The organism is Kitasatospora sp. NPDC086801, assembly GCF_044745805.1.
Lineage (GTDB): Bacteria > Actinomycetota > Actinomycetes > Streptomycetales > Streptomycetaceae > Kitasatospora.
This window is the reverse complement of record NZ_JBIVAX010000018.1, coordinates 1-57,671: the sequence shown is the minus strand read 5'-3', so window position 1 is coordinate 57,671 and position 57,671 is coordinate 1. Positions and strand designations below refer to the sequence as shown.

At 74.3% G+C, this 57,671-nt stretch carries 22 protein-coding genes and 1 pseudogene (1 of these 23 running past the window's edge); 19 read left to right on the top strand and 4 right to left on the bottom strand.

Going from position 1 to position 57,671, the window contains the following annotated elements:
* Positions 1-1,148, top strand: partial view of an amino acid adenylation domain-containing protein gene (locus ACIPLC_RS20170; protein WP_400474361.1) — the end only. 6,076 nt of this gene lie to the left of the window's left edge; 1,148 of the gene's 7,224 nt are visible here — the last part of the coding sequence; the start codon falls outside the window, past its left edge; it ends in the stop codon at positions 1,146-1,148.
* Between the two features lie 77 nt (positions 1,149-1,225).
* Here the strand turns inward: ACIPLC_RS20170 and ACIPLC_RS20165 are convergent, their stop codons facing one another.
* Positions 1,226-2,059 carry a thioesterase II family protein gene (locus ACIPLC_RS20165; RefSeq protein ID WP_400474360.1) on the bottom strand — a complete coding sequence of 278 codons (834 nt, stop codon included), beginning with the start codon at positions 2,057-2,059 and terminating at the stop codon, positions 1,226-1,228.
* Between the two features lie 298 nt (positions 2,060-2,357).
* Here ACIPLC_RS20165 and asnB point away from each other — a divergent pair, with 298 nt between their 5' ends.
* The 14 genes from asnB (at position 2,358) to ACIPLC_RS20095 (ending at position 43,536) form a co-directional block, all read left to right on the top strand.
* Positions 2,358-4,241, top strand: a complete 1,884-nt coding sequence (gene asnB / locus ACIPLC_RS20160; RefSeq protein ID WP_400474359.1) for an asparagine synthase (glutamine-hydrolyzing) — start codon at positions 2,358-2,360, stop codon at positions 4,239-4,241.
* Positions 4,238-4,981, top strand: coding sequence for an aspartate/glutamate racemase family protein (locus ACIPLC_RS20155; protein ID WP_363624219.1), 744 nt, complete (start codon positions 4,238-4,240; stop codon positions 4,979-4,981). Before asnB ends, ACIPLC_RS20155 begins: the two co-directional genes overlap by 4 nt.
* Entirely contained in the window at positions 4,978-6,765 is a 1,788-nt protein-coding gene (locus tag ACIPLC_RS20150) for a non-ribosomal peptide synthetase (protein WP_400474358.1), read from the top strand. The genes ACIPLC_RS20155 and ACIPLC_RS20150 overlap by 4 nt, the downstream gene beginning before the upstream one ends.
* Positions 6,762-13,253, top strand: a complete 6,492-nt coding sequence (locus tag ACIPLC_RS20145; protein WP_400474357.1) for an amino acid adenylation domain-containing protein — start codon at positions 6,762-6,764, stop codon at positions 13,251-13,253. The genes ACIPLC_RS20150 and ACIPLC_RS20145 overlap by 4 nt, the downstream gene beginning before the upstream one ends.
* A 1-nt stretch (position 13,254) precedes the next feature.
* A complete protein-coding gene (locus tag ACIPLC_RS20140; RefSeq protein ID WP_400474356.1) occupies positions 13,255-13,992 on the top strand; it encodes an aspartyl/asparaginyl beta-hydroxylase domain-containing protein in 738 nt (245 codons plus the stop codon).
* A 104-nt stretch (positions 13,993-14,096) separates the two neighbouring features.
* Entirely contained in the window at positions 14,097-18,569 is a 4,473-nt protein-coding gene (locus ACIPLC_RS20135) for an SDR family NAD(P)-dependent oxidoreductase (protein WP_400474355.1), read from the top strand.
* Positions 18,566-27,307, top strand: a complete 8,742-nt coding sequence (locus ACIPLC_RS20130; protein ID WP_400474354.1) for an amino acid adenylation domain-containing protein — start codon at positions 18,566-18,568, stop codon at positions 27,305-27,307. The genes ACIPLC_RS20135 and ACIPLC_RS20130 overlap by 4 nt, the downstream gene beginning before the upstream one ends.
* A gap of 106 nt (positions 27,308-27,413) precedes the next feature.
* The gene (locus ACIPLC_RS20125; protein WP_400474353.1) at positions 27,414-32,909 is read left to right on the top strand and encodes an SDR family NAD(P)-dependent oxidoreductase; all 5,496 of its coding nucleotides are present in this window, start codon (positions 27,414-27,416) and stop codon (positions 32,907-32,909) included.
* Positions 32,906-36,085, top strand: coding sequence for an amino acid adenylation domain-containing protein (locus ACIPLC_RS20120; RefSeq protein WP_400474352.1), 3,180 nt, complete (start codon positions 32,906-32,908; stop codon positions 36,083-36,085). The genes ACIPLC_RS20125 and ACIPLC_RS20120 overlap by 4 nt, the downstream gene beginning before the upstream one ends.
* A gap of 72 nt (positions 36,086-36,157) precedes the next feature.
* Positions 36,158-37,978 (top strand): amino acid adenylation domain-containing protein, encoded by a 1,821-nt coding sequence (locus ACIPLC_RS20115; RefSeq protein WP_400474351.1) that lies wholly within the window; start codon positions 36,158-36,160, stop codon positions 37,976-37,978.
* Positions 37,975-39,177: an argininosuccinate synthase-related protein gene (locus ACIPLC_RS20110; RefSeq protein ID WP_400474350.1), complete on the top strand. Its 1,203-nt coding sequence runs from the start codon at positions 37,975-37,977 to the stop codon at positions 39,175-39,177. The genes ACIPLC_RS20115 and ACIPLC_RS20110 overlap by 4 nt, the downstream gene beginning before the upstream one ends.
* A gap of 1 nt (position 39,178) precedes the next feature.
* A complete protein-coding gene (locus ACIPLC_RS20105; protein WP_400474349.1) occupies positions 39,179-40,474 on the top strand; it encodes an acetyl-CoA carboxylase biotin carboxylase subunit family protein in 1,296 nt (431 codons plus the stop codon).
* A gap of 111 nt (positions 40,475-40,585) precedes the next feature.
* Positions 40,586-43,123 (top strand): penicillin acylase family protein, encoded by a 2,538-nt coding sequence (locus tag ACIPLC_RS20100; RefSeq protein WP_400474348.1) that lies wholly within the window; start codon positions 40,586-40,588, stop codon positions 43,121-43,123.
* A 5-nt stretch (positions 43,124-43,128) separates the two neighbouring features.
* Entirely contained in the window at positions 43,129-43,536 is a 408-nt protein-coding gene (locus ACIPLC_RS20095; RefSeq protein WP_400474347.1) for a hypothetical protein, read from the top strand.
* A gap of 222 nt (positions 43,537-43,758) precedes the next feature.
* On the opposite strand, the gene ACIPLC_RS20090 is transcribed toward ACIPLC_RS20095, so the two are convergent.
* The gene (locus tag ACIPLC_RS20090) at positions 43,759-46,101 is read right to left on the bottom strand and encodes a ricin-type beta-trefoil lectin domain protein (RefSeq protein WP_400474346.1); all 2,343 of its coding nucleotides are present in this window, start codon (positions 46,099-46,101) and stop codon (positions 43,759-43,761) included.
* Between ACIPLC_RS20090 and ACIPLC_RS20085 the strand changes: the two genes are divergently transcribed.
* On the top strand, positions 46,100-46,285 hold the full coding sequence (locus tag ACIPLC_RS20085) for a hypothetical protein (RefSeq protein ID WP_400474345.1): 186 nt from the start codon (positions 46,100-46,102) through the stop codon (positions 46,283-46,285). The genes ACIPLC_RS20090 and ACIPLC_RS20085 overlap by 2 nt on opposite strands.
* Before the next feature lie 48 nt (positions 46,286-46,333).
* On the opposite strand, the gene ACIPLC_RS20080 is transcribed toward ACIPLC_RS20085, so the two are convergent.
* Positions 46,334-47,305, bottom strand: coding sequence for a hypothetical protein (locus ACIPLC_RS20080; protein ID WP_400474344.1), 972 nt, complete (start codon positions 47,303-47,305; stop codon positions 46,334-46,336).
* Between the two features lie 970 nt (positions 47,306-48,275).
* On the opposite strand from ACIPLC_RS20080, the gene ACIPLC_RS20075 reads away from it, so the two are divergent.
* Together ACIPLC_RS20075 and ACIPLC_RS20070 are read left to right on the top strand one after the other, a co-directional pair.
* Positions 48,276-55,007, top strand: coding sequence for a polymorphic toxin-type HINT domain-containing protein (locus ACIPLC_RS20075; RefSeq protein ID WP_400474343.1), 6,732 nt, complete (start codon positions 48,276-48,278; stop codon positions 55,005-55,007).
* 2 nt (positions 55,008-55,009) lie between these two features.
* Complete coding sequence (locus ACIPLC_RS20070) at positions 55,010-55,525, top strand: DUF4265 domain-containing protein (protein ID WP_400474342.1); 516 nt, start codon at positions 55,010-55,012, stop codon at positions 55,523-55,525.
* Between the two features lie 127 nt (positions 55,526-55,652).
* Here the strand turns inward: ACIPLC_RS20070 and ACIPLC_RS20065 are convergent.
* Positions 55,653-55,901, bottom strand: a pseudogene (locus tag ACIPLC_RS20065) (tyrosine-type recombinase/integrase); the annotation flags it as partial.
* Positions 55,902-57,228: 1,327 nt separating this feature from the next.
* Between ACIPLC_RS20065 and ACIPLC_RS20060 the strand changes: the two are divergent.
* The gene (locus ACIPLC_RS20060; protein ID WP_400474341.1) at positions 57,229-57,594 is read left to right on the top strand and encodes a hypothetical protein; all 366 of its coding nucleotides are present in this window, start codon (positions 57,229-57,231) and stop codon (positions 57,592-57,594) included.
* The last annotated feature ends 77 nt before the right edge of the window (positions 57,595-57,671 follow it).

The following is a 57,671-nucleotide window of genomic DNA, read 5'->3' as shown; positions in this document are numbered from 1 at the left end:
ACGTGCCGCTCGGCGCGCTCCCGGTGACCGCCAACGGCAAGCTGGACCGCCGGGCGCTGCCCGAGCCGCAGACCCACGTCGAGAGCCGGTCCCGGGAGCCGCGCACGCCGGCCGAACGCACGCTGGTCGCGGTCTTCGCCGAGTTGCTGGGCGTGCCCGCGGTCGGACCGGAGGACGACTTCTTCCTGCTCGGCGGCCACTCGCTGCTGCTGATCCGGCTGGTCGAGCGCATCCACGCGGAGTTCGGCGTCGAGCTGCCCGTCAAGGCGCTGTTCGAGGCGCCGACCCCGGCCGCGCTGGCGCAGCGGCTGACCGGGCAGCGGCCCGGGCGCGCCGACGCCCCCTTCGAACCGCTGCTGGCGCTGCGGGCCACGGGCGGCCGGGCGCCGCTGTTCTGCGTCCACCCGGTGACGGGCGACGGCCTCGGCTTCGTCGGCCTGCTGCGCGGGCTCGACCCGGACCAGCCGGTCTACGCCTTCCAGGGCGTCGGCCCGGTCGGCGGCGGGGAGCGGCCGGCCGACGTGGACGGGCTGGCCCGGGAGTACCTGGCGCGGATGCGCGCCGTCCAGCCGCACGGCCCCTACCGGGTGCTCGGCTGGTCCTTCGGCGGGCTGGTCGCGCACCAGATCGGCGTGCTGCTGCGCGAGCAGCGCGAGCAGGTCGACCTGGTCGCGCTGCTGGACAGCCACCCGGCGCCGCCGGACGCCGGGGAGGTCACCGACACCGACGTGCTGGCCGAGCTGCTGACGGCGATCGGCGCGCCCGCTGCCGAGGCGGCGGCCGTCCTGGCGGGGCAGTGGCGGCCGAAGCCGTCGGAGCTGCTCGACCGGCTGGCCCCGGCGCTGCGCGAGGCCGCGCCGCGCGACGAGGACGAGCTGGCGGTGTTCCTCGACTCCTGCCGCTACCACGCCGGGCTGATGGCGGCGTGGACCCCGGGGGTGCTCGACGCGCCGCTGACCACCTTCACCGCGACCGGCGACCACCGGCCGCAGCAGACGGTGGCCGTGTGGTCGGCCCATGCCACCGGGCCGGTGGCGAACCACCCGCTCGCCGCCCGGCACCTGGAGCTCGCCGCCGCCGGACCGATCGACGAGATCGCCCGGGTCGTCGCGGCCGTCCTGCGGCGGGCCGACGAGGGCCGGCGATGACGGTCCGTCCGGAACGTTCCGGACGGACCGCCACCTGCTGCCGCCCGGCCCCGTCGCGCGGAACCGGGCGGCCGGGGTCAGGCGCCCGGCGCCCGGCCCTCCCGCGGGCCGCCGGCGGTGTCCAGGCCCGCCCGGGCCTCCGCCGCGAGTTCCGCGAGCACCTCGGCCCGCTGCTGGTGCAGGAAGAAGTGGTCGCCCGGCAGGATGCGGTGGCGGAAGCGGGCCGCCGTGGTGGCCCGCCAGCCGGTGATCCACTCCGGTCCGGCCATCAGGTCGTCGGCGCCGCCGAGCGCCAGCACCGGGCAGGGCAGCACGGTCGGCCGGATCCGGTCGTTGTACTCGCCCAGCAGCGTGACGTCGGCCCGCAGCACCGGCAGGATCATCTGCATCAGGTCGGCGAACTCCAGCACCTCGGCCGGGGTCCCGCCGAGGCCGACGATGCGCTCCAGGAGTTCGTCGTCGGTGAGTCCGTGCAGCCGGGCCACGTCCGGCGTGCCGGGCGCCCGGCCGCCGGAGACCACGAGGGACAGCGGCAGCGGTCGGGCGTCGGCGGCGAGCCGGCGGGCCGTCTCGTAGGCGATCCGGGCGCCCATGCTGTGGCCCAGGAGCAGGAACGGTTCGTCCGCCGGGCGGCTCGCCAGCAGGGCGAGCAGGCCGTCGACCACCTCGTCCATGACGGCCGACGGCGGCTCGGCGAGGCGGGTGCCCCGGCCCGCCAGTTCCACCGGAACGATCGTCAGGCCCGGCTGCTCGCCGGACCGGGCCCACGGCAGGTAGGCGCTCGCGGAGCCGCCGGCGTGCGGCAGGCAGTAGACGCGCACGGGCCCGGACCGCCCGTTCGGCGCGGCGTCCCGGTGCCACGGCGTCCATCGGGCCACCTCGTCGTGCTGTACGGCGGACGAACCGGTCATCACTGCTCCTCTTTCTTCCCCAGTCAATTACGCGAAGCCTGAACAGGCCTCCCGGAAGACTTTATGCACTCATTCACGGGTTGGTCCAGCCCGCATTTCGGCATGCCCTGAGAAGATCCAACTAGGCGATGCCGCAGCTCAGTTGTGCCCTGAAATAGTCGGTTGGCGCATAAGGATCTTGAGTCTTTCCCGGAACACCGAGCTCTGTTACGGTGCTCCTCGTCCGGGTTTCTTCGGACTATTTCCAGAGTATTTCTATCGGCGAGTTCCGAACGCACGACGGGAGAGGGCGGACAGAATGTGCGGAATAACCGGCGTATTCGTCCTGGGCGGCGGTCGCCCGGCCGATGCCGGCGTGGTCCGGGAGATGACGGCGTGCCTGGTGCACCGCGGCCCCGACGACGACGGCCACTACGCCGCGGACGGCCTGGGTCTGGGCTTTCGCCGGCTGGCCCTGAACGACCTCGCCGGCGGCAACCAGCCGCACCGCACCGAGGACGGCTCCCTGGTCTCGGTCTGCAACGGTGAGATCTACAACCACCGCGAGCTGCGCACCGCGCTGGGCCGCCGCGGCCACCGGTTCCGCACCGAGAACGACACCGAGGTGCTGCTCCACCTGTACCGCGAGTACGGCGAGGACCTGACGGCCCACCTGGACGGCCAGTTCGGCTTCGCGCTGTACGACGGGGCCGCGCAGCGGCTGCTGCTCGCCCGCGACCGCGCCGGCATCGTCCCGCTCTTCTACACCGTCGCCGACGGCCAGCTGATCTTCGCCTCCGAGATCAAGGCGATCCTGCGCCACCCGGCCGTCAGCGCCCGGGTCGACCTGCGCGGCCTCGACCAGGTGCTGACGCTGCCCGGACTGGTCAGCCCGCGCACCATGTTCGAGGGGATCAGCGCCCTGCGCCCCGGCGAGCGGCTGATCGCCGACCGCTCCGGCGTGCGCACCGAACGGTACTGGGACCTCGACTTCCCGCTCGCCGCCGACCTCGACCCGGTGGCCCCCGAGGCCCTGGACCGGGAGCTGGAGCGGTACGCCCACCGCACCGCCGAACTGCTCGACGGGGCCGTGCGCAGCCGGCTGCTCGCGGACGTGCCGATCGGCATGTACCTCAGCGGCGGCCTGGACTCCAGCCTGATCGGCGCCCTGATGGCCCGGGCCCGGCCCGGCCACGCCTGGCCCAGCTTCTCCGTCACCTTCCCCGGCCGCGACTTCGACGAGGGCCCGCACCAGCGGCTGGTCGCCGCCAAGCTGGGCACCGAGCACCACGAAGTCCCGGTCGGCGAGCACGAGGTGGCCGAGCGGATCACCGCGATGGTGCGCCACGCCGAGGCACCCGTGCGCGAGTCGTACAACGTCTGCTCGCTGGCGCTGTCCGAGGCCGTCCGCGCCGCCGGGACGGTCGGCGCGCTCAGCGGCGAGGGCGCCGACGAGCTGTTCGGCGGCTACCCCGGCTACCGCTTCGACGCCACCGGGCTCGGCGGCAGCCGGCTCACCGGCCTGGACGCCCGGCTGGAGCGCGAGATCCGCGAACGGATGTGGGGCGTCGACCTCGGCTACGAGCAGGACCAGCTGCCCGCCCAGGAGTTCCGCCGCGAGCTGTACGCCGAGGACCTGGCTTACGGGCTGGACGAGTTCTCCGTCACCAACCAGCGCCTGGTCGACCCCGAGCGGCTGGCCGGGCGCCACCCGCTGCACCAGCGCTCCTACCTCGACTACCACCTGCGGCTCGCCGACCACCTGCTCGGCGACCACGGCGACCGGATGGCCCTGGCCAACGGCGTCGAGCTGCGCTTCCCCTTCCTGGCGAACGCGGTGGTCGACCACGCCACCACGCTGCCACCGGAGTTGATGCTCGCCCACGGCCGGGAGAAGGCCGTGCTGCGCCGGGCGGCCGAGGGGCTGGTGCCCGGCGAGGTACTCAGCCGGCAGAAGTACGGATTCCGCGGCCAGACCAGCAGCCACCTGCTGAGCACCGGCGCCGACTGGTTCGAGGAGCTGGTCTCCCCCGCGACCGTCCGCCGCCAGGGTTACTTCGACCCGGACACCGTCGCCGCCCTGACGCGGCGTCAGCGCGGCGACGGCCAGCAGGTGCACGCCCACCTGGACACCGACTACCTGATGCTCGTCGCGACCTTCGCCCTCTTCGTCGAGGAGTTCGATCTGCCGTGCCTGGGATGACCGCCACAGCCGCCGGGCCGATCGCCGGCCCCGGCACCCGCCCGCGCCACCCGCTGGTCGGGGTGGTCGGCGGCATGGGCCCGCTGGCCTCCGTCGAACTGCTGCGCACCGTCTACCGGGCCTGCCGGCTCCACCCCGAGCAGGACACCCCCCGGGTGCTGCTCTGGTCCGACCCGGCCGTGGTGGACCGCACCGAGGCCATCGGCAGCGGCGAACTCGACGAGCTGCGCCGCGCCGTGGAGTCCTCGCTGCGCGGCCTGCTGGCCGCCGGCGCGGAACGCGTGGTGATCGCCTGCATCACCGCCCACCACGTGCTCGGCGACCTGCCGGCCGACCTCGCGGCGCGCTGCGTCTCGCTGGTCGACGTGGTGCACGGGGAACTGGCCGCGGCCGGCGAACCGCACCTGCTGCTCTGCTCCTCCGGCACCGCCCGGGCCGGCATCCTCACCTCGGGCGCCGCCGGGGCCCGGGCCGCCCGGCAGCTGGTGGCGCTGCGCCCGCCGGACCAGGAGGCGCTGCACCGGGAGATCCACCGCCTCAAGCGCGGCGAGGACCCGGCCCGCACCATCGACTTCCTGCGCGAGACCCTGCCCCGCTACGGCGTGCGGGCCTTCGTCGCCGCCTGCACCGAGCTGCACCTGGTCACCAGGGCGATCGAGGACGCCGGTCTGAGCGAGGCCCTGCCCTCCCTCGACCCGCTGACGGTCGTGGCCCACCGGATCATGAACGGAGAGTTGTGAGCCACACGAGCATCCTCGACCGCTGGGCCGACCAGGTCGAGCGCCGAGCCACCGCCCCCGCCCTCGCCACCGCCGAGCGGGTCTGGAGCCACCAGGAGCTGGCCGGGCTGGCCGCCGGCCTGCGCGACCGCCTCGCCACCGGCACCGGCCCGGTCCTGGTCGCCTGCGCGGACCCCGTCCCGGTGGTCGCGGCGATCCTCGCCTGCGCCGCCACCGGCCGCCCGTTCGCCCCGGTGGACACCCGCCAGCCCGCCGCCCGCTGGACGGCCCTGCTGGAGGACCTCCGGCCGGGCACCGTGCTCGCCGACGCCGCCGGCCGCTCCGCGCTGGCCGCCGCCGGGCCGGGCCCGACCGTCTCCGGGCAGCACCTGACCGTCGCCGGACAGGGCGAACTGCCGCTGCTCGCCACGGAGTCGATCACCCCGCTGCCCTGGGCGGCCGACGACTGGATCGGCATCAGCGGCCCCGACGCCGGCTACGTCTACTTCACCTCGGGCACCACCGGCCGCCCCAAGGGCATCCGGGGCAGCTTCGAGGCGGTCGCACACTTCCTGGACTGGGAGATCGCCGAGTTCGGCATCGCCCCGGGCACCCGGATCTCCATGCTCACCTCCCCCGGCTTCGACGCCTTCCTGCGCGACGCCCTCGTCCCGCTGTGCGCCGGCGGCACCGCCGTGCTCCCGGCGCCCGGCGCCATCCCCGTCGGCGCGGCCCTGGCCCGCTGGCTGACCGAGCAGCAGGTCGACCTGCTGCACTGCGTGCCCACCGTGTTCCGCACCCTGCGCGCCGCCGGGCTGGCCGCCGACTCCCTACCGCGACTGCGCAGCGTGCTGATGGCCGGGGAGCCGGTCCGCCCCGCCGACATCGCCTGGTGGCGGGGCCTGTTCGGAGACGGCAAGGAGCTGGTCAACCTCTACGGGCCGTCCGAGACCACCATGACCAAGGTCTTCCGCCGGCTCACCGCCGAGGACGCCGAGGCCGAGACCGTCCCGGCCGGCCACCCGATGCCCGGGGTCGAGATCGGGGTGCTGGTCGGCGGACGCCCGGTGGTGGACGCGATCGGCGAGATCGAGATCCGCACCCCGTTCCCGCTGCGCGGCTACCTGGGCGACGCGGCCGGCGGCTTCGTCGCACCGGACCGGTACCGCACCGGCGACCTCGGCCGCCTCGGCGCCGACGGCACCCTGGAGGTCCTGGGCCGCCGCGACCAGCAGGTCAAGGTGAACGGCGCCCGGGTCGAACTCGGCGAGATCGAGGACCTGCTGCGCCGCCACCCCGCGGTGGCGGACGTCTGCGCCGCCCTGGTCGAGGAGGCCGACGGCGAACCGGTGCTCTGCGCCTACCTGGTCGCCGACGGCGCCACCGACGAGGAGCTGCGCGCGCACGCCGCCGAGGGCCTGCCCGCCGCCGCCCGCCCCGCCCTGTACCTGCGGCTCGCCGCGATCCCGCGCACCCTCAGCGGAAAGGCCGACCGGCGGGCACTGCCCAGCCCGGCCGCCGCCCTGGCCGGGCGCACCGGCGAACAGCCGCTGGACGGCCTGGAGGCCGGCATCGCCGAGCTGTGGCGCGAGCTGCTGCACGTGCCCGCCGTCGGCCGGCACGACGACTTCGCCCTGCTCGGCGGGGACTCGCTGGGCATCGCCCGCCTGCTGGACGGGCTGCGCACCCGCTTCGGCGTCGAGGTGCCGCTGCGGGTGTACGTCGGCGACCCGACCGTCGCCGGGCTGGCCGCGGCCGTCGCCGCCGGCCGCGCGGACGCCTCGCCGGAGGGCGGCCGCCGATGAGCCGCGACACCTCCCTGCCGCTGCGCGGCGACCGCGCCCGCGCGCCGCTGTCCTACGCCCAGCGCTCCATCTGGCGGGCCGAGCAGGTGCTGCCCGGCACCGCCCTGCACAACGAGAGCGCCGCCTTCCACGTCAGCGGCCCGCTGGACGTGGCCGCCCTGGAACGGGCGCTGGCCGCCGTCGCCCGGCGGCACGAGGTGGTGCGCTGCGCCGTCACCGCCGACGGGGCGGGCGAGCCGTGGCAGCTGTTCGCCGACCTGGTCCGCCCCGCCGTCGAGACCGTCGACCTGACCGGCGTCCCCGAGGGCGAGCGCGCGGACCGGCTCGCCGAGCTCACCGCCCGCGCCGTGGCCGTACCCTTCGACCTGGGCCGGCCCCCGCTGATGCGCACCCAGCTGTTCCTGCTGGGCGGCGGCCGCTCGCTGCTGCTGTTCACCGCCCACCACATCGTGGTCGACGCCTGGGGCTTCGGCGTCTTCCTGGAGTCGCTGGCCGCCTGCTACGCCGCCGAACTCGGCGGCGAGGCCCCGGACCCGGACCCGGCCCAGGAACCGGCCGCCGGACCCGACTTCGGCGACTTCGCCGCCTGGCAGCGCGGCGACGACAGCGACACCAGCCACGCCGGCGGAATCGACCACTGGCAGACCCGGCTGGGCGGCGAACTGCCCACCGCCGACCTGCCGTCCGACGTCGGCCCCGGCGGCGACCCGGCGGCCGGCGCGCTGCACCACTTCACCGTCCCCGCCGACCTGGCCGCCCGGCTCAGCGCCTTCGGCCGGGGCGAACTGGCCAGCCTGTCCACCGTGCTGCTCACCGCCTTCTGCGCCACCGCCGCCCGCTGGACGGGCCAGGACGACCTGGTGGTCGGCATGCCGGTGGCGACCCGCGGCCGCACCGCGCTGGCCGGCGTGGTCGGACCGCTGCTCAACCTCGTCGCCCACCGCAGCGACCTCGGCGGCGAGCCGAGCTTCCGGCAGGCCCTGGCCCGCACCCGCCGGCACCTGAAGGCCGACCTGCGCCACCGCGACACCCCCTTCGACCTGGTCCTGGAGCGGCTGGGCCGGGCCGCGGGCGGGCGCACGCCGCTGTTCCAGCTGATGTACTCCTTCCACAGCGGCCCCACCACCACCCTGGAGCTGCCCGGCGTCACCACCGCCCCGGCGCCCTCGCACAGCGGCACGGCCAAGTACGACCTGACCTTCTTCCTGCGCCCGCGCCCCTCGGGCGCGCTGGACGCGACGCTGGAGTACCGCACGGCGCTGCTCGCCCCCGAGACGGCGGCCGACTTCGCGGACTCGCTGCTGTGCCTGCTGGAGGCCGCCGCGGCCGACCCGGACCGGCCGCTGGCCGAGCTTCCGGTGCTCTCCGAAGGCCGGCGCCGGCGCGTCCTGGTGGACTTCAACCGGGCACCCGACGCCGAGCGCGCCTGGGCCACCGTGCCCGAGGCGCTGCGCGAACTCGCCCGGCAGGACGGCGCCGCACCGGCCGTCGAGTCACCCGGCCGCGCGTTCAACCGGGCCGCGGCCGACGCGGCCGCCGACCTGGTCGCCCGCCGGCTGGTGGCCCGGCACGGCGTGGCGCCCGGCGACCGGGTGGCCCTGCGCGTCGAGCGCGGCGCGCAGCTGGTGCCGCTGATCGTCGGCATCTGGCGGGCCGGAGCCGTCCTGGTCCCGCTGGACGAGGCCATGCCCGCCGCGCGGGCCGAGCACGTGCTCGCCGACAGCGGCGCCCGCCTGCTGATCGGCGACCCCGCCGAGGGGCTGCCCGCCGCCGACCCGGCCGCGCTGCTCGACGAGGGCCCGGACGCCGGGACCGGGCAGCCGCTGCCCGGCGCCGGCCCCGAGGACCTCGCGTACCTGATGTACACCTCGGGCTCCACCGGGCTGCCCAAGGGCGTGGCGGTGCCGCACGGCTGCGTCGCCAACCTGCTGCACAGCGTGGTCCGCGCCGAGCCGGGACTGCGGGCCGACGACACCCTGCTCGCCGTCACCTCGATCACCTTCGACATCTCCGTCCTGGAGCTGTTCGCCCCGCTGCTGGCCGGCGGCCGGGTCGTGGTCGCCCCGCGCGAGAGCGTCCGCGACGCCGAGGCGCTGGGCGCGCTGCTGGAGCGCAGCGGCGCCACCGTCATGCAGGCCACGCCCTCGCTCTGGCGCGGGCTGCTGGACGGCGGCTGGGCGGGCCGGCCCGGACTGCGGGCGCTGTGCGGCGGCGAGGCCCTGGACGCCGACCTCGCGGATCGGCTGCTGGCTCGCTGCGCCGGGCTGTGGAACCTGTACGGGCCGACCGAGACGACCATCTGGTCCACCGTCGGGCGGGTGCTGCCCGGCGAGGGCGTCACGGTGGGGCGCCCGGTGGCCGGCACCGTCTGCTACGTCCTGGACCGGCGGCTGCGGCCGGTGCCGCGCGGGGCCGTCGGCGAGCTGGTGATCGGCGGGGCCGGCGTGAGCGCCGGGTACCGCAACCGCCCGGAGCTGACCGCCGCCGCATTCGTGGCCGACCCGGTCGACCCGGACGGCGGCACCGTCTACCGCACCGGCGACCTGGCCCGCCACCTGCCGGACGGCCGGATCGTCGTGCTCGGCCGGGCCGACCAGCAGGTGAAGATCCTCGGCCACCGCATCGAGGTCGGCGAGGTGGAGTCCCTGCTCGCCGCCCACCCCGAGGTCCGCCAGGCGGCGGTGGTCGTGGACCGGGGGCAGCCGGCCGGGCCCCGGCTGGTCGCCTTCGTGACCGCCCGGACCGGGGACGACGGGCTGCCCGACCGCCTGCGCCGCCACCTGCGCGAGCGGCTGCCCGCCGCCGCCGTCCCCGGGGTGATCGCCCCGCTGCCCGCGCTGCCGCTCAACACCAGCGGCAAGGTGGACCGGCCAGCCCTGCTGCTGCGGGCCGGGGAGCTCACCGCCGCCCGGCGCAGCGCACCGGTCACCGAGGCCGAGCGGGCCGCCGTCGCGCTCTGGGCGGAGGTCCTGGGCCTGCCGCCCGAGCGGGTCGGCACCACCGACGACTTCTTCGCCGCCGGCGGCAACTCCATCGCCGCGACCCGGCTGCTCGGCCGGGCCCGGGCCCGCTTCGGCGCCGCGCCGTCGCTCGCCGAGTTCTACACCGACCCCACCCCCGCCGCCCTGGCGCGGGTGCGGCCCGCCGCCCCGGCGCCCGCCGTCCGTACGGCGGGGCCGGCCCCGGACGCCGTCCCGATGACCGACCAGCAGCGCCAGTTGTGGCTGCTGCACCGCCTCGACCCCGACTCGCCCGCCTACCACCTGCCGGCCGCGCTCGACCTGACCGGCCCGGTGGACCAGGCGGCCCTCAGCGGGGCGCTGGCCGACCTGACCGCCCGGCACCCGGTGCTCGCCGCCCGCTGCGAGCTGCGCGAGGACGGCCCGGTCCTGGTGCTCGCGCCGCCCGCCGCACCGGCCCTGACCGTCCTGGACGCGGCGCCCGGGGAGGTGCCCGGGCTCGCCCGGGCGGAGGCGGTGCGCCCCTTCGACCTGGCCGGTGAGCCGCCGCTGCGGCTCACCCTGGTGCGCACCGGCCCCGAGCGCTCGGTGCTGCTGTGCACCGCGCACCACCTCGCGGTCGACGGCTGGTCGATCGGCGTGGCCGTGCGCGAGCTGGCCGCGCTGTACGCCGCCCGCCTCGGGCTGGCCGAGCCGCCGCCCGCGCTCGACCTGGACTTCGCCGGCTACGCGGCCGACTGCGCCGCCGAAGCGGGCCTGACGCTGCGTCAGGAGCAGCTGGAGTACTGGCTGAAGCGGCTCGACGGGCACCCCGGCGTGCTCGACCTGCCCGCCGACGTACCGACCCGGGCGCGGCCGACGGGAGCCGGCGAGACCCTGCCGGTGGCGCTCGCCCCGGAGCTGACGGCCGCGCTGCGCGAGGGCGCCGCCCGGCTGCGCACCACGCCCTTCACCCTGCTGCTCGCCGTGTACGCGGCGCTGCTGGGCCGCTACGCGGGCAGCGACGACGTGCTGGTGGGCGTGCCCGTCGCCAACCGCGACCGGCCCGAACTGGAGTCGCTGGTCGGCTCGTTGGCCAACACCCTGCCGGTGCGCGTGGACCTGGCCGGGGCGCCGTCCTTCGCCGAGCTCGCCGCCCGCACCGGGCGGGCGCTGGCGGGCGACCTCGGCCGTCCGCTGGTCGCCTTCGACCGGCTGGTGGCCGGCCTCGGCCTGCCCCGCGACCCGGGCCGCCCGACCCTGGTCCAGGCCTCGCTGGTGTTCCAGGACGCGCCGCCGGCCGACGTCCGGCTGGGCGCGGCCGCCGGCGTGCTGCGCCAGGTCCCCACCGGGGCGGCCAAGTACGACCTCACCCTGGCCCTGGACGAGCGCGCCGACCGGATCGCCGGCGCCCTGGAGTACGCCACGGACCGCTTCGGCGCGCAGTTCGCCGACCGCTTCGCCCGGCACTTCCACGTCCTGCTGCGGGCCGCCCTGGCCTCGCCGCAGGCCCCCCTCGACGCCGTCGAGCTCACCGACCCCGCTCTGCCCGCCCCGCGCCCGGCCCGCCCCGCGGGCGAGGCGCGCGCCGAGCACGCCGTCTCGGTGTCCGAGCTGTTCCGGGCCCGGGCCACCGCCCGTCCGGACGCCCCCGCGATCCGGGCCGAGGGCGTGACGGTCGGCTACCGGCAGCTCGACGTCTGGAGCGACCGGATCGCGTCCCGGCTGCTGGAGCGCGGCGCCGCCCCCGGCCGGTTCGTCTCGGTGCTGCTGCCCGCCGGCCCGGTGCAGAGCGCCGCGATCCTCGGCGTCGCCAAGACCGGGGCCGCCTTCGCGGTGCTCGACCCGGCCGACCCGGACGCCCGCCTGACCGCGCTGCTGGCCGACGCCGAACCGGTGTGCCTGCTGGCCGCCGAGAGCACGCTCGCCCTGCACCCCGAACTGCGGGAAGGCGTCGGGCACTTCGCCGGCGTCCCGGTCGAGGCCGTCGACCCGCGGGTGCCGGCCGCCGACGAGCCCGCGGGCCCCGCCCCGGCCGCCTCCCCCGCCGGCCCCGGCGACCCGCTCTGCCTGGTCTACACCTCCGGCTCCACCGGCACGCCCAAGGGCATCGCCCTGCCGCACGCGGCGCTCGCCCAGTTCGCCCACTGGCAGCGCGAGCGCTTCGGCATCCGGCCGGACAGCCGGATCGCCCAGTGGGCCCCGTTCACCTACGACGCCGCGTACACCGAGGTGTTCGCCGCGCTCTGCTCGGGCGCGGTGCTGTGCCTGCCGCCGCAGGGGCTGCGCCGCGACCCGCTCGCGGTGGCCGGGTGGCTGCGGGCCGAGCGGATCACCCAGATCCAGACCGTCCCGGCCTTCTTCCAACTGGTCACCGAGGCGCTGGACGCCACCGGCTCGCACCTGCCGGACCTCGCCCACGTGCTGATGGCCGGCGAGGTGCTCCCGGTGGCCCTGGCCGCCGCCTGGGCGCACCGCCCCGACCGGCCGCGGCTGCACAACCTCTACGGGCCCACCGAGTGCGTGCTGGCGACGCACCGCGAGCTGGCGCCGGGCGAGGAGTTCCCGGCCGGGGTGCCGATCGGCAGCCCGATCCCGGGCCGCGAGGCGGTGGTCCTGGACCGCCACGGCCGGCCCTGCCCGGTCGGGGTGGTCGGCGAGATCCACCTGCGCAGCGACTTCCTGGCCGGCGCGTACCACCGCAGGCCCGAGGAGAGCGCCCGGGCGTACGTCGCCGACCCCTGGCAGGCCGGGGGCCGGCTGTACCGCACCGGGGACCTGGGCCGCCGCCTCCCGGACGGCGAGCTGGCGTTCGTCGGCCGGATCGGCAGCCAGCTGAAGATCCGCGGCAACCGGATCGAGCTGGAGGAGATCGAGGCGCTGCTGGAGCTGCACCCGGGGGTGCGCGAGGCGGCCGCCGCCGCGCACGGCCGGGGCACGGCCCGCCGGCTGGTCGGCTACGCGGTCGCGGCGCCCGGGGTCACCGGCGCCGAGCTGCGGGCGCACCTGGCCGAGCGGCTCCCGGCGGCGGTCGTACCGGACACGGTGATGCTGCTGGACGCGCTGCCCAGGACGCGCACCAACAAGCGCGACCGGGCCCGGCTGCCGCTGCCCGGGGCCACCGCCCGGCCCGCCGACGCCGCCCCGCTGGCCGGTGTCGAGCAGCTCGTCGCCGACGCCTGGCGGCAGTTGCTGGGCGGCGGCCCGGTCGGCCGGCACACCAACTTCTTCGAGGCCGGCGGCGACTCGCTGCTGGCCGCCCGGCTCCAGCTGGAGCTGGCCCGCCGCCTGGAGCGGCCGGTCCGGCTGGTGGACGTCTTCGGGCGGCCCACCATCGCCGAGTTCGCGGCCGGCCTCGCCGAGGGCGCCGCCCCGGACGGCCGGGCCGCCACCGAGGCCGCCGAGCCGCGCGGCGAGCGCCGCCAGAGCGCCGTCCGGGCCCGCGCCAGGGCCCGCCGCGAGGCCCGGGAGCGGGCCGAGGGCCCGGCCGCCGACCCGCACACACCGGCCGGGCCGACGACCCGGACCGCACCGACAGGGAGGGACTGACATGGACGTTCAGGGCGTGATGACGGAGCTGCACGGCATCCTCGGCACCGAGGGGCTGGAGCGGGTCGAGGAGTGCCTGCGCATCCTCACCGGCGAGCAGGCCCCGGAGTACCTGCACGACGACCAGGAGCCGACCCGGCTGTTCTTCCCCGGGATCAGCGCCCTGCCCTGGCACGACACCGCCGAACTGCCCTGGGTGGCCCGGGTGGAGGAGGCCTACGACCGGATCAAGGCCGAGTTCCTGGAGCTGCGCGCCGAGCAGGCCCGCTTCGCCCCGTACGAGGACCTCTACACCAAGGAGCTCGGCTGGCAGGGCTGGGACACCTACCAGCTGTACCGCAACGGCAGCTGGCGGGACGAGGTCCTGGAGCGCTGCCCCGAGACCCACGCCGCCGTCTCAGCGACCCCGCACGGGCCGCGCGACGGCATGTTCACCGTCCTCAACCCCGGCGTGCACATCACCCCGCACACCGGCGGCGTGAACCTGCTGCTGACCGCGCACCTGCCGCTGATCGTCCCGCCCGGCTGCGCCATCAAGGTCGGCGACGACGAGCGGGGCTGGGAGGAGGGCAAGGTGATCCTCTTCGACGACAGCTTCATCCACGAGGCCTGGAACAAGGGCACCCAGCAGCGCGCCGTCCTGCTCTGGGACGTCTGGCACCCGGAGCTGACGCCCGTCGAGGTCCGGGCCCTGGAGTTCCTGATGCCCCGTTTCCAGCGCTACCTCATGGCGGTCTGAGCCGCACGGCGGTCCTGAACCCCATGGCGGTCTGAGCCCCGGCCGCGTCCCCGGTCCTGCCCGCCCCGCCGCGCGCGGAGCCCACCTCACCCACGGAGAACACCTTGAACGCACAGCCGGTCATTCCCGACGCGGCCGAGACCGACGGCCGGGTCGCCGTCGTCGGCCTCGCGGGCCGCTTCCCCGGAGCCGATTCCGTCGACGCGCTGTGGGAGCTGCTGGCCTGCGGCACGGAGGCGATCAGCCGGTTCGGTCCCGAGGAGCTGCGGGCCGCCGGGGTGCCGGACGGCGAGGCCGGCAAGCCCGGGTACGTGGCCGCCAAGGGCGTGCTGGCGGACGTCGCCGGCTTCGACTCCCAGCTGTTCGGCTACAACGCGCTGGAGGCCTCGGTCATCGACCCGCAGCAGCGGATCTTCCTCGAATGCGCCTGGGAGGCGCTGGAGGACGCCGGCTGCGACCCCGACCGGGCGCCCGGGCCGATCGCGGTCTACGCCGGGTCGCTGCTGAGCACCTACCTGATCCACAACCTGCTGCCGCGCACCGACCTGCGGGACTCCCTCGGCGTGCCGATGCTCTTCCAGGGCAACCAGCCCGACCAGCTGGCCCCCCGCGCCGCGTACAAGCTCAACCTGCGCGGCCCGGCGGTCAGCGTGCAGACCGCCTGCTCGACCTCGCTGGTCGCGGTGCACCTCGCGGTGCAGAGCCTGCTGTCCGAGGAGTGCGACCTCGCGCTCGCCGGCGGCGTCACCGTCACCGTGCCGCACCGCTCCGGCTACCTGCCGGTGCCCGGCGGCATCGAGTCCCCGGACGGGCACTGCCGGCCCTTCGGCGCCGAGGCGGCCGGCACGGTCTTCGGCAACGGCGCGGGCGTCGTGGTGCTCAAGCGCCTCGCCGACGCGCTCGCCGACGGCGACCGGGTGCACGCCGTCATCCTCGGCTCGGCCGTCAACAACGACGGTGCGCACAAGGCGGGTTACACCGCCCCCGGGGTCGCCGGCCAGACCGCCGTGATCCGCGAGGCGCTGTCCGTCGCGGGCGTCGCCCCGGACAGCATCGGCTACGTCGAGGCGCACGGCACCGGCACCCCGATCGGCGACCCGATCGAGGTCGAAGCGCTCACCGCCGCCTTCCGCGCCGAGCAGGACGCCGACGACAGGTCCGCCACCGGCTGGTGCGGCCTGGGCTCGGTCAAGTCCAACCTCGGCCACCTGGACACCGCCGCCGGCGTCACCGGCCTGATCAAGGCCATCCTGACGGTGCGCGGCGGCCGGATCCCGGCGAGCCTGCACGCCGAAGCCGTCAACCCCGAACTCGGCCTCGCCGACAGCCCGTTCTTCGTCCCGGCCGACCTCACCGACTGGCCGGTCGCCGACGGCCCGCGCCGGGCCGCCGTCAGCGCCTTCGGCATCGGCGGCACCAACGCGCACGTGATCCTGGAGCAGGCCCCCGAGCCGGCCCCGCGCGAGGCCGCCGCGCCGAGCGCCGTCCCCGTCGCCCTGCCGCTGTCGGCCCGCACCACCGCCGCGCTGGACGCCGCCGCCGAGCGGCTCGCCGACGACCTCGCCGCCCACCCGGACCGCCCGCTGGCCGACGTCGCCCGGACCTTGCGCACCGGCCGCCGCCAGCTCGTCCAGCGCCGCGTCGTGGTCGCGGACGACACCGCCGCCGCGGTGGCCGCGCTGCGCGGCGGCGGCCGCCGGGAGTCGGTCCGGGCCCGCGCCGGGCAGGGCGCCGCCCCCGTCGCCTTCCTGCTGCCCGGCCAGGGCGCGCAGTACCCGGGCATGGCCCTGGGCCTGCACCGGGCGCACCCGGTGTTCCGGGCCGCCCTGGACGAGGCCGCCGAGCTGCTGCGCCCGCACCTGGGCCTCGACCTGGTCGAACTGCTGCGCAGCGGCGACGCCGACCTGCTGCGCCGCAGCTCCGTCACCCAGCCCGCCGTGCTGGCGGTCGGCCACGCCACGGCCGCACTGTGGCGGCACTGGGGCGTGCGCCCGGCGGCGCTGCTGGGCCACAGCCTGGGCGAGTACACCGCGGCGCTGCTCTCCGGCGTCCTCGACCTGCCCGAGGCACTCGCCCTGGTCGCCGCCCGCGGCCGGCTGATGGAGCAGACCGCGCCCGGCGCGATGCTGGCCGTCCCGCTGGACGAGGCGGCGGCGGGCGACCTCGCCGCCGCGCACGGCCTCGACCTCGCCGCCGTCAACGGCCCGGGCGCCACCGTGCTGTCCGGTAGTGCCGGGGCCGTCGACCGGGCCGCCGCCGAGCTGGGCGAGCGGGGCCTGCGCGCCCTGCGCCTGCCGGTGGAGCGGGCGTTCCACAGCGCCCTGTGCGCGCCCGCCGCCGAGCAGTTCGCGGCCGAGCTCGCCAAGGTCACGCTGCACGAGCCCACCGTGCCGTTCCTGTCCAACCTCACCGGCGACTGGATCACCCCGGAGCAGGCCACCGACCCCGGCTACTGGGTGCACCAGATGCTCGCCCCGGTGCGCTTCCACGACGGGCTCACCCGCCTGGCGGCGCTCGACGAGCGGATGGTGCTGGTGGAGACCGGCCCCGGCAGCGTGCTGACCGACCTGGCCCGCGCGGCCGCCGAGGGCACCGCCGGGCCGCGGCTCGCCCTGCCGCCGCTGCCCACCCGCGGGCGGCGCGGCGCCGAGGACGAGCCCGGCAGCGCCGTCCTCGCGCTCGGCAGCCTGTGGGCGCACGGCGCCGCCGTCGACTGGGAGCCCGTCGACGCCGACGCCCGCCCCGCCGACCTGCCCGGCTACCCCTTCGAGCGGCTCCCGCATTGGATCGAGCCCGCCGTCCCCGGCCGGGCGCCCGCCACCGCGCTGCCCGCCGCGGACCTGGACGCCGTCCACGCGACCGTCAACTGGCGCCCGCTCGCCGAGGCCCCCGGGGACGACCCGCTGGCCGGCCGCCGCCAGACCTGGCTGGTCCTGCTGGACCGGGCCGCCGCCGCCCAGCCCCTGGTGGATCTGCTGACGGCGCGCGGCCAGATCGTCACCACCGTGCAGCCCGGCCCGGCCTACCGCCGGGTGCGCCGCGGCGTCTACGAGCTCGACCCCGCCGACCCGGCCCAGTACGCGAAGCTGCTGGCCGACCTGCGCGGCCTGGTCCGCACGCCCACCGCCGTCCTGTACGCCTGGGGCCTGGACGAGACGCCGGACGAGACCGCCGGCTACTTCGGCCTGGTCCACCTCGCCCGGGCGATGTCCGCCGAGAGCGTGCTGAACGAGGTCCGGCTCGGCGTCGTGACCGCCGGGGCCTTCCCGGCCGCCCCCGGCGAGCAGCCCCGGCCCGCCGCGGCCCTGCTCAGCGGCCCCGTCCAGGTGCTCGGCGAGGAGTACCGCAACCTGCGCTGCACCCAGGTCGACCTCGCCGCCGGCGCCGCGCTCGACGAGGCCGCCGCCGACGCGGTGGTGCGCGCCGTGCTCACCGGCCCGGCCCGGCTGCTCGCCCTGCGCGAGGGCGCTCTGCTCACCCGCGTGGTCGAGCCCGCCGAGCGCCCCGTCCCGACCGCCCCGGCCCGGGTGCGGGCCGGCAGCACCTGGCTGCTCACCGGCGGCCTCGGCGGGATCGGCCTGACCCTCGCCCGGGCCCTGGCCCGGGTCGGCGCCGCCCGGCTCGTCCTGCTCGGCCGCGGCGCCGCCGACGAGGCCGCGCTCGCCGCAGTGCGCGAGAGCGGCGCCGAGGTGCTGGCCGTCCAGGCCGACGTCACCGACGCCGAATCGCTGGACCGGGCGCTGGAACAGGCCCGTTCGGCCTTCGGCCGGATCGACGGCGTCGTCCACGCGGCCGGCGTGCCCGGCGGCGGCTCCATCGAGCTGCGCTCCGACGACAGCATGCGCACGGTCCTCGCCCCGAAGACCGCCGGCCTGCGCCACCTGCTCGCCGCGCTGCGGCCCGGGGAGGCCGAGGTGCTGGTGCTCTGCTCCTCGCTCGCCACCCTGATCCCGACCTACGGCCAGGCCGACTACGCGGCCGCCAACGCCTACCTCGCCGCCGTCGCGGAGGCCGAGGCCGCGCGCGGCGAGCGCCACGCGGTGGCCGTCGACTGGGACATGTGGGCCGGCGTCGGCATGGCCAGCCGGGCCGAGGTCCCCGAGGCCCTGCGGGCCTTCCAGGCCGACATGCTGGCCGGCGCGCTCACCCCCGAGCAGGGCGCCCGCGCCTTCGCCGCCCTGCTGGAGGGCCCGCCCGGACGGGCCGTGGTGGCCCGGGCCGGCGCCGCGATCGCGGACGGCACGCTGCGCACCTCCGCCGCCCCGGCCGCCGAGGCCCCCCGGACGGCGGCCCTGCCCCGCCCCGAGCTCGCCACGCCGTACACCGCCCCGGCCACCCCGACCGAGGAGCGCCTGGCCGAGATCTACGCCGAGCTGCTCGGCCTCGACCGGGTCGGGGTGGACGACGACTTCCTGGAGCTCGGCGGGCACTCGCTGCTGGCCGCCCAGATCGCGGCCCGGCTGCGGGCCGAGTTCGAGGTCGACGTCCCCGCCCGGGTCTTCTTCGAGGGCGGCCGCGTCGCCGACCTCGCCACCGAGATCGAAGACCGCATCCTCGCCGACCTGGAGAACCAGTGACCAACCCCGCAGGCCGCCGCGAGGACCGCCTCGCCCGGCTCACCCCCGAGCAGCGCGCCGCCTTCGAGGCGCGCGCCCGGGGCCGCGCAGGCACCACCCCGGCCGCCACGGCCGGCCCCGCCGCCACCGCCCCCGCCGTGCCGCCGCGCGACCCGGCGCTGCCGGCGCCGCTGTCCTTCGGCCAGGAGCGGCTCTGGTTCCTGGAGCAGCTCACCCCCGGGCTCGGGGTGTTCAACGAGTACGTGGGCCTGCGCCTGAGCGGCCCGCTGGACGTCGCCGCGCTGGAGGCCGCGCTGACCGGCCTGGTGGAGCGGCACGAGGCGCTGCGCACCGTCATCGCCGCCGGCCAGGACGGCCCGGTGCAGCGGGTGCTGGAGCGCACCGCCCCGGTGCTGCGGGTGGTCGAGCCGGCCGGCGGCGAGGCCGGCTGGAGCGAGGCCGGCTGGAGCGAGGCCGAGGAACGCGCGCTGGCCGAGCGGGAGGCGGCCCTGCCGTTCGACCTGGAGCACGGCCCGCTGCTGCGCGCCCTGCTGATCCGCTCCGCGCCCGAGCGCGCCCTGCTGGTCGTGGTCAACCACCACCTGGTCGGCGACGCCTGGTCCCGCGCGGTGCTGGTGGAGGAGCTCTGCGCCCGCTACCGGGCCTTCCGCGAGGGCGGCCCGGCCCCCGAGCCGCTCGCCGTGCAGTACGCCGACTGGGCGCAGTGGCAGCGCCGCGAACTCACCGACACCGCGCTGGCCGAGCCGCTCGGCTACTGGCGCGAGCGGTTGGAGGGCGCCCCGCACGTCCTGGAGCTGACCACCGACCGGCCCCGGCCGGCCGTGCCCGGCCACCGGGGCGGCCGGGTGCACTTCACCCTGGACGCCGCCACCACCGAGGCCGTGGAGGGCGCGGCCCGGGCGGCCCGGGCCACCCCCTTCATGGTCACGCTGGCCGCCTGGCAGGCCGTCCTGATGCGCCACTCCGGCCAGCAGGACGTCGTGGTCGGCGTGCCCACCGCGGGCCGCGACCGGCCCGAACTCGCCGGGCTCGTCGGCATGTTCGTCAACAGCCTGGTGCTGCGCTCGGACCTCTCCGGCGACCCGACCTTCGGCGAACTGCTCGACCGGGTGAGGGAGACCTCGCTCGGCGCGCTGGCCCACGCCCAGGTGCCCTTCGAGCGCCTGGTCCGCGAGCTGCGCCCGGACCGCGACCTCAGCCACGCCCCGCTCTACCAGGTGCAATTCGGCTACCGCAACGTCCCCGCCCCCGACATCGCCCTGCCCGGCGTCACGGTCGAGCCGGTCGAGCTGGACAACGGCCTGTGCCGCACCGACCTGAGCCTGGAACTCGCCCGCGACGGCGAACTCACGGCAGGCGTCTGCGAGTTCAGCCGCGACCTGTTCGACGACGACACCGTGCGCACGCTGACCGAGGCCCTCCAGCGGGTGCTCGCCCGCGGCGCCGCCGATCCCGGCCTGCGGCTGTCCGAACTGCTCGCCCTCACCCCCGTCGAGCAGGCCCTGCTGCTCTCCGCCGGCGAGGGCGCAGCGCTGCCCGAGGACACGCCGGACGTCGTGACGGCCTTCGCCGAGGCCGTGCGCACCCGCCCGGACGCCGAGGCCGTGCTGCCCGGCGGCCGCCCGGAGCAGGCCCTCACCTTCGCCGAACTGGACGCCCGGGTCGACGAGTTGCTCGCCCGGCTCCAGGCCGCCGGGGTGCGCCCCGGCGACCGGGTCGGCCTGTGCCTGCGCCGCGGCACCGACCTGCCCGCCGCCATGCTCGCCGTGCTCCGAGCCGGCGCCGCCTACCTGCCGCTCGACCCGGACTACCCGGCGGCCCGGCTGCGCCACGTGGTCGAGGACGCCGAGCCCGCCGTGGTCGTGGTGCACGCCGCGACCCGGGACGCCGCGCCCGCCGGCGCCCCGCTGCTCGACCTCGACGCCCCGGCCGCGTCCGAGGCCGGGGCCGGGGCCGGGGCCGGGGCCGGGGCCGGGGCCGCCGCACCCGCACCCGCACCCGTGGACCCGGACGCCCCCGCGTACGTCATCCACACCTCCGGCTCGACCGGCCGCCCCAAGGGCGTCGTCGTGCTGCGCCGCAACCTCACCGCCTTCCTGGCGGCGATGGACCGCGTGCTGGCGGACGACGGGGAGCCCGCCACCTGGCTGGCCGTCACCAGCGTCTCCTTCGACATCTCCGTCCTGGAACTGCTCTGGACCCTCAGCCGGGGCCACCGCGTCGTGGTCAACCCCGACCCCGGGACGGCGGCCCCCGCCCCGGCCGCGCAGGGCGCGCAGGGCGCCCCGGCCGTCCCCGAGTTCAGCCTCTTCTACTTCGCCAGCGACACCGCCGGCGCCGAGCCCGGCCCCGACCAGTACCGGCTGCTGCTGGACGGCGCCCGCTTCGCCGACGCCAACGGCTTCTCCGCCGTCTGGCTGCCCGAGCGGCACTTCCACGCCTTCGGCGGGCCGTTCCCGGCCCCCTCGGTGCTGGCCGCCGCGATCGCCCAGGCCACCGAGCGGATCGGGATCCGGGCCGGCAGCGTGGTACTGCCGCTGCACCACCCCGTCCGGGTGGCCGAGGAGTGGTCGGTCGTCGACAACCTGTCCGGCGGGCGGGTCGGGCTCTCCTTCGCCTCGGGCTGGCACGCGGACGACTTCGTCCTCGCCAAGGACGCCTACCAGGACCGCCAGGCGCTCACCGTCAGCGGGATCGAGCAGGTGCGCCGGCTGTGGCGCGGCGAGCGGCTCCCCTTCGAGGGGCCCGGCGGCCGCACCGTCGACGTCCAGGTGCTGCCCCGCCCCGTCCAGGCCGAGCTGCCGTACTGGCTCACCTCCTCGGGCAACCCCGAGACCTGCCGGACGGCCGGCCGGGTCGGCGCCCGGCTGCTGACCCACCTGCTGGGCCAGAGCGTCGAGGAGCTCGGCGAGAAGATCGCCCTCTACCGGGAGGCCTGGCACGAGGCCGGCCACCCGGGCGAGCCGCACGTGACCCTGATGCTGCACAGCTACGTCGGCGCGGACGCCGCCGACGTCCGGGCGCACGCCTGGCAGCCGTTCCGCGACTACCTGCGCAGCTCGGTCGGCCTGATCGAGAACCTGGCCCGCAGCCTCGGCATGGACGTGCGCAGCAGCGACTTCACCGCGGAGGACCAGGAGGCCCTGCTCGACCACGCCTGCGCCCGCTACCTGGGCCATGGCGCGCTGATCGGCACCGCCGAGGAGTGCCTGCCGCTGGTGCACCGGCTGGCCGCGATCGGCGTGGACGAGATCGGCTGCCTGGTCGACTTCGGCGTCGACACCGACGTCGCGCTGGCCGCCCTGCCCCGGCTGGCCGAGCTGCGCCGCACCGCGGCCGCCGCACCGGCCCCCGCCCCGGCCGCCCTCGCGGTCGCGGCCGACACCGAGCTGACGGCGCTGGTGCGCGCCCACGGCGTCACCCACCTGCAGTGCACCCCCTCGCGGGCCCGCACCCTGCTCGACGAGGCCGACCCGCAGGCCCTGCGCGGCCTGCGGCAGCTGCTGCTCGGCGGCGAGGCCCTCGACGCCGAGCTGGTGCGCCGGCTGGCCGCGCACCTCGGCGGCCGGATCCGCAACCTGTACGGGCCGACCGAGACCACCGTCTGGTCCACCACCGCCGAGGTCGACCCGACCGAGGACGTGGTCACCATCGGCCGCCCGATCCCCGGCACCACCGTGCGCGTCCTCGACCCGTACGGGCGGCGGGTGCCCGTCGGCGTGCCGGGCGAACTCCTGATCGGCGGCGCCGGGGTGACGGCCGGCTACCTCGGGCTGCCCCGGCTCACCGACGAACGCTTCGTCGCCGACCCCGAGGCGACCGACCCCGCCTCGGCAAGCCCCGGGCCGGCCGGCTCCGAGTCAGCCGGCCCGGGCTCGGCCGACCCCGCCGCCCGGCTGTACCGCACCGGCGACCTCGTCCGCACCCTGCCCGACGGCCGCCTCCAGTACCTCTCGCGCAACGACCACCAGGTCAAGATCCGCGGCTTCCGGATCGAGACCGGCGAGGTCGAGGCCGCGCTCACCGCGCTGCCCGGCATCCGCCAGTGCGTCGTCACCGCCTACGGCCTGGGCACCGCCCGGGCCGCGCTGGCCGCCTACCTGGTGCCCGAGGACCCGGCCGCGCCGCCCGCCCCGGCCGAGCTGCGGGCCGCCCTGGCCGGGCAGCTGCCGGGCTTCCTGATCCCGTCCCGGTTCATCCCGCTCGACGCGCTGCCGCTCACGAGCAACGGCAAGGTCGACCGCACGGCGCTGCCCGCCCCCGAGACCGTCCCCGCCGCCGGCCGCGACCGCACCGCGCCCGCCACGCCGACCGAGGAGCGGATCGCCGCGATCTGGCGCGAGGCCCTGACGCTCGACGAGGTCGGCACCGAGGAGGACTTCTTCGAGCTCGGCGGCCACTCCCTGCTGGCCGCCCGGATGGTCGCCGGGATCCGCCGCGACCTGGACGTCCAGCTGCCGCTGCGCACGCTGTTCGACTCGCCGACCGTCGCCGCCCTCGCCCGGGCCGTGGACGCGCTGGGCGCGGGCGGGGCCACCGCGGCGCCCGCCGAGCCGGTCGAGCTGCTGCCCGACCCGGCCCACCGCCACGAGCCCTTCCCGCTGACGGACGTGCAGCGCGCGTACTGGATCGGCCGCAGCGGCGCCGTCGGCGGCGACATCGCCTGCCACCTCTACCTCGAAGTGGACGTCGCCGACGTCGACCCGCTGCGCCTCCAGGACGCCTGGCAGGCCCTGGTGCGGCGGCACGACGCGCTGCGCCTGGTCTTCGCCGAGGACGGCACCCAGCGCATCCTGCCCGAGGTGCCCGCGTACCGGCTGGCCGTCGAGGACCTGCGCGGCCTGCCGGAGCCCGAGCGGGCCGCCGCCCTCGCCGGGACCCGCGCCCGGATGTCGCACCAGGTGCTGCCCGCCGACACCTGGCCGCTGTTCGAGCTGCACGCCAGCCGGACCGAGGGCACCGACGCCCGGCTGCACCTGAGCATCGACACCCTGATCGCCGACGGCGGCAGCGTGCAGATCCTGCTGCGCGAGCTGCTGGCGATCTACCAGGGCTCGCTCGACCCGCGCCCGATGGAGCTCTCGTTCCGCGACTACGTGCTGGCCGAGCGGACCCGCCGCGAGGGCCCCGCGCTGCAACGCGACCTCGACTACTGGCACGGCCGCCTGGAGACCCTGCCGCCCGCCCCCGCGCTGCCGCTGGCGCGGCGTCCCGAGGAGCTGACGCAGACCAGGTTCCACCGCCGCGAGGCGCACCTGCCCGCCGAGCTGTGGGAGCGGCTGAAGAGCCGGGCCGCCGCCGGCCGGGTCACGCCCTCGGCGCTCGCCCTGGCCGCCTACGCCACCGTGCTCGGCACCTGGGCGGCGGCCGACCGCTTCACCCTCAACCTGACGCTGTTCAACCGCGTCGGCGACCACCCCGACCTAGCCGCCATGGTCGGCGACTTCACCGCGCTCAGCCTCTTCGAGGTGGACGGCGCGACGGCCGGCTCCTTCGCCGAGCGGGCCCGCCGGCTCCAGGACCGGCTCTGGGAGGACCTGGACCACCAGCTGGTCAGCGGCGTGCGGGTCGGCGGCGACCTGGCCCGCCGGCGCGGGGTGGCCGAGGCCGCCATGCCGGTCGTCTTCACCAGCGAGCTCGGCGCCGGCGAGGTCGGCGGCAGCCGCGTCCTGCGGGAGCTCGGCGCCCGGGTCGCCCACACCATCACCCAGACCCCGCAGGTCTGGCTGGACCACCAGATCTCCGAGGACGAGGGCCGGCTGCGCCTGACCTGGGACGCCGTCGAGGAGCTCTTCCCCGAGGGCCTGCTCGACGCGATGTTCGAGGCCTACACCGGCCTGCTCACCGCCCTCGCCGAGCGGCCCGACGCCTGGACGGACCCGTACCTGGCCGCCCTGCCCGACGCCCACGCCGAGGCCTACCGCGCGCTCAACGCCACCGAGGGCCCGCGGCCCGACGGGCTGCTGCACGAGCCGTTCCTCGCCCAGGCGCGCACCGCCCCCGAGCGGACCGCCGTGGTCTCCGCCACCGGCACCGTGACCTACGGCGAACTGGAGCGCGCCTCCGCCGCCGTGGCCCACGCGCTGCGCGGGGCCGGCGTCGGCCCCGGCGACCTGGTCGGCGTGCGCGCCGACCGGGGCTGGGAGCAGGTCGCGGCCGCGATCGGCGTGATCCGGGCCGGCGGCGCCTACCTGCCGCTGGACGCCGGCCTGCCGGCCGCCCGCGTCGCCCGCTCGCTCGAACACGCCGGCGCCACCGCGCTGCTCGCCCGGGAGTCCTGGGACGCGGCCGGCGCGGTGCCGGCCGGGGTCACCCTGCTGGGCTTCGAACAGGCGCTGGCCGCCCCGGCCGGCGCCGAGCCGGCCCCGGCGCCCACCACCCCGGCGGACCTCGCGTACGTCATCTACACCTCGGGCTCCACCGGTGACCCCAAGGGCGTGATGATCGACCACCGCGGCGCGCTCAACACCGTGGTGGACGTCAACGACCGGTTCCGGGTCGGCCCCGCCGACCGCGTCCTCGGCCTCTCCTCGCTCGGCTTCGACCTCTCGGTGTACGACCTGTTCGGCACCCTCGCCGCCGGCGCCGCGCTGGTGCTGGTCGGGCCCGGGGAGGAGCGCGACCCCGCGCGCTGGTCCCGGCTGGTCGCCGAGCACGGCGTCACCGTCTGGAACTCCGTCCCCGCGCTGATGGAGATGCTGCTCGCGTACGCCGGCGGCAACCCGGCCGCCGACCTGGAGTCGCTGCGCCTGGTCATGCTCAGCGGCGACTGGATCCCCGTCGGCATGCCCGACCACGTCCGCGCGCTGTCGCCCAAGGCCGAGGTGATCAGCCTGGGCGGCGCCACCGAGGCGTCGATCTGGTCCGTGCTGCACCCGATCGGCGCGGTCGAGCCGGGCCGCCCGAGCATCCCGTACGGGCGGCCGATGCGGAACCAGGGCATGGTCGTCCTGGACGAGGCCTTCCGACCGCGCCCGGTCGGCGTCGCCGGCGCCCTGTTCATCACCGGCGTGGGCCTGGCCGTCGGGTACCGCAACGCCCCCGAGCTCACCGCCCGGGCGTTCCCGACCCACCCGGTCACCGGGGAGCGCCTGTACCGCACCGGCGACCTGGCCCGGCTGCTGCCCGACGGCGAGCTGGAGTTCCTCGGCCGGGAGGACTGCCAGGTCAAGGTGCGCGGCATGCGCATCGAGCTGGGCGAGATCGAATCGGCGCTGGTCCGGATGGACGGCGTCCGGGAGGCGGCGGCGCTGGTCGAGGGCAACGGGCTCGACGCCCGGCTCGCGGCCTTCGTGGTCCGCGAGGCCGCCCCGCCGCAGCCCGCCGCCCCGGCCCCGGCCCCCGCCCCCGCCCCTGCGGCGGCCCCGGCGCTGGACGCCGAGCGGGTCCGCCGGCTGGAGGCGCGCCTGCGCCAGCCCGGCCGCCGCGGCGACCTGGCGGGCCGTGAGGTCCTGCCCTTCGCCCTGCCGACCGACACCCTGGACCTGCGCCGGGCCGCCGCCCTGCGCGGCGCCGCCACCGGTTTCGCCGACGCCCCGGTGCGGCTGGCCGACCTGCACGCGCTGCTGACCGTGCTCGCCCGCCAGGACGAGGACGGCGTGCCCCGGTACGCCTACGGCTCGGCCGGCGGCCTGTACCCGGTGCAGACCTACCTGGCCGTCGCCCCCGGCAAGGTGGCGGGCCTGCCGGCCGGCACCTACTACGTCGACCCGGCCGGGCCGGCGCTGGTCGCCCTCGACGGCGCACCGGGCTCGGCGCGGGCGCTGGACCGGGCGCTCTACAGCGAGGCCAACGGGCCGCTGCTCGACCAGGCCGGCTTCGCCGTCTTCCTGGTCTCCCGGACCGCCGCGATCGCCCCGGTGTACGGCGAACTCGCCGACCGCTTCTGCCTGTTGGAGGCCGGGGCGATGGCGCAGCTGCTGCGCCACCGCGCCGCCGACTGCGCGGTGGCGCTCTGCCCGATCGGCGACGTCTTCCCGGAGCCGCTGCGCGAGGCGCTGCGGCTGGAGGACGGCCAGCGCGTGCTGCACACGCTCGTCGGCGGCCGACCGCTGAACGCGGCCGCCGAGGAGCCCGACGGCGGTGCCGACTGGACGGCCGCGCTGCGCGACGCGCTCGCCGAGCGGCTGCCCGGCTACATGGTTCCGCAGCAGGTGCGGGCGGTCGGGGCGCTGCCGCTGTCCGCCAACGGCAAGGTCGACCGGGCGGCGCTCGCCCGGCTGGGCGCCGCGGTGCCCGCCCCCGCCGTCGTAGTCACCCCCGCCCCCGCCGTCGCGGCGGCACCGGCGGCACCCCGGATCACTGCGGCTCCGCAACCGGTTGCGCCCCGATCGGGCACCCTCGGCGCGGTGGAGCGGCTCACCGAGCTGTGGCGGGAGGTGATGGACGGGGCGGAGGTCGGCGTCGACACCAACTTCTTCGAGGCCGGCGCCAACTCCATCCACCTGGTCCGGGTCCAGCGGCGGATCGCCGAGGACTTCGGGCAGGAGCTCTCGGTGGTCGAGATGTTCGACCGGCCGACCATCCGTCACCTGGCCGAGCTGCTGGACCGGCCGGCCGGCGCCCCGGCGCCGCAGGCGGTACCGGCTGCATCAGCACCCGAGCCCGCCTCGGACACGGCCGGACCCGACACCGCCGGGCCCGACACCGCGCAGCCCGCCGGCGGCGACCGCCGGCAGCACCACGAACGGCGCCGCGCCGCCCGCCGAGGCGGCTCCGGTACCGGCCCGACCGGCTGACCCGGACGTCCGGCGGCCGACACCCCGTACCCCGTACCCGTGCCGGGTGTCGGCCGCCGGACCCCCGCGAGCCGCGTCGCATCACCACCCATGAGGAGAAAGCCCGATGACCACCCACGCCCCCGGGGGCCCGGCCGGCGCACCGCCGGACCTGCCGGACGCGATCGCCGTGACCGGCCTCGCCTGCCGGTTCCCCGGAGCTCCCGACGCCGGGGCCTTCTGGGCCAACCTGGTCGCTGGCCGCGAGAGCATCACCTTCCGGAGCCCCGAGGAGCTGGCGGCCCTGGGCGTCCCGGCCGAACGGCTGGCCGACCCCCGGTTCGTCGGGGCGGGCGGCGTGCTGGAGGGCCTCGCGGAGTTCGACGCCGAGTACTTCGGCATCCCGCCCCGCGACGCCGAGCTGATGGACCCCCAGCACCGGCTGTTCCTCCAGTGCGCCGTCACCGCGCTGGAGGACGCCGGTCAGCCGACGGACGGTGTCGAGGGCGGCGTGGGCGTCTACGCCTCGGCCGGCTTCAACTCCTACCTGACGCACCACCTGCTGCCCAACGCGGCCCACCTGGCCGACCGGGCCGACGTCCAGTGGCTGGCCGCCGGGGACAAGGACTACCTCGCCACCCAGACCTCCTACCGGCTGGGCCTGACCGGCCCGAGCCTGAGCGTGCAGAGCGCCTGCTCCTCCGCCCTGGTCGCGGTCCACCTGGCCGCCGAGGCGCTGCTCAGCGGCGAGTGCGACGTGGCGCTGGCCGGCGCCGTCTCCGCCGGGATCGGCCAGGGGCTCGGCTACCTGCACGCCGAGGGCGGCATCCTCTCCGCCGACGGGCACTGCCGCCCCTTCGACGCCGACGCGACCGGCACGGTCTTCGGCAGCGGCGTCGGCGTGGTGGTGCTGAAGCGGCTGGCCGACGCGGTCGCCGACGGCGACACCGTACGGGCCGTGCTGCTCGGTTCGGCGGTCAACAACGACGGGAACCGCAAGGTCGGCTTCACCGCGCCGAGCCTGGACGGACAGGTCCGGGTCGTCTCGGCGGCGCAGTCCGTGGCCGGGGTCACGCCCGGCGAGGTCTCCTGCATCGAGGCGCACGGCACCGGCACCGCGCTCGGCGACCGGATCGAACTCGCCGCGCTGGGGCGGGTGTTCGCGGACGCCCCGGACTCCCGCCGGGTGCTCGGCGCGGTCAAGTCGAACGTCGGTCACCTGGACACCTGCGCCGGGATGGCCGGGCTGATCAAGACGGTGCTCGCGCTCCAGCACCGCACGCTGCTGCCGACCGTGCACTTCGAGAGCCCCAGCCCCGAACTGGCCCCGGGCCTGTTCCGGGTGCTGACCGAGGCCGAGCCGTGGTCCGGCCGGGACGGCGCCCGGATCGCGGGCGTCAGCTCCTTCGGCATCGGCGGCACCAACGCCCACCTGATCCTCCAGGACGCGCCGCCGCTGCCCGCGCCGCCCGCCGCCGAGCCCGCGCAGTGGGAGCTGCTGCCGCTGTCCGCCAGGAGCGAGCGGGCGCTCGACCGGGCCGCCGAGCGGATCGGCGCGGCCCTGGCCGCCCCCGGTGCGCCCGGCGCGGGCGACGCCGCGTTCACCCTCCAGACCAGGCGGCGCCACCACCCGTGGCGGCGCGCCGTCCTGACCGGGCGTTCGGGCGAGACGTCCCCCGCCGCCCAGGCCGTCCAGGCCGTCGGAACCGGTCGGAAGGTGGCCTTCCTCTACCCCGGGCAGGGGGCCGGCCACCCCGGCATGGCGGCGGAGCCGTACCGCGCCGAGCCGCTCTTCCGCGCCGCGCTCGACCGCTGCCTGGAGGCCCTGCGGCCGTGGACCACGGCGCCGCTGCGCGAGCTGCTGCTCGACCCGGCCCACCCGGACCTGTTCGACCGGACCGAGACCGCCCAGCCGGCCCTGTTCGCGGTGGAGTACGCGCTCACCGCGTGGTGGACGGGGCTCGGCATCCGGCCGGTCGCACTCGCCGGGCACAGCGTCGGCGAGTTCGCGGCCGCCTGCGCCGCCGGGGTCTTCGACCTGCCCGGCGCCGCCCGGCTGGTGGCCGAACGCGGCCGGCTGATGGGCACCATGGCGCCCGGCGCGATGCTGAGCGTCCCGCTGCCCGAGTCGGAGCTGCGCGCCCTGCTGGACGACCCGGCCGGGCCGGAGCTGGCCGCCGTCAACGCGCCCGACCGCTGCGTGGTGGCCGGCGCCCCCGAGGCGGTGGCGCGGCTCGCCGAGCGGCTGGCCGCGCGCGGCGTGGCCGCCCGGCAGCTGGCCGTCCGGCACGCCTTCCACTCCCGGGACGCCGAGCCGCTGCTGGAGGAGTTCGCGCGGCTGGTCGCCGCCGTCCCGGTCCAGGCGCCCGCCGTGCCGCTCGTCTCCGGCCTGACCGGGCGTGAGCTCACCGCCGAGGAGGCCGCGTCGCCGGAGTACTGGGCGCGCCAGCTGCGGCACACCGTCCGGTTCGCCGACGCGCTCACCGCGCTGCCGGGCGACGGCCCGCTGCTGGAACTCGGCCCCGGCCGGGGGCTGAGCGGCTTCGCCGTGCGGACCCTGGGGACCGCACGCCCGGCGCTGCCCGCCCTCGGCGGCGCCGCGCCCGCCCCGGACCAGCCGCCGGCCCGGCTCACCGCGCTGGCCCGGCTGTGGGAGCGGGGCGCCGAGGTCGACTGGTCCGCCCTCGGCGAGCGGGCCGGGCGCCGGCACGTCTCGCTGCCGGGCTACCCGTTCGAGCCCACCCGGCACTGGTTCGAGCCCGCCGCCGCCGAGCCCGCCGCCGTCACCGTCCAGGGCCCCACCGGGCCCGCGCAGGTTTCCGACGGTGCGAGCGGCGTGGACGACTGGCTGCACGTCGTGTCCTGGACGCAGGCCCTGCCGCCGTCCGGCACCGGGCCGCTCCCGCCGTCGGTGCTGCTGCTCGCCGACGAGTCCGGCCTCGCCGAGGCCGTCGCCGGAGAGCTCGCCGCCGCCGGTGCCCAGGTCAGCCTGGTCCGCGCCGGGGCGTCCACCGCGCTCACGCACGGCACCCCGTTCACGCTCGACGCCGACGACCCCGCCGCCTTCCCCGCGCTGGCCGCCGCCCTGGCCGCGCGCGGCACCGCGCCGGACGCCGTCCTCTCCTGCTGGGCCCTGGACACCCCGCCGCTGCGCTCGGCCACCCCGGGCGAGGCGGCCGACGGCGCGCTGCGCGCCCTCACCGTCCCGGTCCAGCTGGCCCGGGCCCTGGGCGAGGCGTTCCCCGGCCGGCCGCTGCGGATGCTGCTGGTCACCGACGCCGCCCACGGGGTGCACGGGCAGCCCGCCCGCACCCCGCAGGCCGCCGCCGGGCTGGGCGCGGTGCGGGTGCTGCCGCAGGAGCTGCCCGGCGTCACCGTGCAGGCCCTCGACCTGGACTGCCCGACCCGGGAGCCCGGCGAGCTGGCCGTGGCGGCGCAGACCGTGGTGGCGCAGCTGCGCTCCGGGCACGCTCCGGCACCGCTGACCGCCGTCCGCGGCCGGGCGCACCTCGTGCCGGCCCCGGAGCGGCCCGTCCTCACCGACCCGGCCGGGCCGCAGCCCGCCGCGCCGTCCGGCGTGTGGCTGGTCACCGGCGGCCTGGGCGGGATCGGTCTGGCCGTGGCCGGCCGCCTCGCCGAGGACGCCGACCGGACCCTCGTCCTGCTCACCCGCCGCGCGGTCCCCGACGGCACCGGCTGGCAGAGCCTGCGCCCCGGGGGCGCGGCGCCCGCCGCGAGCTGCCCGCCGGAGCTGGCCGAGGCCCTCGCCGGGCTGACCGCGCACGGCGCCCGGCTCTGCCTCGTCCAGGCGGACGTCACCGACGAGGCCGCCCTCGGCGCCGCGCTCGACCGGGTCCGGGCCGCGTACGGCCCGATCGCCGGGGTGGTGCACGCCGCCGGGGTGCCCGGCGGCGGCGTCACCGCCCTGCGCAGCCCCGGGGAGATGGCGCGGGTGCTCGCCCCCAAGGTGCTCGGCACCGTCCTGCTGGAGCGGCTGACGGCCGTGGACCGGCCGGTGCTGGTGCTCTGCTCCTCGGTGCTGGCGGTCACCGGCGCGGTCGGCCAGGCCGACTACACCGGGGCCAACGCCTTCCTGGACAGCTTCGCCACCGGCACCCGGGCCGGGGTGTCGATCGGCTGGGACCGCTGGTCGCAGACCGGCATGGCGCTGCGGTCCGGACTGCGCGACTGGCTCGACGGCGGCGAGGTGCTCGACCACGCCCTCTTCGATGCCCGCCGGGCGGAGCCGGACGGCACGGTGGAGCTGCGGCTGCGCCGCACCGGGCAGAGCGCCTGGCCGGCCGAGGAGCACCGGATCGGTGACGTCCCGGTCCTGCCCGGCACCGCGCTGCTCGAACTCGCCGTCGCCGGGCACCGGTTGACGGTCGGGGACGGGCCGGTCGAGCTGGACGCGGTCTTCACCCACCCGCTGCGGATGCCCGCCGACGCCCCGCCCGAGGTCACCCTGCGGCTGCGTCCGGCGCCCGACGGCGGGCACCTGTGGGAGGTGCGCTCCAGCGCCGTGCCGTCCAGGCCGCACGCCCAGGGCCGGATCGCGCCGTACCGGGGCGACTCCCCCGAGCGCCTGGACCTCGACGGGCTCGCCGCCCGCTGCGCCCCGGTGCCCCACTCCGCCGGGCAACAGGTCGGCGGCGCCAGCGGGCTGCGCACCGGCCCGCGCTGGGAGAGCGTCACCGAGGTCCGCGAGGACGGGCGCGGCGGGGCGATGCTGCGGCTGCGCCTGCCCGAGGCGTTCCACGGCGACCTGACCGCGCATCCGCTGCACCCCGCGCTGCTGGACACCGCCACCGGCGCCGTCACCGCCCGGACCGGCAGCCACCTGCCGGTCGCGTACCGCCGCCTGGTGGTGCTCGGCCCGCTCGGCCCCGAGGCCGTGGTGCGGGTCGACCACCGCTCCGGTGACGCCGGGGCGAGCGACACGCTGGTCGTCGACGTGGTCGTCGCCGGGCCGGACGGCGCTCCAGCCGTGCTCGTCGAGGGCTTCGTGCTGCGCCCGGCCCCGGCCGCCCCCGGCCCGGACGCGGGGCACGCCGCGGCCGGCGAGCCCGAGCAGGGCGGGATCCCGACCCGGGAGGGCCTGCTGGCCTTCGACCGGATCCTGGCCAACCGTCACCTCCCGCACGTGCTGGTCAGCCCCCGCGCGGTCGGGCGGACCGCCCCTCGGGCGGCGGCCGCCACGGCGCCGTCCGCACCGGCGACCGGTTCCGAGGAACCGGAGGGGCTGGAGGAGCGGATCGCCGCGGTCTGGTCCCGGCTGCTGGGCGTCCCGAAGATCGGTCCCGAGGACAGCATCTTCGAACTCGGCGGCGACTCCCTGCTGATCGTCCAGATCACCGCCGAACTCCAGCGGCTCGGACTGACCGTCTCCCCCGGCGACCTCTTCGCCCACCCCACCGTCGGACAGCTCGCCGCCCGGCTGCGCGCGGACCGCGCGCCCGCCGCCGGGCCCGCGTCCGACACCCCCGCCCCGCCCACCGCTCCCCCCGTGCCCGATCCGGCCCCCGCGAAGGGGTCGGGCGAGGCGTTCTCGGACGCGGACCTCAGCGAAGACGACCTGGCCCGGGTATTCGCCCTGTTCCGGTCAGGAGAGGACACCAAGTGAACGACATCGAGGACATCTACCCGCTCTCGCCGACCCAGGAGGGGATGCTCTTCCACAGCACCACCTCCCCCGAGCACGGCCTGTACGTCGAGCTGACCACCTTCCGGGTGCGCGGCGAGCTGGACCTGACCGAGCTGGGCGCCGCCTGGCAGCGGGCGATCGCCCGGCACCCGGTGCTGCGCACGGCCTTCGTCCGCGAGCGGATCCGCACCCCGCACCAGGTGGTGCTGCCCAAGGCGGACCTGCCGATCGAGTTCCGCGACCTGTCCGGGCTGGACGAGCCGGCCCGGGAGCGCGCCGTCGCCGAGGAGCTGGAGCAGCGCGCCCGCGAGCGCTTCGACCTGGCCCGGCCGCCGCTGATGCGGCTGCTGGTGCTGCGCCTGCCCGACGAGCACCTGGTGGTGTGGACGTACCACCACCTGCTGTTGGACGGCTGGTCCGCCGCGCTGCTGCTGGCCGAGGTCACCGCCGGACTGTCCGGTGACGCCGCCGAGCCGCCCGCGCCGCCCGCCTTCCGCGAGTACATCGCCTGGCTGGGCCGTCAGGAGGCCGAGCGCGACCGCGCGTTCTGGACCGGCTACCTGGCGGGCTACCGCGAGCCGGCGACGCTGAGCCTGCCGGGCGTGCGCCCGGGCGCCAAGCCGTCCGGCGACTTCCGCACGGTGCGGGCCGAGCTGCCCGCCGAGACCGTCAGCGGGCTCCGGCGGCTGGCCGCCGGCCGGGCCACCACGCTCAGCAGCCTGGTCGAGGCCGCCTGGGCGGGGACGGTCGCGCGCTGCTCCGGCCGCGACGACGTGGTGGTCGGTGTGACCGTCTCGGGCCGTCCGGTCGACCTGGACCGCGCGGACCAGATGCTCGGGATGTTCATCAACACCGTCCCGGTGCGGGTGCGGATCGACCGGGAGCTGCCCGGCGACGAGTGGCTGGCCCGCCACGCCGCGACCCGCCACCCGCTGCTGGACCACCAGCACACTCCGCTGACCGACATCCAGCGCTGGGCCGACACCGCGCCCGGCGTGCCGCTGTTCGACACCGTCGTGGTGGTCGAGAACTACCCGGACCGCACCGAGGCGGTGCTCTCCCACGGCGCGGTCACGGTCAGCGACGTCCGCTACGAGACCCGGACCAACTACCCGGTCACCCTGGTCGTGCGGGCCTCGGCGGAGATGCAGCTCCAGGCGGTGGTGGACGCCGGGCGGATCACCCCAGAGGAGGCCCGCGCGCTGCTGGACCACGTCGTCGCGGTGCTGACCCGCATCGCCGCGCAGCCCGGCCGCCCGGTCCGCGAGCTGCTGGCCGTCCCCGAGGCGGCCCGCGCCCGCCAGCTCGACACCTGGAACGGCAGCGAGATCGACCGCGGCGAGCCGTCGGCCCTGCTGTCCGGGCTGATCGACGACGCGGTCCGCAGCCGCCCGGACCACCCGGCGGTGGTCGACCAGCAGACCCGGTACAGCTACCGCGAACTCGACCGGCGGGCCGACGCCCTGGCCCGGCAGCTGGCCGCGCGCGGCGTGCGCCCCGGCGACCGGGTGGGCGTCTGCCTGGGCCGCAGCGCCGACCTGGTGACCGCGATGCTGGCCGTCGCCCGGGCCGGGGCCGCGTTCGTCCCGCTCGACCCGGCCCACCCGGTGGAGCGGATCGGCCTCGTCCTGGCGGACGCGGCCCCGGCCGTGGTGCTCACCGACGCGACCGGGGCGCCCGCGCTGGCCGGCTGGGACGGCACCGCCGTCGACCTGGCCTCCCTGGACCTGGCCGACCTCGACCTGACGCTCCAGGAGGCCACCGACCCCGCCGCCGCCGAGCTGCCGGGCGCAGCCCCGGACGGCCTCGCCTACCTGATGTTCACCTCCGGCTCCACCGGCCGCCCCAAGGGCGTCGCCGTCGGCCACCGGGCGCTGGCGAACCTGGTGGACAGCCTGGCCCGCCGTCACCCGGGCCTCGACGGCGACACCCGCTTCCTCGCCCTCACCACGCTCAGCTTCGACACCTCGCTGGCCGAGCTGCTGGTGCCGCTCGCCGTCGGCGCGACGGTGCACGTCGGCGGCCAGGCCCTCGGGCTGAGCGGCCGCGAACTCGACCGCTACAGCGTCGAGCACGGCATCACCGCGCTCCAGGCCACCCCGTCCCGCTACCGGGCGCTGCTGGACTCCGACTGGCAGGGCGCCGGGCGGCCCCGGCTCTACAGCTGCGGCGAGGCCTTCCCGGCGGACCTGGCGGGGCCGCTGGCCGAGCGCGGCGAGTCGGTGTGGAACATGTACGGGCCGACCGAGACCACCGTGTACTCCAGCGTCGAGCGGATCACCGCCGACACCACCCTGGTCACCGTCGGCCGCCCGATCGCCAACACCGTGCTGCACGTGCTGGACACCGTGGACGGCGAACTGCTGCCGGTCGGCTGCGTCGGCGAGCTGTGCATCGGCGGCGACGGCGTCGCCCAGGGCTACTGGCAGCGGCCCGAACTGACGGCCGAACGGTTCGTCGCCGACCCGTTCACGGGCGGCCGGATGTACCGCACCGGCGACCACGCCCGCCGCCTGCCCGACGGGCGGATCGAACTGCTCGGCCGGATGGACCGCCAGCTCAAGCTGCGCGGCTACCGGATCGAGCCCGGCGAGATCGAGCAGGTCCTGCTGGCCCTGCCCGAGGTGGCGGCGGCCGCGGTCGCCGTACGGGAGGGCCGCCTGGTCGCCTGGGTGGTGCCCGCCGACCGGGGCGCCCCGCTCGACGCCCCCGGGATCCAGGCCGGACTGCGGCGCTCGCTGCCCTCGTACATGGTCCCCGAGGCGGTCACCGTCCTCGCCGAACTGCCGCTCACCCCGGCCGGCAAGACCGACCTGCTCGCCCTGCCCACCCCGGCCGGGTTCGCCGACGAGGCCGCGCCGACCGGCGGGCCGACCGGCACGGCGGACCACGAGGCGCTGGTGGCCCGGCTGTTCCGCGAGGTCCTCGCGCTGCCGGAGGTCGATCCGGACGACGACTTCTTCGAGCTGGGCGGCGACTCGCTGCGCGCCCTGCGACTGGTCTCCCGGCTGGAGGCGGAACTCGGCTGCTCGCTCGACATCGAGCTGCTCTTCGACTCCTCCACGGTCCGCGACCTCACCGCGGCCATCGGCCCGGCCCTGGCCGGCACCGACGCACCGGCCGACGCCGACGCCCCGGCCGACGCCGACCAGTGAACCAACCGGCGTCCCGGCCGGCCCCGGCCGCCGGGGCGCCCCTGCACCGACCACACCGATTGGACACCCTCCATGGCTAGCCCTACGGCCACGATTCTCGACGACGGCGAACGACGGCTCGACACCCTGCTGCTCTCCCGGTGGGAGGCCGATCCGGCGCAGCCCGCCGTGGTCGACGGCGACCGGGTGCTGCTCGCGGGCGAGCTCAGGAACCGCACCGTGCGGGTCGCCGCGCTGCTGCGCGAGCGGGGGGTGCGCCCGGGCGAGCGGGTCGCGGTCTACCTGGAGCGCTCGGCCGACTTCGTGGTCAGCGTGGCCGGGGTGATCCTGGCCGGCGCCGCCCAGGTCGCCTTCGACGTCAACGACCCGGTCGGCCGCACCCTCGACATGCTGGCCGACTGCGCGCCCCGGCTGCTGATCACCACCCCCGAACTGCGCTCCCGCTTCCCCGAGTTGCCCGGCACCGAGGTCGTCACCGTCGACGAGTGCGCGGCGGCCCGCCCGGCCGTCCCGTTCGAGCCGGCGGCCGACCTCGCCGAACAGCCCGCGGTCGTCATCTACACCTCCGGCTCCACCGGCCGGCCCAAGGCCTCGCTGATCCCGCACCGCGCGGTGACCACCCGCCTGCGGGCGCTCCAGCGCAGCCACGGGCTCGGCCCGGACGACCGGATGCTGCACCACACCGCGTGCAGCTTCGACATGTTCCTGATCGAGGTGTACTGGCCGCTGATCACCGGCACGACCGTCGTCATCGCCGCCCCCGGCCGCCAGCGCGACGCCGACTACCTCGCCGAGACCATCCGCGCGGCCGACATCACCGTCTTCTACTGCGTGGTCTCGCTGCTGGAGCTGTTCCTGCTGGCCCGCGGCCCCGAGGAGCGCTTCGACGGCCTGCGGAGCGTCCTCACCGGCGGCGAGCCGCTCGCGCCCGAGCTGGTCCGCCGCTTCCACGCCCAGTCCACCGCGCCGCTCACCAACCTCTACGGGCCGAGCGAGTGCACCATCTACTGCACCGCCTGGGTGCCCCCGCGCGACCCCGGCCTGGACACCGTCTACATCGGCCCGGCCATCGAGGACACCACCCTGTGGATCCTCGACGAGGACGGCAAGCCCGTACCGGACGGCGAGCCCGGCGAGCTCTACATCGGCGGCGAGGGCCTCGCCCTCGGCTACCTCAACCGCCCCGAGCTCACCGCGGAGCGCTTCGTCCCCGACCACCTCGGCGACGGCCCCGGCCCGCTCTACCGCTCGGGCGACCTGGTCCGCACCCACCCGGTGGGCGGCCTGGAGTTCCTCGGCCGGGTCGACCTCCAGGTGAAGATCCGCGGCTACCGGATCGAGCTGGGCGAGATCGAGTCCGCGGCCCTGCGGGTGCCCGAGGTCCGGCAGGCCGCCGTGGTGGCCCACGGCCGCGGCAGCGACGCCCGGCTGGTCGGCTTCCTGGTGCTCGCACCCGGCGCCGAACCCGCGAGCGTCACCGCCGCCGTGCGCGAGACGCTGCGCGCCGCCCTGCCCCCGTACATGGTCCCGGCCTCGCTGGCCACCGTCGAGACGATGCCGCTGACCGCCAACGGCAAGCTGGACCGCGCCCTGCTGACCGAACGGGCCGGCGCCGTCCTGCCCACCGTCACCGACGAGCCGCAGGCGCCACCCGGCGACAGCGTGGCCGCCACCGTCACCGAGGTCTGGTGCGAGGTCCTCGGACTGCCCGCCATCGGCCCGGACGACGACTTCTTCGACATCGGCGGGGACTCCTTCAAGGTGGTCCGCGCCACGCGCAGGCTGGAGACACTGCTCGGCGTCGAGGTCCCGATGCACCTGATGTACGACGAACCCACGGTGACGGCCTTCACCGCCGCCCTGGCCGAGCAGGGAACGGAGGGATCGCGGTGACACCCCACGTCGTCCGTTCCTTCGGCGAGCTCGACACCATCGCCCGCGACCCGTCGGCCCCCGTCGTCACCCTGTTCAGCGGCGGACTGGACAGCAGCTACCTGCTGCACCGCCTGGTCCGGGCCGGCGCCCGCAACGTCCACGCCGTCAGCGTCGACCTCGGCGAGGACGAGAGCAGCGAGCACAAGCAGCGGATCGCCGACCGGCTCGGCATCCGGCTGCACCTGGTCGACGGCCGGCAGGAGTTCGCCGAGGACTACGTCCGCCCGGCCATCGCCGCGCACGCCGTCTACCTCGACACCCACCCGGTCAGCTCCTCGCTCAGCCGGCCGCTGATCGCCAAGGTCGCCGTCGACACCGCCCGCGAACTCGGCGCCACCACCGTGCTGCACACCGCCAACCGCTCCCAGAACACCCTGCGCCGACTCAACGGCGCCCTCGAACTGCTCGGCTTCGCCGGGCGCTACGGCAGCCCGTACGACCTGGATCCGGTGGACCGGGACCAGAAGATGCGCGAGCTCAAGGAAGCCGGCCTGGAGCAGCTGAGCGAGCGGCTGGTCAGCGGCGACTCCAACCTGTGGTGCCGGGAGTTCGAGTCCGGGATCCTCGACGACCCCGAGGACCACGCCGTGCCCGAGCGGCTCTACCAGTGGAGCGCGCTGCGCCCCGCCGAGGCCCCGGAGGCGGTCGAGGTCGCCTTCGAGGCGGGCCGCCCGGTCGCGGTGGACGGCCGGCGGCTGCCGCTGACCGAGCTGATCGACACCCTCAACCACCTGGTCGGCGCCCACGGCCTCGGCCGGTACAGCGGGCTCGAACACCTGGGCCACGGGCCGAAGGTGCTGGAGATCCGCGAGATGCCCGCCGCGTGGCTGCTGCTGCGCTCGCGCCGCCACCTGGAGACGGCCGTCCTCTCCGCCGAACTGCTGCGGGAGAAGCTGAACCAGGAGCAGCTGTGGGTCCGCGAGGCGCTGGAGGGCCGCTGGTTCGGCGAACTGCGCCGGGCCAGCCAGGCGTTCATCGAGGTCTGCTCGGCGCACGTCACCGGCTCGGTGCGGTGGCGGCTCTCGGCCGGCTCGGCCGAGACCCGGGCCATCGTCGCCGACCGGCCGCTCTACCTGCGCGACCGGGAGGCCTGGGAGCACCGGTCCGTCGCCGCCGAGCGCGCGGCGTTCGGCCCGCACCAGCCGCAGGAGCGCTGACATGGGCGGCTCGAACCCGACGCCCCCGGTCCTTACGGCGCCCCCGGCGCCCCCGGTGCTGCTGGTCGTCTACGGCCGGGGCTCGGCGACCGCGCGCGGCGTCCTGACCGCCGGGCGGCGGCTGTGCACGGTGGTCTTCTTCGGCGACCTCGGCGACCCGAAGGTGGCCGCCGACCTGGCCCAGTTGCCGAAGTCGGCCACCGTGGTGGACACGGCCGGCCTGACCGAGGAGCAACTGTGCGACCGGGCCGCCGAGTTCGGCGCCGCCGGAGTGATCACCTTCAGCGACCACCTGCTCCGGACGGCGGCGGCGGTGGCCGCGCGGTGCGGCGTGCCGTTCCACGACCGGGCCACCGTGGAGGTCCTGGTCGACAAGTTCCGCCAGCGCGAGGCCCTGGCGGCGGCGGGCGTGCAGGCCACCGCCTGCCGGGCGGTCCACTCCGCCGCCGACCTCGGCCCGGCCCTCGCCGCGACCAGGCTGCCCGCCGTCCTCAAGCCCCGCTCGGGGGCCGGCAGCGTGGACACCTGCCTGGTCCGCAACGCCACGGAACTCACCGACCGGTACGCCGAGTTCACCGACGGCGCAACGACCCCGGCGGTGTTCGTCCTGGAGGAGTACCTGGCGAGCGACCCCACCGTGGTGGGGGAGTTCTGGGGCGACTACGTCTCGGTCGAGTCCGCGATCAGCCGCGGCGAGATCCGCACCGTCGCGGTCACCGGCAAGCTGCCGCTGGCGCCCCCGTTCCGGGAGACCGGCTACTTCACCCCGCCCCTGCTCCCGGACGGCGTGGCCGCAGAGGTCGTGGCCCTGGAACAACGCGCGCTGCGGGCCCTCGGCATCCGCGAGGGCGTCACCCACACCGAGATCAAGTTCACCCCCGACGGGCCTCGGCTGATCGAGGTCAACGGCCGCCTGGGCGGGCACGTCTCGGACGTCCTCAAGCGCTCCGCCGGGACGGACCTGCTCCTCCTCGCCCTCCGGCTGGCGCTCGGCGCGTTCGACCCGCCCGAGCCGGTGCTCGCCCTGGGCGCGGGCTGCCCGAAGGTGGCGTTCCAGTACTTCCTCTCCCCGCCCGCCGACGGCCTCGCCCCCGGCCCCGGCGAGGTGCTCGACGACCTCCACCACCTCCCCGGGGTGGACCTGGTGGACGCCACGATCGACCCGTCCTGGCGGGCCGACTGGCGGGCCGGCACCGAGTGGCGGCTCGGCACGGTCTACGGCTCGGCCGCCGGACACGCCGAGCTCCGGGCCGCCATCGAGGCCGTCCACCGCCGGATGGCCGACTTCTGGTCCTGATGGGCCTGAGCCCCGTCCTTGGTTCTGCCCCCACCCCCACCACACCCGCCCAACCTCGCACCCCCTGGAGTCAACGTGCCGCGGCGCATACGCACAGCCACCCACGCGGCGGTGGCAGCCGTCGTCTCCGGCCTGGTCCTCGCGCTGCTCGCGCTGGGCATCGGGCCCGTCCCGGCCCTCGGAACCGCCCTCGTCCCCGGGGCCGGTGCGTGGGACTCCGCCGCCGGCGCCGAACTCCCGCACACCGAGACCCTCACCCTGGCCGGCCTGAACGCGCCGGTGACGGTCGCCTTCGACGACAACGGCGTCCCCGCCGTCAAGGCCGCCTCCGACACCGACCTGTTCCAGGCCCAGGGTTACCTGCACGCCCGCTTCCGGCTCGCCCAACTCGACCTGGAGCGGCGTGCCGGGCGCGGACGCCTGGCGGAACTCAACGGGCCCGGGAGCGTCGAGTCCGACCGCTTCGAACTCCAGATGGGACTCCTGCGCACCGCCGAGGCCACCTGGGCCGCCACCGCGCCCGACAGCCCGGCGGGCCGCGCCCTCACCAGCTACACCCGGGGAGTCAACGCCTGGATCTCCGAGCTGCGCCACAACGGGCAGTGGCCGGCCATCTTCTCCCTCACCGGCGTCTACCCGGCCGACTGGACCCCGGTCGACAGCCTGGTCATCCAGGAACTCCTCACCCAGAGCATGGACTTCACCAGCACCCCGCTGGACTACGCGATCTTCCGGGAGTCCCTCGGTGAGCAGCGCACCATGGACTGGTTCCCGGTCCACGCGCCCAACGACCAGCGGCCGTACGACGTCGGACCGTACCGCGACCTCGGCATCGCGCCGCTGCCCGCGAACGTCAACACCGCCGGGCCCGACGACCACGCCGCCGCCAACCGGTCCGAGCCGCGCCCCGCGCCCGTCGCCCCCACCGGGAAGCCCGACCCCGCCGGGGAGGCGACCGCGGCCCACACCCTGCTGGACACCATCCGCGCGCTTCCGGCCACCCAGGTCCACACCTTCCCGGACAGCAACGCCTGGGCGGCGAACGGCCCGGCCGTGGCGGGCGGCAACGCGATGCTCGCCGGCGACCCGCACCTGCCGATGACCCTGCCCTCGTACTGGTACCAGATCGCGCTGTCCTCGCCCGAGACCGACGTCACCGGCGCCAGCATGGCCGGCATGCCCGGCGTGCTCATCGGCCGCAACGCCAACATCTCCTGGTCCCTGACCGACGGCCAGAACCAGTCGACGGTCTTCTACAGCGAGCAGACCAGCCCCGACCACCCCGGCCAGTACTTCTGGAACAACGCGTGGCACCCGATGCAGCGGGTGGAGTACACCATCCCGGTCCGGGGCGGGGACACCGAACACCTCGCCGTGGACCTCACCGTGCACGGACCGGTCCTGACCCGGGCCGGACAGACCACCTCGGTCAGCTGGATGGGCAACATCCCCTCCCCCGACCTGGCCGTCCTGCTCTCCGTCAACAAGGCCCGCGACTACCAGGAGTTCCGCACCGCGCTCGCCGACTGGCACGCCCCCACGCTCAACTTCGCCTACGCCGACGGCGGCGGCAACATCGGCGTGGTCGCCGCCGGGTACTTCCCCCTGACCAAGGGCGGCGACCCCTGGTTCCCGCTGCCCGGCACCGGCGAGTACGACGTGGTCGGCGCCATCCCCTTCGACGCCACCCCCCAGGTCTACAACCCGCCGAACCACGTGGTGGCGACCGCCAACCAGCGCCCCGTCACGGCCGACTACCCGTACTACATCGGCACCACGCTCAACGCCTTCGACAACGGCTACCGGGCCAACCGGATCTACCAGTACCTGGAGAGCCACCAGGCGATGACCAGCGCGGACTTCACCACCCTGCAGAACGACGTCACGGACTACCTCGCCACCGTGATCCTGCCCCACCTGAAGACCGCCCTGGCCGACCAGAAGCTCGACCCCCGCCAACAGGCCGCCCTCGACGTCCTGAACCGCTGGGACCACACCATGAAGCCCGGCGTCGCCGGCGGCCCGATCTGGTGGACCTTCTGGAACGACTACCTGGAGACCACCTTCCAGCCCTGGTGGGACCACGCCAAGGTGCCGGTCGAGCGCGACCGCCTGTTCCTGAAGGTCTCCAGCGCGCTGCCCAGCCTCGACGAGAACCTCGAAGCCTGGACCCTGCACGACCCGACCAACCCGGCCTTCACCTCCCCCGGCGGCCCGACCCGCACCGCCACCGACGCCATGCGCACCGCGTTCGCCCAAGCCGTCTCCGAACTGTCCCAGGACCTCGGCAACGACCCCGCCACCTGGACCTGGGACCGCGTCCACACCCGGCAGATCCCCTCCCTCACCGGCGCCGAAGCCCTCGGCTACGGCCCCAAGCCCGCCGAAGGCGACCGCTGGACCGTCAACGCGGCCGACGGCGGCATGAACTCCACCTTCGGCCCGAGCTGGCGCATGGTCGTCGACTGGAAGGGCCCGGACACCGCCACCGCGCAGGCCGTCTACCCCGGCGGCCAGAGCGAGAACCCCGCCTCACCCTGGTACCGGAACTTCATCCCGTACTGGTGGGAGGGCCGGAACCCGGCGCTGCTGATGGCCGCCGACCAACCCGCCTCCACCAAGGTGTGGACCCTGCGACCGGGAGCGTGACCACCATGACCCAACCCCAACACCCCTCCCCCACCCCCCTCCTCTCCCCCCTCCTCCTCACCCTCCTCGCCACCGTGGTCATAGCCCTCGGCTCCCTCTGGTCCCTCTGGTACCTCCCCTTCCTCTGCGGCCTCGCCCTCGGCACCACCACGGCCCTGCGCGGCCAACGAGCCCGCACCGCCGTCCTGACCGCAACCGCAGCCGCCCTCGCCGGCTGGGCCGCCCCCCTCCTGTGGCGCGCCGCCACCGGCGAAGCCGTGGCCGGCACCGCCCGCACCCTCGCCGCCCTCGCCGGCCTCCCGGCCCTCGCCTCCCTGACGATCGCCGCAACCCTCCTGATCGGCCTCCTCCAAGCCCTCCTGGGCGTCTGGCTAGCCCGCACCACCACCGCCACCCTCCGCCCCACCCCCTGACCCCACCCCCCACCCCACCGAGGCGGCCCCCACCACACCGGGGGCCGCCTCACCCAACACCAACCCACAACACCCAGCAGCCTCCCCCACCTCGATCCCCACCGCTCCGCTGCTCCGCACCCCCTGCACCGCCGGGCATGGAAAACGCCACAGGGCGGAGCCCCAACGGAGCTCCGCCCTGCGAGTGCTAGGCCAAGTCAGCTTGCTTTGATGCCAGAGGCCTCATGGGGTGCGTTCGGGTGTGATGGTCCACTGCTGGTTGGCCTGCAGGCCCGGGCAGGTCCAGATGCCGAGGCGGGTGCCCTGGCCGGTTGCCCAGCCGGGGAGTTCGAGGCACTGGCCGCCGGGGTTGTTGGCCGGATCGACGGTTGCCGGCAGGTAGATGCGGCCGTCGGGGCGCATGCTCCACTTCTGGCCGGTGTTGCCGGTGCAGGTCGTGAGGATGACGCGGGTGCCGTTGCCGAGTGCGTTGTCCTTGGTGGACAGGCACCAGCTGCCAGCGCGGATGGTGCCGTCGGTGGCGAAACTGAACCGCTGGTTGGCGGTCTGCCAGCAGCCGTAAATGGCAACTTCGGCACCGTCTCGGGGACCGCCTTCGGCATCCATGCACTGCCAGTTCACGGTGTTGGGGTGGACGGAGACGCTGGCGTCGGCGTAGCCGAGGAACTGCCAGTTGTCGAAGCCGTCGACCTTGTTCTTCGCACCGGTGCTGCTCTTGCCGGGGAACACGGTGATGGCGTTGCTGTTGTTGATGGCCCAGAGGTCCGGGTAGCCGTCGTTGTTGAGGTCCGCGGCGCCTATCTTCGGTTGGGCTGCGGCGCTCCAGTTGGCGCCGGTCAGGATGGGAGTGCCGGCGTCGGGCTTGGTGAGGGCGGAGTAGTCGACGGTGCCGTCGGCGTTGAAGCCGAGGGGGTAGGCGTAGATGTCGCCGGTGGTGCGGTTGCGTGCCCAGAGCGTGGTCTGGTTCGTGGTCGCCTTGGTGGCGGGGTTGGTCGTGGGCCCGTTGGCGGCGCCGGGGTTGATGAGTTCGAGGTCGTTCCAGCTGCCGGAGAGGGTGGGGATGAGGGTGGTGCTGCTGAGGAGGTTGCCGACGGGGTTGAAGACGTAGAGGTTGTTGTTCTCCAGCGTCATGATGGACGTCTGGGTGGTGAAGACGGTCTTCGTCGGGTCGCCCGGTTTGGGGCCGACGGCCTCACCCTTGGGTGTGCCGAACGCGATCACCTGGGAGACGTTGCTCCAGTCGCCGCTGTTGTAGCCGTCGCACGGCGTGGTGGTGCCGTAGACCTTGCAGGTGGTGGGGCGGCTGGGCGCCAGGGGTTGGCTCTGGTCGAAGCGTCCGGTGCCGTCGTTGGGGATGACGTAGAGGATCTTCTTGAGCTCGGCCGCGGCGCCCGTGTAGTGGACGACGAGTTGGTCGACGGGCAGTCCGGCGGTGAGGGCGCCGTGGTGGCTGATCTGGTAGTCGGCCCAGGTGGCCCCGTACTTGAGGTTGCCGGGTGCCGCGGCGGCGGGCGCGACCAGGGAGTTCGTCGGGTCGGCGGTGCCGCCGATGATCCGCAGATCGCCGTTCTTGTCGGCGAGGACGATGTCCGGCTGCTGGTCGTTGGTGACATCACCGAACAGCGGCTGGGTACCGGGCTTCCAGGGCACGTAGAAGTTGTAGAGGGCCGGCTGGCTGTAGTTGCCGGCGTTGTCCATGGCCCACGCGTACAGGGTGTTGGTGCCCCACTGGCGCGGCTGGTAGTCGTAGGGCTGTCCTGGCGAGAGCGTGCCGCTCTGGCCGCACTTCCAGCCGACGACCGGGGTCGGGTCGGTGCTCACCCGCACGCAGGCGACGCCCGAGGCCTGCAGGCCCGCGCCCGGGGCCGGGTCCTCCGCGTTGATCGTGAACCTGCCCCAGTCGTTCATGTACTTGGCCGGGGTGGGGTTCGGGGTGCCGGACGGCGGGAAGTCGGACGAGCTGATGCTGACACGGGGGTTGGTCCGGTCGACGCGGAAGTAGCACCAGGCGCTCTCGGGTGAGCTGAGAGTGCCGTCACCGGACTGGGCGTACCAGCCGTACTGGTGGCCGTCACTGAGCGAACCGGGTGTGACGGACTCGGCGGGGTCGTTGTAGCTGCGGCCCCACCGTCCGTCCGTGAAGGAGAAGTTGCCGTCGTTGTCGTCCCACATGCGGTAGCTCGTGTACAGGGACTGGCCGGCGGGGGAGTAGCTGTTGGCGGTCAGGTAGATGTTCTGGTTGCTGCCGATCCAGCCGGGGTTGTCCCAGGGGTGGGCGCCGCCGGTGGTGCACTCGGCGGTGCTGTTGTTCCAGGCGAAGCCGGGGGCGGGGCTGGCGCGCGGGTACCAGACGGTCGGGTTGATGTCGTAGGTGGTGGTGATGTACGGGTTGTTGGCGATGTAGTGCCGGAAGGTCTTGTCGTACTCGTTGTTCATCGGCGCGATGCCGACGGTCCACCACGGCCACTGGCCGGCGATCGCCTGCTTCATCATGTCGGTCACGTCGACGGCCAGCGGGCCGGTGCCGGTGAGCCACTGGCCGTTGACCGTCGGGCAGTTCTCCATGACGACGGTCTTGCTGTCCCCGCAGGGCTGGTCGTTCCAGTTGGTGTGCTCGTGGATGGGCTTGGGCGCCGAGTACACGGCGAAGGGCGTGTTGGTGCTGGGGCTGGAGGCGCTGGTGACCTGGAAGTTGAGGGTGGAGCTGAAGATGGTCGGCGGGCTCTCGGCACCGCCCGGCTTGGTGTAGAGCGCCGGGTTGATGCCGAATTGGAAGTAGGCGCGCTGGCGGCCAAGGTCACCGCAGTCCAGGCTCGGGTCGCTGCTGTGGTAGCCGCAGTAGCCGGTGGCCAGGTTTGCTCTTCTTGTTGAAGTTCTCCGCCGTCTTGTGGTTCTCCTGGACCTCCACGGCTCCCTGGACCGAGCTCGTCGCCACCAGGGACGGGTCGAGGTACCACGGGCCGGTGCCGGAACCGAGCGCATCCTGGTTCGGCGTCAGTTCGATGGCCGAGGAGGTGACCTTGGTGGAGATCGCGGCCACGTTCGCCCCGTCGCCCGGCTCCTCGGCGGACGAACGAATGCCGGCCGCGGGTGCTGGGTCTGCTGCGGGCGCGGCTGCGGCTGCCACGGCGGACTTCACGGCCTTGGACGCGGCGGCAGGGCCCGCGGCAGGCGGCGTGGAGGAGTCCCATTGCAAGGGTGAGGGCGAGCGGAAACGCAGGGCACCCTTCTCGTCCTTGACGTCGATGCGGCCCTGGTCGTCGGAGGTGACCGTCAGACCCTGGGCGGTGATCGGAAAGCGCAGGGTCTTCAGTGCGGGGTTGACGGCGGCCTCGGGCGTGCGGACCACGATCACGTCGCGCCAGCCGCCGATGGGCAGTGCGGTCAGCTGGAGGTCGACGCCGGGAAGCACGTTCGCGTAGGTGGCGGTCGCCCCGTTCAGGACGGGCTTCGGCAGCGCGAACGGTGCGCCGACGGAGAGCTTCTTGCCGTCGGCGGTGGACACGGTGGCCATCGGCCCGCTGCCGCCGCCGGAGAGGGCCAGGGCGGTGCTCGCAACTGCGGGGCTTACGGTGCCGTCGGAGTTCTGACGGAGAGTGGCGTCGAGGTCGGCCCAGCCATTGCCCTGCTTCACGCGGACCGGCTGGGCATTGTCAGTGGTCGTCAGCTTGCCGTCCGGGTTGACGACGGTCTTCGACGCCACGTCGGTCAGAGCGTCGATGACGACCGGCTTGCCCGTGGACTTGGCCTTGGCGACGGAGTCCAGCACCGCCTGCTGCAGAGGTGTACGAGGCGGGGCGGGTGTAGGCGGAACAAGTGGGGCCCACCCGCCGACCGGGCCGTGGGTGGGCGTGGCGGCGGGCTCGGCGGCCAGGGCGCTCGGCGCAGCGAGCAGGCCGAGGCTCAGAATGCAACCGGTTCCGAGCGCGGTCAGGCGAGTGGCGCGTTTGCGTATCGACAGTGGCGGTGGCGTGCTCGTGATTGTCCGTGACGTGGTGGACATGGATCTTCGGTGAGTCCCTCCCGGTCGGCAGACACTGCCGTGTGTCTGCGTTCGGATGGGAACGATGTGGCCTGACCTGCGTATACGTCAAACCCATCACCGACTTGCGCCGACATGTCTGATTTCGCGTCAGATTGCGAGATCAAGACTTCATAAACATCTCATGCACGACGCTGGACGGCCGTCCCAGTGTCCGAGGCTTCACATATCGTCACATCAATCATGGCCCTGCTATGCCAATTTGATGCCATGTCGATAATCATGAGGAGATGTGACGATGCTTTGGCCTGCCCGGAAACGGGCTGGAAGATCACCAGGCAACCGGTGGCGGTCGCCTGCTGTGGCGGCGATGGTCGCCCTGACAATGACCGGGATAACCGCGCCGCCCGCTGTGGCGTGGACCTACCCCGCGCCGAAGGGGAAGGTCTGGACGCCCCCGCACACACCGCTGGGTGACTCGACCGTCTCGATCGCGGGGCAGGACGTCAAGCCGACGGCGTCCAAGCCTGCGCCCGAGACTCCTGACTGGAAACCTGAGCCGACGGTGCCGTTGGTGACCGGCACCGCGACGGTGGCTTTGGGGGCCGACAGTCCTGAAGCGCAGGCCGCGCGCGCCGCCACCGGCGGCGCATCGCCCGCCTCCGGGGGCACGACCGGCGCGAAGGCGGGGCCACTGGCCGTCGAAATCGCTCCGGGCACTGGCGAGGGCGAAAGCGCGCGTGCGGTCACGGTTCAGGTGACCGGACCGGACACGGGCAAGGCGGCAGGCGTCACCGGCCCGCTGATCGCCCTGAGCGACGCCGAGGCGCCCACCAGCGGCGAAGGCCGTGCCGCGAGCGTCACCCTGGACCTGAAGGCGCTGCAGGCGGCCGGGTGGTCCGACCGGGCCCACCTCGTCGCCCTGCCGGCCTGCGCACTGACCACGCCGGATCTGCCCGAGTGTCGCACCCAAACTTCGGTTGAGGCGAAGGTCGATGGGCAGGGCACGATCACCGCTAACGTCACCCTGCCCCCCAGGGCAGTCCCCCAGCAGGGGCAGAGCGGCGCTGTGAAGGCCTCGTTCACCGCGGCGGCAGCGCCCGCACAGTCGGTGTCCGCCGCCGACAAGGGTGGCAGCAGCGGCTCGGTGGTGCTCGCCGCGGCGCCTTCGCCCTCCGGCGCCATGGGCAACTACACCGCGACGTCCCTGTCCCCGTCGTCGGCCTGGTCCGCCGGCTCCAACTCGGGAAACTTCACCTACAGCTACCCGATCCAGGTTCCACCCGCACTCGGCGACGCGGCTCCGGCCGTGGCACTCGGCTACAACTCGGCCGAGGTGGACGGCAAGACCTCCTCGACCAACGCGCAGCCCTCATGGATCGGTGACGGCTGGGGCTACGAGCCCGGCTTCATCGAACGGTCCTACCGCAGCTGCGACAAGGCCGGCATCACCGGCTCGGGAGACCAGTGCTGGGGCGGGCAGAACGCCACCCTCTCCCTCGGTGGCCATTCGGGCAAGATCGTGCGCGATGACGCCACCGGCATCTGGCATCTTGAGGGTGACGACGGCACCAAGGTCGAGCAGCTCACCGGAGCCTCGAAGACCGCGGGCGACGTCGACTACCAGGGCATGGAGTACTGGCGGATCACCACGTCCGACGGTGTCCAGTACTACCTCGGTCTCAACCACCTGCCGGGCGGAGATGGCAGCGATCCGGCCGCGAACTCCGTCCTCACGGTGCCGGTGTACTCGCCGAACAGCGGCGACCCCTGCTACAACTCCGGCAGCGGCAACAAGTCCTGGTGCCAGATGGCCTGGCGCTGGCAGCTCGACTACGTCGTTGACCCGCACGGCAACCTGACCACGTACAAGTACGCGGCCGAGGGCAACAAGTACAAGCGCGGCACCATCCAGAGCAGCGGCAGCGGCACCCTCGCCGACTACCAGCGGGCCGGCTACCTGAAGGAGATCGCCTACGGCCAGCGCCTGGACGAGCAGAAGGCGGCCAAGGGAAGCACCAAGCCGGCGGCGAAGATCGTCTTCACCACCGCCGAACGCTGCATGCCCGACGCCTCGAACGACTGCTCCGAGAGCAAGCGTGCTTCCAACGCCAACGCGTGGCCGGATACGCCGGTCGACCAGATCTGCACCGACAACACCTGCGTCAACACCGCAGCCACGTTCTTCACCACCAAGCGCCTGACCACGATCAGCACCCAGGTCCTGGTCAATGCCGCCTACCGCACCGTCGACACCTGGAACCTCAACCAGGAACTCGCCGACCCCAAGGACGGCACCAAGCGCCTCCTGCAGCTCGACTCGGTCCAACGCGTCCCAAGCAACGGACAGGCGGAGATCAAGGATCTGCCGCCAGTCCGGTTCCAGTACCAGATGCGGGCCAACCGCGTCGACGGCCTCGTCCCCGCCTCGCCGATGTTCATGCGCCCGCGCATCCAGAGCATCACCACCGAGATGGGCGGCAGCATCAATGTCATCTACAACGACCCCGAGTGCTCCCGGGTCAACAACCACATGCCGTCCTCCGAGGACAGCAACACGATGGCCTGCACACCCGTCAAGTGGTACCTGCCCGGCCAGTCCTCCAAGGACCCAGTCAACGACTGGTTCGACAAGCCCCTCGTCAAAACCGTCGTCGAACAGGACCTCGTCAGCACCCCCAACATCGGCAAGACCACCGAGTACACCTACAACGGCGGCGCGGCCTGGCACCGCAACGACGCCGAGTTCACCGACCCCAAGACCCGCACTTGGGACAACTTCCGCGGCTACCAGTCGGTGGCCACCACCACCGGCAGCGGTAGCTCCAGCGAGGCCCCCAAGACCCAGCAGAAGGTCACCTACCTGCGGGGCATGAACGACGACTACCTCGCCAACGGCACAACCCAACGCAGCGTCCAGGTCCCCAGCCCGCTCGGCGGCACCGTCACCGACAGCGCCCAGCTCGCCGGCCGCGTCGTCGCCACCGAGGTCTACGACCAGGCCGACGGCACGGTCACAGCGGTGTCCGGCAGCACCTACAACGGGCAGACGGTCTCGGCGACCCACGCCCAGAGCGCGGGCGCGCCGAAGATCTACGCCTGGCGTCCTGACTCCGAGACCACCTCGCTCACCAAGGCCAAGCTCTCCGACGGCAGCTGGCGCACCACCACGACGGTTACCACCACGGAACCGGCCAACGGCAACCGCGTCATCAAGGTCGACGACAAGGGCGACGGCACCGCCGCCACCCCGGAAACCTGCGCCATCACCAGCTACGCGGCCAGCGACAACCCGCAGTTGCTCACACTCGTCTCGGAGAAGACCGCCTTCCAGGGATCCTGCACAGGTAAAGCCACCTCGGCCACCACCCTGTCCAGCGGCCGCACGCTCTATGACGGCAAGCCTTTCGGCCAAGCTGGCGCGGCCGGTGACCCTACCGGCAACCATGTCCTCGACCACTTCGACCAGGGCGACAACGCCGTCTACGCCCACGCCGGCAGCGCGACCTTTGACGCCTACGGGCGCAGCCTGACGACGGCGACCACCGACGGTTCCACCTACAACGCCGTCGGCGCTCAGCTGAGCGGTCCCTCAACCGCGCCCGCAGTAACCAAGACCGCTCTCACCCCAGCCACCGGTGCCCTGCCGACCCAGGTGCAGACCACCGGCCCCCTGGGAGCTGGCTGGACCACGACGACCACCGAGGACCCGGCCCGCGGATCCGCGCTGACCAGCACCGATGCCAACGGCCGGGTCATCAAGGGGCAGTACGACGCTCTCGGCCGGCTCACCGCCGCCTGGGCGCCGGACCGTCCGACCGATCAGTTGCCGAGTCGGCAGTTCACGTACTCGCTCAAGGGCACCGCAGGACCGTCCACCGTCAAAACCGAGTCGCTCAACGACGACGCGGCCACCTACACGGTGAACATCAGCATCTATGACGGCCTGGGCCGCCCCCGCCAGAGCCAGAGCACCAGCGCCGCCAAGCCCACCGGGCGCCTCATCACCGATACCGTCTACGACACGCACGGCTGGGTCATCAAGACCTCGGCGCCGTACTACGAGAAGAGCTCCTTCCCCACCGAATCAATCTTCCTCCCGGTAGGTGACGGCCAGATACCAGGCCAGACCTGGAACACCTACGACGGCAGCGGGCGGATCACGCGCGCGGAGTTCCGCTCCTACGGCAACCTCCAGTGGGCCACCAGCACCGCCTACCCCGGTGCGGACCGAACCGACACCACCCCGCCGAGCGGCGGCACGCCAGCCTCGTCCGTGGCCGACGCCCGGGGCCACACCATCGCCCTCTGGCAGTACCGCACACCCACCGCGACCGGCAACAGCGCCGACGCGGACATCGCTACCTACGCCTACACGCCGACTGGCCAACTTGCGTCGCACACCGACGGCAGCGGCAACACCTGGTCCAAGACCTACGACCTGCGCGGCCGCCAGGTCTCGGCGTCCGACCCGGACACCGGCGTGACGAAGACGTTCTACGACGTCAACTCGCGCGTCGACCACACCGTCGATGCCAGGAGCAACACTCTCTCCTACACCTACGACCTGCTCGGCCGTAAGACCGGCACGTTCAACGGCGGCGTGACACCCGCGAACCAGCTGGCCTCCTGGACCTACGACACCCTCGTCAAGGGCCAGCCCACCGGCTCCACCCGCTACGTCGGCGGCAGCGGTGGCGCCGCCTACACCACCGCCGTAACCGGCTACGACACCGCCTACCGGCCGCTCGGCACCTCCATCACCATCCCACCCGTGGAAGGAGCACTCGCCGGTACCTACACCACCACCAACACCTACAGCCCGGTCCTCGGCACCGTCACCGGGACCGACGTCCCCGCAGCCGGCGGGCTCCCGGCCGAATCGATCACCTACGCCCGGACCATCACCGGTCTGCTCTACGGATCCGCCAGCCTCGAGCAGGCCATCGTCGCCCAGGTCGACTACGACGCCCTCGCACGCCCCGTGCGGACGACGGTCGGCCAGTACGGCACACAGGTCGTGTCCACTCAGCAGTACGACTGGGCCACCGGACGGGTCATCAACAACTTCCTCGACCGCCAGGTCGGCACCGTCTCGGTCGACCAGACCAGCTACACCTACACCCCCTCAGGCCGGATCGCCTCGGCCACCGACATCCAGGACGCCTCCGCAACCGACACCCAGTGCTTCACCTATGACCACCTCCACCGGCTGACCGGCGCCTGGACCGACACCGCGGGCACCTCCACCACCGCCGACTGGACCGACTCCTCGGGCGCCGTCCACGGCACGGGCAGTTCCACCACCGTGCCCGGTGTCGGCGGCTGCAACAACGCGAACGGCCCGGCCACCGTCAAGCCCGGCGGCCGCACGGTCGGCGGACCGGCGCCCTACTGGAACACCTACACCTACGACGCGACCGGCAACCGCACCGGATACGTCCAGCACGACATCACCGGCAACAGCCTCAACGACACCACCACCACCCAGACCTTCAGAGCCGCCAAGAGCACCAACTCCCCCACCAGCGCCCCCAACACCGGCGGCGGAACCGGCGGGCCCCACGCCCTGCTCACCTCCAGCACCAGCGGGCCGGCAGGTACGAAGGCCGTCAGCTACCAGTACGACGCCAAGGGCAACACCACCGCCATCACCGACACCAGCGGCACCACCACCCTGACCTGGAACGGCGAGGACAAGCTCGGCTCCCTCACCAAGACCGGACAGGCCGGCGCCACCACCTACCTCTACGACGCTGACGGCAACCAGCTCATCCGCCGCAACCCCGGCAAGACCACGCTCAACCTGCCCACCGACGAGCTCACCCTCGACACGGCCAGCGGCTCCACGAGCAACGTCCGCTCCATCCCCGCCCCGGGCGGCCTGACCTACACCCGCGTCACCGCCGCCATCGGCGGCGGAACCGTCCTGATCCAGGCCGCCGACCCGCACGGGACCAACGGCGTCCAGGTCAACACCAACGCGACCCAGACCGTCACCCGCCGCCCCACCGACCCCTTCGGCAACCCCCGCGGCACCCAGCCTGGCACCAACCAGTGGGCCGGCACCAAGGGCTTCGTCGGCGGCACAAAGGACGACACCACCGGACTCACCAACCTCGGCGCCCGCCAGTACGACCCCGTCCGCGGACGCTTCATCAGCCCCGACCCCATCCTCGACCAGGCCGACCCCCAACAGTGGAACGGCTACGCCTACAGCAACAACAACCCCGTCAACCTCTCCGACCCCAGCGGGCTTCGCCCTGAGGGCGTCTGCGGTGGATTCGGCACCTGCTCCGACGACAAGGGCAACGTCACCACCGAGACGTTCAAGCTCGAAAGAGACGGCTCCTGGACCGAGAACTACTGGAACCAGTGGAGCGGCGACAAGGACCACCCCAATGTCGTCAGCAAGCACGTCTTCGTCATCAATCGCGGTGGCACGCTCAAGGGAAACATCAAGCAGGCCTTTGATGCCGCCCAGTACATCCCCGGGCTGAACGTCATAGGCGCCGTTGGGTCCGCCGCCATGGACGTCTACGACGGCAATTACCTGAGCGCCGCCCAGAACGCCGCAGGCCTCATCCCCGGCGCCCGCCTTACCGGAAAGGCCGCAAAGACAGCCGAAAAGGTTTACAACGCAGAGCAAAAACTCGAAGACACCGCGAACGCGGCATGCGACATCAGCAGCCTGATCGCCGCTGCACACAGCTTCCCCCCAGGCACCCAAGTCCTCCTGGCCGATGACACAACCCAAGCCATTGAGAACCTCCAGCTCGGCGACCAGGTCCAAGCAACGGACCCGACGACCGGGAACACCGAGCTCAAGCCCGTCACCCGCACAATCCGCACGCCGGACGACAAGCACTTCACCGACCTGACCCTGCAGGTCAGTAGCTCCGAGGGTGAATCTGGGAAGACAGAGAACCTCACCAGTACCCAGCACCACCCGTTCTGGGACGAAACCACCCACCGGTGGACCAACGCCTCGGAACTGCACCCCGGCGACGAGGTCCGCGCAGCAGACAGCCAAACCATCACCGTTCTGACAGTAAGGAACTACGACACCGCCCCACAGACCGCTTACGACCTCACCATCGCAGACCTCCACACGTACTATGTGCTGGCGGGGACCACGCCGGTCCTGGTTCACAATTGCGGCGGGTCCGCAGACGATCGCGCTGGTCTTGACTTCACGGATAACGGACGGCAGCAAGTCTACGATGCGAACTCGGCGAAGAATGGCGGGATTCTCAAGTGTGATTACTGCGGCCGGACTGTAGAGCGCAGAGCTTCGCGAGGACCCGACGGAAAGGCGATCAAGGGTCTTCCGGATGACGCGCAGATCGACCATGAGCTACCGAAATCGCAGGGTGGATGTGGGGCCGCTCATAATGGGTGTGTAGCCTGTAGGGCGTGCAACAGGGATAAGTCGGCGAAGACGGTTGAAGAGTGGGACAATGAACTCAGAGAGTTCCTGGAGGATTAAGCGTGAGCGAGCCGAATGGGCAACCCACCTCTGCGAGCGGCGCCAAGCTCTTCAAGGTTGCGTTCGACCTTGAAGAGGAGCGCCCGAACTGGCCTCCGGTCTCAGTGGAGCGGCTCTGGGGCGAGAAGACGACCACCAAGCTCGAGATCCGCGTAGTGAATACACCGTTCTTTGTACGTGGAATTTCATTTGGCGACCTCATTCAAGTACGTCCGGACAATGAGCGCCGCGAGCTCGTTTTTGAGAACTTCACGTCGGAGTCAGGGCATTCGACGGTCCGGATTATCCTTCTCCAGGGCACTGAAAGGGAAATTGTCGAGTCCAGGCTTCAGGTCGCTGGCTGTAGCTGGGAATTGGCGAACGCCTTCGGGAATCTTCTGGCTGTTGATATTCCGTCAACAGTCGAGTACTGCGAGCTGAGGGAATGGCTTCTGGCTCAAGTAAGGGCCGGGAGAATTGAGATTCAGGAGAGTGCTATCTCCTCGGTCCATCGGCAGCAACTGCCGAGTTTTCCGTAGATCTCGTACGATTTCCTGGGTACGCGTCGAGAGATTTTGACGACGCTGAGAAGCCCCACCGGACATGGCTCCGGTGGGGCTTCTCGGGTTCGCTGGGTGGGTCTGACGGCAGTAGTTGACGGCAACGTCAGCGGATGGGTGCTGCACGAAGAGGTGGGTCGCCGCCGTCATCGGGCTTGCTAGCGGTCTCGGCGGGCGTGCGGAGAACGTGGCTGAGGAGGTCGATGGCGTCGCGCTGAAGGCGGAGCCGGACGTGGGCGTAGACGGTGGCGGTGACGCCGATGTGGGCGTGGCCGAGGAGCTCCTTGATGACGATGAGTTCGACGCCCTGTTCCAGGAGGAGAGTTGCGGTCGAGTGGCGGAGGTCGTGGGTGCGCCGTGAGGTGCTGTGGTTCGAGTGGAGGTGAGAGACCTTCGCCGCTGATCCTGTCGCAGCAGGGCGGTGGAGCTGGGGGCAGCCTGATCCGGGTGACGCCGGGGAGGGTGGGAGCAGCCCTGACAAAGCCGGGACGGGTCGGTACTGCCAGACGGTCCGGGTTCGGCGAGCGGGACGGAGAGGAGTACGTGAGGAACCGGCGTGTGACACCCCCTTGATGCGGCACCAGCTCGAACCTGGTGGATCTGGGCTGGGGGCGGCGCGCACCCGTCGCCATGGGCGGCGGGGAACTCCCGAGGTGGTGGGCATGAGCTGCCAGGGAGGCTGCGAGGAAGGTCTGCGGCGTACTCGCAGCGATGCCGCAGGGGCATAGTCGGGCTCCTACTTCGTCGAGCGAACCACAGTGAACACGGGAACTGTCCCGGGTCTTGCCCTCCGCGTCGCCTCCAGCGGCGAGGCTGGGGCTGGGCGCGTCGACCGCCGATCGGTCCGGGACGGGGCGGAGCCGCCGTAGTACTCCGAGGTCGGGAAAGCCGGCCGCATGGGGAAGGGCGGCAGCGGTTTCGAGAAGGGAAGGACGCTGCAATGCCGGAAGACGCGTCGCCGAATGGCGGTGCTCCTTGTTCTGGTCCGGCCGGGCCGGGAGCGAGGGTATCGGAGATGCAGGCCAAGCTTCACCGTTGGGCGGCGGCCGATCCAGGTCGCCGGTTCGATGACTTGTTCGTGCGCCACGAGGCGCCACTTGACCGTGCGGAGGTGAAAGACCGCCGCCGTGGCCTTGTCGCAGCAAGGCCACGAAGCTGAGGACAGCCTGACCCGGGAGTCGCCGGGAGGGGTGGAAAGCAGTCCTGACAACGCCGGGACGCTCCGGAACTACCAGACGGGGCGGGTCCGGCAAGCAAGACGAGAAGGTGTACGAGAGGAACCAGCGCGTGAAGCTCCGTAAGCGTCGAGCCGGCTCCAACCTGGTGGATATGGGCCGGTCCGCAGCGCACACCTGCCGTGATCATGCGGCGGGTGACTCCGAAGCCGGGATGGATAGGCCGGTGGGGAGGCCACGAGGAAAGCCTGCGGCGTACTCGTGGCGAGGCTGCCGGGGTATAGCTGGGCACCTCCCTCGTCAAACGGTCAGTGGTGAACGTGGGAACCACCTGCGGCTGCCCTCACGATGCTCCAGCCAGGACATCGAAGGGCAGGCCCGTCGTCGGCTGTCGGCCGCAGTGTGGGGCGGAGGCCCCGTAGTAGTCCGCGCGCGCGAAAGGCGCGTACATGGCCAAGGGGGCCAGCAAGTCAGCAGGGCGGATGCTGGAATACTCGGAGGCCGCCGGTGAATACCGACGCGCCGTCGCTCACGCCGTTCGGCGCGGAGCGCAGGGTACGGGAGATCCAGGCCAAGCTGCACCGTTGGGCGACCGACGATTCAGACAGGCAGTTTCGTGATTTGTTCAATCTCGTCTGTGACCCCGCATTTCTCCTGATCGCTTGGGAACGAGTGCGGGGCAACAGAGGTGCCCGGTCGGCAGGGGTAGACGGGAAGAGCGCTTACTGCATCGAACAGCAAGGCGTCGGCGAGTTCCTGGCCGAGGTCCGCGAAGATTTGAAAGCGCAGCAGTTTCATCCATTGCCAGTCCGCGAGCGGATGATTCCGAAGGCGGGCGGAAAGAAACTGCGTCGTCTAGTACTCCAGCTGTAGATCGCTCTTTGGGCTGCTGGTGCCTACGCTTTCCGCGGTTTGCGGCGCTTGCCCCAGCTGCCGTGTGGCCGGTTCCG

What these genes read in the sequence shown, in the direction of transcription:
- ACIPLC_RS20165 (WP_400474360.1), bottom strand. Translation starts at nt 2,059, where the DNA reads ATGACCGGTTCGTCCGCCGTACAGCACGACGAGGTGGCCCGATGGACG.
- asnB (WP_400474359.1), top strand. Translation starts at nt 2,358, where the DNA reads ATGTGCGGAATAACCGGCGTATTCGTCCTGGGCGGCGGTCGCCCGGCC.
- ACIPLC_RS20155 (WP_363624219.1), top strand. Translation starts at nt 4,238, where the DNA reads ATGACCGCCACAGCCGCCGGGCCGATCGCCGGCCCCGGCACCCGCCCG.
- ACIPLC_RS20145 (WP_400474357.1), top strand. Translation starts at nt 6,762, where the DNA reads ATGAGCCGCGACACCTCCCTGCCGCTGCGCGGCGACCGCGCCCGCGCG.
- ACIPLC_RS20140 (WP_400474356.1), top strand. Translation starts at nt 13,255, where the DNA reads ATGGACGTTCAGGGCGTGATGACGGAGCTGCACGGCATCCTCGGCACC.
- ACIPLC_RS20125 (WP_400474353.1), top strand. Translation starts at nt 27,414, where the DNA reads ATGACCACCCACGCCCCCGGGGGCCCGGCCGGCGCACCGCCGGACCTG.
- ACIPLC_RS20115 (WP_400474351.1), top strand. Translation starts at nt 36,158, where the DNA reads ATGGCTAGCCCTACGGCCACGATTCTCGACGACGGCGAACGACGGCTC.
- ACIPLC_RS20105 (WP_400474349.1), top strand. Translation starts at nt 39,179, where the DNA reads ATGGGCGGCTCGAACCCGACGCCCCCGGTCCTTACGGCGCCCCCGGCG.
- ACIPLC_RS20095 (WP_400474347.1), top strand. Translation starts at nt 43,129, where the DNA reads ATGACCCAACCCCAACACCCCTCCCCCACCCCCCTCCTCTCCCCCCTC.
- ACIPLC_RS20085 (WP_400474345.1), top strand. Translation starts at nt 46,100, where the DNA reads ATGACGACGGTCTTGCTGTCCCCGCAGGGCTGGTCGTTCCAGTTGGTG.
- ACIPLC_RS20090 (WP_400474346.1), bottom strand. Translation starts at nt 46,101, where the DNA reads ATGGAGAACTGCCCGACGGTCAACGGCCAGTGGCTCACCGGCACCGGC.